Origin of the sequence: Halogeometricum pallidum JCM 14848 (genome assembly GCF_000337095.1) — an archaeon.
Taxonomy (GTDB): Archaea; Halobacteriota; Halobacteria; order Halobacteriales; family Haloferacaceae; genus Halogeometricum; species Halogeometricum pallidum.
Genome location: NZ_AOIV01000038.1, coordinates 1 through 57,671, shown reverse-complemented (window position 1 = coordinate 57,671; position 57,671 = coordinate 1). Strand labels below are relative to the sequence as shown.

The 57,671-nt window shown below is 65.1% G+C and carries 49 protein-coding genes and 1 pseudogene (1 of these 50 running past the window's edge); 30 read left to right on the top strand and 20 right to left on the bottom strand.

Going from position 1 to position 57,671, the window contains the following annotated elements:
* The 4 genes from C474_RS15445 to C474_RS15430 form a co-directional block, all read left to right on the top strand.
* On the top strand, positions 1-638 hold the 3' portion of the coding sequence (locus C474_RS15445; RefSeq protein WP_008388451.1) for a carbohydrate ABC transporter permease. The gene continues 307 nt to the left of window position 1, outside the view; the window shows 638 of its 945 coding nt (coding positions 308-945); its start codon lies beyond the left edge, outside the window; its stop codon occupies positions 636-638.
* A complete protein-coding gene (locus tag C474_RS15440) occupies positions 635-1,552 on the top strand; it encodes a carbohydrate ABC transporter permease (RefSeq protein ID WP_008388449.1) in 918 nt (305 codons plus the stop codon). The genes C474_RS15445 and C474_RS15440 overlap by 4 nt, the downstream gene beginning before the upstream one ends.
* Positions 1,553-1,673: 121 nt before the next feature.
* Entirely contained in the window at positions 1,674-2,819 is a 1,146-nt protein-coding gene (locus C474_RS15435) for an ABC transporter ATP-binding protein (RefSeq protein ID WP_008388448.1), read from the top strand.
* A gap of 173 nt (positions 2,820-2,992) precedes the next feature.
* Positions 2,993-3,823, top strand: a complete 831-nt coding sequence (locus C474_RS15430; RefSeq protein ID WP_008388446.1) for a sugar phosphate isomerase/epimerase family protein — start codon at positions 2,993-2,995, stop codon at positions 3,821-3,823.
* 42 nt (positions 3,824-3,865) lie between these two features.
* Here the strand turns inward: C474_RS15430 and C474_RS15425 are convergent, their stop codons facing one another.
* A complete protein-coding gene (locus tag C474_RS15425) occupies positions 3,866-4,837 on the bottom strand; it encodes a C-terminal binding protein (protein WP_049917079.1) in 972 nt (323 codons plus the stop codon).
* Between the two features lie 102 nt (positions 4,838-4,939).
* On the opposite strand from C474_RS15425, the gene C474_RS15420 reads away from it, so the two are divergent.
* Together C474_RS15420 and C474_RS15415 are read left to right on the top strand one after the other, a co-directional pair.
* Complete coding sequence (locus C474_RS15420; RefSeq protein WP_338035539.1) at positions 4,940-6,028, top strand: Gfo/Idh/MocA family protein; 1,089 nt, start codon at positions 4,940-4,942, stop codon at positions 6,026-6,028.
* 262 nt (positions 6,029-6,290) lie between these two features.
* Positions 6,291-7,082 (top strand): HpcH/HpaI aldolase family protein, encoded by a 792-nt coding sequence (locus C474_RS15415; protein WP_008388438.1) that lies wholly within the window; start codon positions 6,291-6,293, stop codon positions 7,080-7,082.
* Between the two features lie 465 nt (positions 7,083-7,547).
* Here the strand turns inward: C474_RS15415 and C474_RS15410 are convergent, their stop codons facing one another.
* A complete protein-coding gene (locus C474_RS15410; protein ID WP_008388436.1) occupies positions 7,548-8,321 on the bottom strand; it encodes an SDR family NAD(P)-dependent oxidoreductase in 774 nt (257 codons plus the stop codon).
* A gap of 345 nt (positions 8,322-8,666) precedes the next feature.
* The gene (locus C474_RS15405) at positions 8,667-11,393 is read right to left on the bottom strand and encodes a glycoside hydrolase family 3 C-terminal domain-containing protein (protein ID WP_008388434.1); all 2,727 of its coding nucleotides are present in this window, start codon (positions 11,391-11,393) and stop codon (positions 8,667-8,669) included.
* Between the two features lie 174 nt (positions 11,394-11,567).
* Between C474_RS15405 and C474_RS15400 the strand changes: the two genes are divergently transcribed.
* Entirely contained in the window at positions 11,568-12,638 is a 1,071-nt protein-coding gene (locus C474_RS15400) for a TrmB family transcriptional regulator (protein ID WP_008388432.1), read from the top strand.
* A gap of 639 nt (positions 12,639-13,277) precedes the next feature.
* Here the strand turns inward: C474_RS15400 and C474_RS15395 are convergent.
* From C474_RS15395 to C474_RS15355, 9 genes are all read right to left on the bottom strand, one after another.
* Positions 13,278-14,048, bottom strand: coding sequence for an IclR family transcriptional regulator (locus tag C474_RS15395; protein WP_008388431.1), 771 nt, complete (start codon positions 14,046-14,048; stop codon positions 13,278-13,280).
* A 71-nt stretch (positions 14,049-14,119) separates the two neighbouring features.
* Complete coding sequence (locus C474_RS15390; RefSeq protein WP_008388429.1) at positions 14,120-15,493, bottom strand: MmgE/PrpD family protein; 1,374 nt, start codon at positions 15,491-15,493, stop codon at positions 14,120-14,122.
* Between the two features lie 79 nt (positions 15,494-15,572).
* Positions 15,573-16,901: an MmgE/PrpD family protein gene (locus C474_RS15385; RefSeq protein WP_008388427.1), complete on the bottom strand. Its 1,329-nt coding sequence runs from the start codon at positions 16,899-16,901 to the stop codon at positions 15,573-15,575.
* Position 16,902: 1 nt separating this feature from the next.
* Positions 16,903-17,607 carry an ABC transporter ATP-binding protein gene (locus tag C474_RS15380; protein WP_008388426.1) on the bottom strand — a complete coding sequence of 235 codons (705 nt, stop codon included), beginning with the start codon at positions 17,605-17,607 and terminating at the stop codon, positions 16,903-16,905.
* Positions 17,600-18,388, bottom strand: a complete 789-nt coding sequence (locus tag C474_RS15375; RefSeq protein ID WP_008388424.1) for an ABC transporter ATP-binding protein — start codon at positions 18,386-18,388, stop codon at positions 17,600-17,602. Before C474_RS15375 ends, C474_RS15380 begins: the two co-directional genes overlap by 8 nt.
* Entirely contained in the window at positions 18,388-19,461 is a 1,074-nt protein-coding gene (locus tag C474_RS15370; RefSeq protein WP_008388423.1) for a branched-chain amino acid ABC transporter permease, read from the bottom strand. Before C474_RS15370 ends, C474_RS15375 begins: the two co-directional genes overlap by 1 nt.
* Positions 19,458-20,423 (bottom strand): ABC transporter permease subunit, encoded by a 966-nt coding sequence (locus tag C474_RS15365; RefSeq protein ID WP_049917078.1) that lies wholly within the window; start codon positions 20,421-20,423, stop codon positions 19,458-19,460. The genes C474_RS15370 and C474_RS15365 overlap by 4 nt, the downstream gene beginning before the upstream one ends.
* Before the next feature lie 82 nt (positions 20,424-20,505).
* Positions 20,506-21,837: an ABC transporter substrate-binding protein gene (locus C474_RS15360; protein WP_008388421.1), complete on the bottom strand. Its 1,332-nt coding sequence runs from the start codon at positions 21,835-21,837 to the stop codon at positions 20,506-20,508.
* Positions 21,838-21,936: 99 nt separating this feature from the next.
* Positions 21,937-23,370: an FAD-dependent oxidoreductase gene (locus tag C474_RS15355; RefSeq protein ID WP_008388420.1), complete on the bottom strand. Its 1,434-nt coding sequence runs from the start codon at positions 23,368-23,370 to the stop codon at positions 21,937-21,939.
* Between the two features lie 130 nt (positions 23,371-23,500).
* On the opposite strand from C474_RS15355, the gene C474_RS15350 reads away from it, so the two are divergent.
* The 8 genes from C474_RS15350 to C474_RS15315 all read left to right on the top strand — a co-directional run bounded on the left by C474_RS15350 (position 23,501) and on the right by C474_RS15315 (position 31,090).
* On the top strand, positions 23,501-23,899 hold the full coding sequence (locus C474_RS15350; protein ID WP_008388419.1) for a nuclear transport factor 2 family protein: 399 nt from the start codon (positions 23,501-23,503) through the stop codon (positions 23,897-23,899).
* Positions 23,896-24,873, top strand: coding sequence for an LLM class flavin-dependent oxidoreductase (locus C474_RS15345; RefSeq protein ID WP_008388418.1), 978 nt, complete (start codon positions 23,896-23,898; stop codon positions 24,871-24,873). Before C474_RS15350 ends, C474_RS15345 begins: the two co-directional genes overlap by 4 nt.
* Before the next feature lie 73 nt (positions 24,874-24,946).
* Positions 24,947-25,606, top strand: a complete 660-nt coding sequence (locus tag C474_RS15340) for an isochorismatase family protein (RefSeq protein ID WP_008388417.1) — start codon at positions 24,947-24,949, stop codon at positions 25,604-25,606.
* Positions 25,603-27,003 (top strand): dihydroorotase, encoded by a 1,401-nt coding sequence (locus C474_RS15335; protein ID WP_008388416.1) that lies wholly within the window; start codon positions 25,603-25,605, stop codon positions 27,001-27,003. The genes C474_RS15340 and C474_RS15335 overlap by 4 nt, the downstream gene beginning before the upstream one ends.
* A 54-nt stretch (positions 27,004-27,057) precedes the next feature.
* Positions 27,058-28,263, top strand: coding sequence for a CaiB/BaiF CoA transferase family protein (locus tag C474_RS15330; RefSeq protein WP_008388415.1), 1,206 nt, complete (start codon positions 27,058-27,060; stop codon positions 28,261-28,263).
* Entirely contained in the window at positions 28,260-29,225 is a 966-nt protein-coding gene (locus C474_RS15325) for a hydroxymethylglutaryl-CoA lyase (protein ID WP_008388413.1), read from the top strand. Before C474_RS15330 ends, C474_RS15325 begins: the two co-directional genes overlap by 4 nt.
* Positions 29,226-29,267: 42 nt before the next feature.
* Positions 29,268-30,581, top strand: a complete 1,314-nt coding sequence (locus C474_RS15320; protein WP_008388411.1) for a 3-isopropylmalate dehydratase large subunit — start codon at positions 29,268-29,270, stop codon at positions 30,579-30,581.
* A complete protein-coding gene (locus tag C474_RS15315) occupies positions 30,578-31,090 on the top strand; it encodes a 3-isopropylmalate dehydratase small subunit (RefSeq protein WP_008388408.1) in 513 nt (170 codons plus the stop codon). Before C474_RS15320 ends, C474_RS15315 begins: the two co-directional genes overlap by 4 nt.
* Before the next feature lie 272 nt (positions 31,091-31,362).
* Here the strand turns inward: C474_RS15315 and C474_RS15310 are convergent, their stop codons facing one another.
* On the bottom strand, positions 31,363-31,764 hold the full coding sequence (locus tag C474_RS15310) for a helix-turn-helix domain-containing protein (RefSeq protein WP_008388406.1): 402 nt from the start codon (positions 31,762-31,764) through the stop codon (positions 31,363-31,365).
* A gap of 874 nt (positions 31,765-32,638) precedes the next feature.
* On the opposite strand from C474_RS15310, the gene C474_RS15305 reads away from it, so the two are divergent.
* Positions 32,639-33,595: a C-terminal binding protein gene (locus tag C474_RS15305; RefSeq protein WP_008388404.1), complete on the top strand. Its 957-nt coding sequence runs from the start codon at positions 32,639-32,641 to the stop codon at positions 33,593-33,595.
* Between the two features lie 115 nt (positions 33,596-33,710).
* Entirely contained in the window at positions 33,711-34,475 is a 765-nt protein-coding gene (locus tag C474_RS15300; RefSeq protein WP_008388402.1) for an IclR family transcriptional regulator, read from the top strand.
* A 48-nt stretch (positions 34,476-34,523) separates the two neighbouring features.
* On the opposite strand, the gene C474_RS15295 is transcribed toward C474_RS15300, so the two are convergent.
* The 5 genes and pseudogenes from C474_RS15295 to C474_RS15275 form a co-directional block, all read right to left on the bottom strand.
* Positions 34,524-35,636 carry a UxaA family hydrolase gene (locus C474_RS15295; protein ID WP_008388400.1) on the bottom strand — a complete coding sequence of 371 codons (1,113 nt, stop codon included), beginning with the start codon at positions 35,634-35,636 and terminating at the stop codon, positions 34,524-34,526.
* Positions 35,633-35,947 (bottom strand): UxaA family hydrolase, encoded by a 315-nt coding sequence (locus C474_RS15290; RefSeq protein WP_008388398.1) that lies wholly within the window; start codon positions 35,945-35,947, stop codon positions 35,633-35,635. Before C474_RS15290 ends, C474_RS15295 begins: the two co-directional genes overlap by 4 nt.
* A complete protein-coding gene (locus C474_RS15285) occupies positions 35,944-37,131 on the bottom strand; it encodes a UxaA family hydrolase (protein WP_049917077.1) in 1,188 nt (395 codons plus the stop codon). Before C474_RS15285 ends, C474_RS15290 begins: the two co-directional genes overlap by 4 nt.
* Positions 37,132-37,400: 269 nt before the next feature.
* Positions 37,401-38,499: pseudogene (locus tag C474_RS15280) on the bottom strand (Gfo/Idh/MocA family protein).
* The gene (locus tag C474_RS15275; protein ID WP_008388394.1) at positions 38,499-39,674 is read right to left on the bottom strand and encodes an enolase C-terminal domain-like protein; all 1,176 of its coding nucleotides are present in this window, start codon (positions 39,672-39,674) and stop codon (positions 38,499-38,501) included. The pseudogene C474_RS15280 and the gene C474_RS15275 overlap by 1 nt, the downstream one beginning before the upstream one ends.
* A 717-nt stretch (positions 39,675-40,391) precedes the next feature.
* On the opposite strand from C474_RS15275, the gene C474_RS15270 reads away from it, so the two are divergent.
* Positions 40,392-42,077 carry a TCP-1/cpn60 chaperonin family protein gene (locus tag C474_RS15270; RefSeq protein WP_008388392.1) on the top strand — a complete coding sequence of 562 codons (1,686 nt, stop codon included), beginning with the start codon at positions 40,392-40,394 and terminating at the stop codon, positions 42,075-42,077.
* A gap of 68 nt (positions 42,078-42,145) precedes the next feature.
* On the opposite strand, the gene C474_RS15265 is transcribed toward C474_RS15270, so the two are convergent.
* Complete coding sequence (locus C474_RS15265) at positions 42,146-43,702, bottom strand: TCP-1/cpn60 chaperonin family protein (protein ID WP_008388390.1); 1,557 nt, start codon at positions 43,700-43,702, stop codon at positions 42,146-42,148.
* Positions 43,703-43,838: 136 nt separating this feature from the next.
* On the opposite strand from C474_RS15265, the gene C474_RS15260 reads away from it, so the two are divergent.
* The 12 genes from C474_RS15260 (at position 43,839) to C474_RS15205 (ending at position 56,513) form a co-directional block, all read left to right on the top strand.
* On the top strand, positions 43,839-45,407 hold the full coding sequence (locus C474_RS15260) for an ABC transporter substrate-binding protein (protein WP_008388388.1): 1,569 nt from the start codon (positions 43,839-43,841) through the stop codon (positions 45,405-45,407).
* Between the two features lie 128 nt (positions 45,408-45,535).
* Positions 45,536-46,477, top strand: a complete 942-nt coding sequence (locus C474_RS15255) for a carbohydrate ABC transporter permease (protein ID WP_239640439.1) — start codon at positions 45,536-45,538, stop codon at positions 46,475-46,477.
* A 2-nt stretch (positions 46,478-46,479) separates the two neighbouring features.
* Entirely contained in the window at positions 46,480-47,313 is an 834-nt protein-coding gene (locus C474_RS15250) for a carbohydrate ABC transporter permease (protein WP_008388384.1), read from the top strand.
* Positions 47,314-47,403: 90 nt separating this feature from the next.
* Positions 47,404-48,558, top strand: coding sequence for an ABC transporter ATP-binding protein (locus tag C474_RS15245; protein WP_049917076.1), 1,155 nt, complete (start codon positions 47,404-47,406; stop codon positions 48,556-48,558).
* A 123-nt stretch (positions 48,559-48,681) separates the two neighbouring features.
* The gene (locus C474_RS15240) at positions 48,682-49,737 is read left to right on the top strand and encodes a 3-isopropylmalate dehydrogenase (RefSeq protein WP_008388380.1); all 1,056 of its coding nucleotides are present in this window, start codon (positions 48,682-48,684) and stop codon (positions 49,735-49,737) included.
* Between the two features lie 7 nt (positions 49,738-49,744).
* Positions 49,745-50,950: a hypothetical protein gene (locus C474_RS15235; RefSeq protein WP_008388378.1), complete on the top strand. Its 1,206-nt coding sequence runs from the start codon at positions 49,745-49,747 to the stop codon at positions 50,948-50,950.
* A 34-nt stretch (positions 50,951-50,984) separates the two neighbouring features.
* Positions 50,985-51,269, top strand: a complete 285-nt coding sequence (locus C474_RS15230; RefSeq protein WP_008388376.1) for a hypothetical protein — start codon at positions 50,985-50,987, stop codon at positions 51,267-51,269.
* A 4-nt stretch (positions 51,270-51,273) separates the two neighbouring features.
* Positions 51,274-52,341 carry a hypothetical protein gene (locus C474_RS15225; protein WP_008388374.1) on the top strand — a complete coding sequence of 356 codons (1,068 nt, stop codon included), beginning with the start codon at positions 51,274-51,276 and terminating at the stop codon, positions 52,339-52,341.
* Positions 52,342-52,452: 111 nt separating this feature from the next.
* Positions 52,453-53,235, top strand: a complete 783-nt coding sequence (locus C474_RS15220) for an HpcH/HpaI aldolase family protein (protein ID WP_008388372.1) — start codon at positions 52,453-52,455, stop codon at positions 53,233-53,235.
* A 67-nt stretch (positions 53,236-53,302) separates the two neighbouring features.
* Positions 53,303-54,475, top strand: coding sequence for an enolase C-terminal domain-like protein (locus C474_RS15215; RefSeq protein WP_008388371.1), 1,173 nt, complete (start codon positions 53,303-53,305; stop codon positions 54,473-54,475).
* A gap of 200 nt (positions 54,476-54,675) precedes the next feature.
* Entirely contained in the window at positions 54,676-55,104 is a 429-nt protein-coding gene (locus C474_RS15210; protein WP_008388370.1) for a universal stress protein, read from the top strand.
* Positions 55,105-55,193: 89 nt separating this feature from the next.
* Positions 55,194-56,513: a DUF362 domain-containing protein gene (locus C474_RS15205; RefSeq protein ID WP_008388369.1), complete on the top strand. Its 1,320-nt coding sequence runs from the start codon at positions 55,194-55,196 to the stop codon at positions 56,511-56,513.
* Between the two features lie 5 nt (positions 56,514-56,518).
* Here the strand turns inward: C474_RS15205 and C474_RS15200 are convergent.
* The coding region (locus C474_RS15200) for an amidase (RefSeq protein WP_008388368.1) at positions 56,519-57,671 on the bottom strand (1,153 nt) is incomplete at its 5' end.

Here is a 57,671-nt window from a genome sequence, read left to right as displayed (position 1 = left end):
TCGGCATCGAGTTCATCCTCGGATTCAGCATCGCGTTGCTGCTGAACCGGAAGCTCAAGCTTCGGGGACTGTGGCAGACGCTGATACTCATTCCGATGATCCTCTCGCCAACGGTCATCGGCCTTATCTGGCGGCTGATGTACGCCCCGAACGGTCTGCTCGACTACATCGCGGCGCCGTTCACCGGCGGGGCGAACGTCGGGTGGATCAGCGAGACGGGCACCGCACTGTACTCGGTCATCCTCACCGATATCTGGCAGTGGACGCCGTTCGTCGTCCTCGTGCTATTTGCCGGTCTCCAGTCGGTGCCCGACGACATCAGGGAGGCGGCGATAATGGACGGCGCCTCGACGCGGCAGCGATTCCTCGATATCACGCTGCCGTATCTCAAGTCGCTTATCGTACTGGTGCTGATCATCCGACTGGTGGACGCGCTGCGGGTGTTCGCGAAGGTGTACGTCCTCACGCGCGGCGGTCCCTCCAGCGCGACGAACGTGATAAGTATGCAGATGTACCGGACGGCGTTCCGGTTCAACAACTTCGGTGAAGCCTCGGCGATGGCCGTCTCGCTGCTCGTGCTGGTGATGGTGCTCGCGATGAGCTTCATGAAGATCGCCAACGTGGAGTTTGGATCATGACAACGGAACAGGATACCCCGGCCGACACACTGCCCTACAAACAACCCTCTCGGACCGAGGAGTGGTTCGAGACGCTCTCGAAGTACGGCGTCACGAAGGCTATCGTCTACGGACTGCTCGGCGTCTTCCTCGTGTGGACGCTATTCCCCATCTACTGGCTTGTGACGGCGACACTGAAGACGCGACAGACGCTGCTGTCGTTCCCGCCGCAGTGGATACCCCTTGACGCGCAGTTCGGGAACTTCGCACGATTGTTCGCCGAACGTCCCGAGTTCCTGACGTACATCATCAACAGCACCCTGGTCACCGTCGTCACCACAGTTCTGGCGACGACTATCGGCGCGATGGCCGCGTACGCCTTCGTCAGCTTCGACTACCCGTACAATCTGGACTTTCACCTCCCCTTCTACATCCTCTCGACGCGCTTTATGCCCCCCATCGTCACCATCATTCCGCTATTCGTCATCTTCCGGAATCTCGGACTGGTGAACACGCTGCAGGGGCTCATCCTCGTCTACACGATGTTCAACATCCCCTTCGCCGTCTGGATGATGAAGGGGTTCTTCGAGGAGGTACCCGAGAGCCTCGTCGAATCGGCGATGATAGACGGTCACACGCACATCGGTGCGTTCTTCAAAATCGTGCTTCCCCTCGTGAAGCCCGGGCTCGTCGCCTCAGCCATCTTCACGACCATCATCACATGGAACGAACTGCTGTTTGCGGTCATCCTCGCGCTGAACGACAACGCGATAACCGTCCCGGTCGGGCTCGCATCGTTCGTCACGAAGTTCTCGGTGCAGTGGATCAACATGAGCGTCGCGGCGACCATCGCGCTCGCCCCTGTGCTGGTGTTCGCGTTCGTCGCGCGCCAGCAGCTTGTCAGGGGATTCAGCATGGGGGCGGTCGGAAAATGACGGTGAGTCGGTGCGAAGAGACAGCGGTTCGACGCGGTTCGTCTTCAAGACGGCCGCGTCCGGCCGACGAAGCGATGACGAATCAGTACACGAACGCTGCGGCCGCGAAGTACGAGTAACAATGGTTTCAGTTCAATACGACGAAGTCGGAAAGAAGTACGGAGACACGATTGCCATCGAAGACGTTGATCTCAGCGTCGAGGACGGGGAGTTCACCATCCTGCTCGGACCGAGTGGATGCGGCAAGACGACGACGCTGCGGTGTCTGGCAGGTCTCACTCAGCCCACCTCCGGGCGCATCACACTCGACGGGCACGACGTGACCGATATCCACCCGAAGAACCGGAACATCGCGATGGTGTTTCAGAACTTCGCGCTGTACCCACACATGAGCGTGCGGGAGAACATCGGCTACCCGCTGAAGGTCGCGAACGTCGACGCCGATGAGCGGCGCGAACGGGTCGAGCAGGTCGCGGAGACGCTCGAAATCCCGGAACTGTTGGACCGCGATATCGCGAACCTCAGCGGCGGCCAGCAACAGCGCGTCGCGTTGGGTCGGGCCATCATTCGGCGTCCGGCGGTGTTCCTGATGGACGAACCGTTAGCGAACCTCGACGCGAAGTTGAAGATGAGCATGCGGAGCCGAATCAAGGTGCTTCAACGCGAGATGGATATCACGACGCTATACGTCACCCACGATCAAGAGGAGGCGATGTCGCTGGGCGACAAACTCGTCATCATGGACAAGGGGCACGTCCAGCAGATCGGCGCACCTGACGAGGTGTACCACGAACCGGCCAATCGGTTCGTCGCAGGCTTCATCGGGTCGCCGTCGATGAACTTCGTAGAGGTGATCTCCGAGGGTGACCGGATTCGGGCGGCGGGGGCGCCGGAGGCGTTCGACGTGCGCCTCAACGAGCGAGTCGCGAACCGCTACCGCGACCACGAGGAGTTCACGCTCGGCGTCAGACCGCAGTATTTCACCGTCCACACGGACCGCGTCGAGAACGCCGTAGAGGCGACCGTCGAAGTGACCGAACCACAGGGCGACGAACAGATAATCGATGTCGAGGTGGGTCCAGATCCCCTGAGCATCACCGTCGTCGCCCCGAGCACCGTCAACGCCGACCGGGGGGAGACGGTCTGGCTCACCGTCGAAGACGAACTCCTGCATGGGTTCGACCACACGACGGGCGATCGAATCGCGGAGACCGACGACGTCGAGCGGACCAGTCGGGCGTCCACTTCGGCCGACACGCGATCCTGACGCACCGGTCCGGCCTGCCCGGACGCCCCTCGTTCGGACCGAGACAACGCTTGGAGCGGACCGTCAGTAGCCGCGTCGTCGTCGGAGAGCGAGTCCCGTAGAAGCGCCGTTGAGGCCTCTGTAGTCCGCTCACACCCGGAAACTATTTCCGTCGGTCGCACAATCGTCGTCGCATGGGAGTCGGATACACGACAATCATGTACGACGCAGAATCGCTCGAAACGGGCGTCGGTGACGTCGCCGCCTGTCGGTACGACGGCGTCGAAATCGGACTAGAGAAGGTCCGCGCGGTCGGACCTGAGGCCATCTCCGAGTGGTTGGACCACTACGGCGTGGCGCTCTACTGCGTGATGAGCGAGTGGGTCGAGTCGCAGGCGTCCGTCGAGCGCGTAGTCGACAGCGCTGAAACGGTCGCCGAACTGGGTGCGGAGTTCCTCGGTATCCTCCCGCCGCAGCGACACAGGAACGACGACGAGACGGTCGAGCAGTGGTTCCGAGAGATAAGCGATGCCGCCGTCGACGCGGGCCTCACACCGGTCCTCCACCACCACGGCGCCACGCACGTCGAACGACCGAACGAAATTCAGCGGTTCCTCGATGTCCACGAGGACCTGGGGCTGGTGTTTGACACCGCTCACTGGTACCCCTACGGCGAACACTTCCCCGACGGAGACGTCACCGATGGGATCCGGCAGTTCGCCGACGACATCGAGTACGTTCACTTCAAGGACATCGAACCCACTTCCTCATTCGCCGCGAATCGAAGCGCGCTCTCGGAACCCGGCCCGCACCTCGACAACGTCATCAATTACTTCCGTGCGTTCACCGACCTCGGCGAGGGAATCCTCGACTTCGCCGGCGTACTGGACGCCCTCAGCGCCGTCGGATACGACGGCCACCACACCATCGAGATAGAGAACCGCCTGAAGGACCCACTGGTGCACGCGAAGCGGAACAGGGACTATTGGCGCGAACTGGCGAACGACCGACCCTCGGACAGGTGAGTCGACCGTTGCGTCCGGGACGGCCGAGACGAGACTGCAGCGTTAGCCCCATCCGTCGCCCGTCTCCACCGGGTTCCTCGGCTTCTCGCCGCGCAACACCCGGCACACATCTTCGCTGACGCTCCGGCTGAGTTCGCGCCGAGACTCCTCCGAGTAAAATGCCGCGTGCGGCGAACAGACCACGTTGTCGAACTCGAACACCCGGTCGTCCGTCGGTGGTTCCGACTCGCGCACGTCGAGTCCGGCGCCAGCGAGTCCGTCAGATGCCAGTGCATCGCACAACGCGCCCTCGTCAACTATCGGTCCGCGCGCCGTGTTCACGAAGATGGCGTGATCGGGCATCGTGCCGAACGCGTCGGCGTCGAACATCCCGTGCGTCTCGTCGGTCAGCGGCGCGTGAACCGAGACGAAGTCCGACTCCGTGAGCAGGCGGTCGAACCCCGTTCGCGTCACGGAAAAGCCGGCGAGGTCTCCCTCGGAGACGTGCGGGTCATAGACGAGAACGTCGACGTCAAATCCGCGGAGCTTTGCGGCCAGGCTGCGCGCTATCTTCCCGAAGCCGACGAGTCCGACGGTTGATCCCCGAACGCGGCGAATCGGCCCGCCGACGCTCCAGTCCCACTCGCCCTCTCTGACCGACCGATCCAACGCGGGAAGCCGCCGCGCGCAGGAGAGAAGCATCCCTAGCGCGTGCGAGGACACCTCGTCGAGACAGTAGTCGGGAACATTGACGACCGTCACCCCGCGTTCGCGGGCCGCGTCCACGTCGACGTTGTCGACGCCGATGCCCGATCGACCGACAACCTTCAGCGAGTCGAGTTCCGAGAGCACGCGTTCTGTCACCTGCGTTCCCGCGTCGACGAGCAACGCGTTCGCCCCGTCCGCGGCGGCGACCAGTTCCTCCGGTGACTCCGCTTTTACGACCTCTGTCTCGGCTCCGACCGCCGCGAACGCGGTCGCTCCAGCGTCCAAATTAAGGATCTTCGAGTCCGAGACGATTACTCGGTGGGACATACTTCTCGCTGGCGCGCAAACCACAAAAAGGTGGGTCGTCGACGCCTCCAACCGCGACCGCGACCTGCTCATCGTTACCTATAACACGCTATACCGTGACGAATGACCATGCGATTCGGAGTTATCGGTTGTGGTATGGTCGCACAGGTTATGCACATTCCGTATCTGGCAGAACTCCCGGAGACCGAGTTGCACGCCTTCGCGGACCCCGCCGAGGACCGGGCGCGGGCGCTCGCCGATCGGTACAACGTTCCGAACGTCTACGCGGGCCACGAGGCGCTCCTCGAAGACGCTAGCGACGAACTTGACGCCGTCATCGTCCTCACGCCCTTCCAGACCCACGCGGACGTCGCCGTCGACGCGCTCGAAGCCGACATCCACACGCTGGTGGAGAAACCCATCGCGGCGACGATCGAGGATGCCGACCGAATGGTGGAGGCGGAGCGGGCGTCGGACGCCGTCGGGATGGTCGCCTACATGAAGCGGTACGACCCGGCGTACGAACGGGCGCAGGCAGAGATTGACCGGTTAGCGGAGATCGACCTTGTCACCGCCTATGACGTCGACCCCGACCACTTCCGCATCGTTGAGGAGGTGTACGACCTAGTGGAAGGGAATCCGCCCGCGGAACTCATAGCGGAGAGCGTCGAGAAGCGGCGGAGTGACATCGAGCGCGCAATCCGGACGGATGACGACCGACTCGTGGACGCCTACGACTTCCAACTCGAACACGTCTGCCACGACGTGAACGTCCTCCGCGGTCTGTTCGGGCCCGTCGAGCGGATCGACCACGTCGACGTGTTCGCCGACGGACGCTACGCGACGGCGCACCTCCTCTACGAGGGCGGCGTCCGGTGCGTGTTGGAAACGGGCGACTCCGACCGCAAGTGGTTCGAGGAGTTCGTTCGCGTTGACGGACCGGACGGGTGTGTTAGGCTCGACTTTTCGAATCCCTTCATCAAAAACTCCCCCACGGAACTCGGCGTGAAAGAGGGTGTTGAGGAACTCACAGAGACGGTACACACGCCGTCCTATGAAGAGAACTTCAAGCGCGAGTTGGAGTACTTCGTCCGCTGCGCCCGCGGCGAGGCGGAGGTGCGAACGACGTTCTCGGAGGCGCGGGAGGACGTCCGACTCATCGCGGACATCTTCCGAGCCTACCGCGGAGAGTCGGTCCGTACGGGCGAGTAAATCGCCTCGTCGGAACCTGTGCGAAATTCTGTGCGGGAGTGGCCAACTCCCGACCCGAGACGATGAAGGATGTCGTCTCGTTCGCGTAGCCGTGCTGACCGTATTCGCCGTTAGCACTGAGATGGCGACGGGGAACAACTATTTACGTCTGTTTTCCGAATACAGCGTTAGAATCGCAACCAGTAGTCCGCTCCGACGTGCCGCCCGCGAAGCGTGGTCTCCCCCGCTCCGAAGCGGCCGGGGCGTACCCCATACCACAACCATGACAACACTCAAACAACGATTCGCCAGCGAGTCAGACGTCGTCGGCGCGTGGCTCTCCATCGGTCACCCGACCGTCGCAGAGGTAACCGCATCGCAGGGATTCGACTTCGTGCTCGTCGACACCGAGCACACACCGCTCGGATTGGAGACGGTCGAGAACATGTCTCGGGGCGTCGACGCCGTCGAGGGAGAGACCGAGACGGTCGTTCGGGTTCCGTCGGCCGACCCGGTCAGAATCAAGCGCGTGCTGGATATCGGCGTCGCGGGCATCATGGTGCCGATGGTGGAGACGGCATCCGACGCCCGGCAGGTCGTCGAAGCGACCCGCTACCCGCCGAACGGGATTCGAGGCGTCGCGTCCGGCCGCGCGGCCGAGTACGGCGACGAGTTCAAACAGTACGTCGAATCCGCGGACGACTCCATCACCGTCGTCGTCCAGATAGAGACGCAGACCGGTCTCGACAACGCCGCGGACATCGCGGCGGTCGACGGCGTCGACGCCGTCTTCGTCGGTCCGGCCGACCTCTCGGCGAACCTGGGCGTGTTCGCGGAGTGGGAGAACGACCGCCTCAACGAAGCGATCGACCGCGTGGTCGCCGCCGGCGAACGGACCGACGTGCCCGTCGGAACGTTCGTCGTCGACCCCGACGATATCGAGATGCGCGTCGACCAGGGGTTCGACTACCTCATCGTCGGAAAGGACACGAGCCACCTCTCCTCGGCGAACGAGGCCGTCCGAGAGCGGTACGAGGCGGCGAAACGCGGGACGACGAGCGTCGCGGAGGACTGAGGCGAGGGCGGCGTCGAAGCGGTAGCAGAGGGCGGTGAGGCAGTCTTTGGAGGGGGCGTACCATCGTTCGAGTTGGCTGCGGAGTCGGACGAACGCTTGGACGCAACTGATAGGACCTCCGCCGCGTAGCGCGTCGAATTTTCTCGGAATCCATGAGACGAGAGGTAGCGTTTCCCTCCGAGTCGTCGGGGACTACGGAAGGCGGACGAGTCTCTTCGTTCGAGAGGTCCAAACGGAAATCCCCGCAGTCGGCGGCGTACATCGCTCAGTTCGGTATTCTGTCGCATATCCGGTCGTCGACTCGCAGAGACGTTCGAGAGATACGAACGAGACAGGCGCTTAGAATTACAGTACTATGTTCGTAATATCTGAGGGGCGGTTACGCGTACGTCCGCTCCGAAAACCGCTGAGTCGGTGACCGCAGCGAGGAGATATCGTGGACGGCGCTCGTTCGAGAGGGCCGAACTACGCGCCGTTTCTGAGGTCGTTCACCGGGACCTGTCCGCCGTCGACGCGGAGTTCGTGCCCGTTAACGTAGTCGCTCGCGGGCGAGGAGAGAAAGGCGACGGCCGAGGCGATATCCTCGGACTCGGCGAAGCTACCCAGCGGATTGTTGTCGAGTATCTTCTCTCGCACGGCGGGGTCGAAGTCGGCGGTCATGCGCGTGTTCACCCACCCCGGCGCCACCGCGTTGACGCGGACGCCCTCCCGACCGAGTTCGAGCGCGAGCGACTTTGTGAGACCGAGTAGCCCGAACTTCGCCACGTCGTACTGGGCGGCCATCCCGACGCCGTTCTTCGTGTGGATGGACGTGACGTTGGTTATCTTCCCGTATCCCCGTTCGGCCATCCCGTCGACCACCTCCCGGATACAGTTGAGGCTGCCGTGGAGATGCACGTCCAACTGGTCGCGGAACGCGTTCCGATACTCGGGGTCTAAGAACGGCCCGGACCCGCCGATGCCGGCGTTGTTGACGAGGATATCAACTGTTCCCACCGTTTCCGTTCCCACTTCGACCATCGCGGCCACCTCGTCGGGGTCGCTCACGTCCGCGGCGACCGCGACGGCCTCGCCGCCGCCGGCCTCGATCTCCCGTGCGGTCTCGTCGGCGGCCTCCTCGTCCACGTCGTTGACGACGACGCTCGCTCCCTGCTCTGCGAGCGTGAGTGCGATTTCGCGCCCGTTTCCTCGACCCGCACCGGTGACTAACGCCACACGCTCCGCTAAGTCGAACTCCATACCCAACTTCGGGATGGGGAACACTTAGGCGTTTAGGCGCGGCCGCCGACGGAGGACCCTCGCCGTCTCGGATTTCGAGGCGTTCCGTGCGCTGTTCGGTCGTCTGTCCGAGTGTTCGAGGACATGTATCGGCATATATTTTCGTATATGCCATTCTCGTGAGTATATCTTCCACACCCAATCGTCGCGTCTTGTATATCCGTGACAGCCATCTTCGGATTGTCCATAGCGCAACAAAATTACGCAAAAGCGGCCACAGGCTCCCAAATACAATGTGAAATACGGCCGTCGACGAGGAGCGTCGATGACGGAGCGCGAAGATATCGGGGGGGGTGTTCGCTGCGCTTATTCCCCTTCCACGACGGTCACGGACGCATCGTGGCGGATGTCGCGGGAGGAGGACCCGACCAATATCTCGAACTCGCCGGGGTTCACCGTCCAGTTCTCTGTTTCGGGGTTCCAGTACTCGAACGCGCCGCGTCCGAGTTCGATGTCGACCGCTCTGGACTCGCCCGCCGGAACTTCGACCTTCGCGATGCCTTTCAGCTCTTTCGGCGGGCGTTCGACCGCCGGATTGACCTCGGAGACGTACAACTGAACCGCCTCGCGAGCCGTCGTCTCGCTCTCGTTCGCCACGTCGAGGCTGACGGTCAGACCTTCGTCGGGCGTGGTTTCGGAGCGGGAGAGCGATATCTCGCCGTAGTCGAACGTCGCGTAACTCAGCCCGTGGCCGAACGGGAACAGCGGTTCGATATCCGCCTCGTCGAAGTGCCGGTAGCCGACGAAGACGCCCTCGTCGTAGAAGACGTTGCCGCGCACGCCGGGGTACGCGCGCCCGTCGTCGGGGAGCGTCACCACCTCGCCCGGCAGGTAGTCGTCCATCGACTCGGCGAACGTGACGGGCGTCTTCCCGGAGGGGGAGACGTCACCGAACAGTAGGCTCCCGAGGGCCGCCCCGCCCTCTTGGCCGGGGAACCACACCTGCATCACCGCGGGTACGTCGTCAATCCACGACATCGCCACCGGCGTCTCCGTGTTCAGGAGGACGGCGGCGTCTCCGTTCGCGGCCGCGACCCGGTCGACGAGCGTGTTCTGGTTGCCGGGGAGTTCGAACTCGTGTCTGTCGTCGCCGTAGAACGTGTCCGTCCGGGCGAGTACGAGCGCCACGTCCGCCTCGGCCGCCGCGGAAACCGCCTCGTCGAGCGACGACGGCGGGTTCACTTCCAGCGACACGGGAACGGCGCCCGACGCTTCGACGCTCACCGCGTACGTCTCTCCTTCGGTCAGATCGAGCGTCGCCTCCTCGCTCTTGGGCCCGGCGAACCCGCCGCCCTCGTTGTCGACGACCGTCTCGCCGTCGACCGAGAGCGTGCTCGCGCCCTGACTCGTCAGGAGGAACGCGAACGTTCCCGTCTCGGGCGCCGTGTACGTCGCGCGCCAACGGACCGACACCGCGTCGGCGTCGTCGAATCGTTCGAGGTCCGCCTCCGTGAGGTCGACGCTCTTCTCGCGCCGGACGAGTTCGGGCGACCCCTCCCAGTCGGCGTTCGCGTAGTACTCCGCGGCGAAGCCGTTTCCGTTCGCCACGCCGTTTTCGCCCTCGCTCGCGTCTCCGGGTCCGGTCGTCGTCGCCGCCTCGGTCCCGGTCTCACTCTCCGTACCGTCGGCGTTCGCCGTCTCGTCCGTGTTTTCGCCCTCGCTCTTCGTCTCCGCTTCGCCGTCGCCGCCCGCGGGCGTGAAGTCCGTCGGCCCGGCGAGTTCGTAGCGGTCGGTGGCCACCGCGGTCACCGAGACGCCGTCGCCGCCGGCCGCTTGGATACCGTCGGCGGGACCGACGTACCGAATCCCCGTGACCGAGTCGCTCCCGCCCACGTCGTTCTTGAACTCGGTCGGACTCGGACCGACCAGCGCGACGTCCGTCACGTCGTCGTCGAGGGGGAGCAGGTCGTCCTCGTTCTTCAGGAGGACCGACCCCTCCTCGGCCATCCGCCGAGCGAGCGAGAAGTGTTCGTCCGTACCGCGGACGGGGTCGCTCCCCTTCCGGTCGCCGTCGAGTGCGCCGATTTCGCGTTGGGACCGGAGGCCCCGTCGGACCTGTTCGTCCACGTTCCCGACCCAGAGTTCGTCGTTCTCGACGGCCTCCGCGAGCGCCTCGCCGAAGTACTCGGCCGACGGCATCTCGATGTCGAGGCCGCTGACTGCGGCGTCGACGGTGCTGTGCGTGCCGCCCCAGTCGGAGACGACGAGCCCGTCGAACCCCCAGTCCTCCTTCAGCACCTCTTCGAGGAGGTAGTCGTTCTCGGAGCAGAACGTGCCGTTGATGCGGGTGTACGCGGGCATCACCGCGCCGGCGCCGCCCTCGACGATGGCCTCTCGGAACGGCCGGCAGTATATCTCTCGGAGCGGTCGCTCGTCGACGATGACGTTGTGTTCGGAGTAGGAGAAGTAATCGAGCACGTTCCCCGTGGTGCTCGCCTGGTTGTACGCGACGAAGTGCTTCAGCGTCGCGACGACACCCTCCGACTGGACGGCCGAGGCGTACTCGCGGGCCATCTCGCCGGCGAGGAACGGGTCTTCGCCGTACGTCTCGCCGCCGCGGGCGTGGGTCGGCACCCGAAAGAGGTCGAGCGAGGGAGCGAGCAGCACCGCCACGTCTTCGGTCTTGGCCTCGCGGGCGATAGCTCGACCCTCCTCGGAGACGAGTTCCCGGTCGAACGTCGCCGCGGCGGCGACCGGGTGGGGAAAGTCCGTCGTCGGCGTCCCGAGCGACGCCCCCGGCGGTCCGTCCGCCATGACCATCCCCGGCACGTCGAGTCGCTCGATTCCGGTCAGATACCCCGCGACGCCCTCCGGGCCGCCGTCGGCGCCGTGCGTCCGACTCACCTTCTCTTCGAGCGTCATCTCCGCGATCAGTTCTTCGAGTTCCGCCTCGGCCTCACCGTCCGCGGCGACCGACCCGGCGCTACCGAGTAACGCGCCCGAGAGGGCGAATCCACCCGTCGCTCGCAGGAACGCCCGTCGAGACGCTCCGAGCCCACCCGGTCCGCCGCCGTCGTCTAATTCGTTTGCCATCACGTCGCCTCTCTTCCCACCGGGGGATAAATGTTAACAATTATTCACGATGTTGGTAAAAAGTATTTTTCGAGCGCTCAGAATTTTTTGCACCCGTCGCCGCGGTCGGCGCTCTCCGGCGGAGTCGAGCGCGAGCGATAGTGTCATGGTGCGTCCGCGACGTGCATCGAAGCGATGAGACGGGACGCGGACCTTATCGAACGCCTCCAGCAGTTCGGTCTCTCGGAGACGGAGGCGAGCGTCTACCTCGCCGTCGTCCACCGCGGTGAAGCGACTCCCAGCACCGTCGCGTCGGACACGGGCGTGTCGACGAGTTACGTCTACCAACTCGCGGACCGACTGGCGGACGCGGGGTTCGTGAGCGTCGACGACCACCGCTCGCCGACGCGGATTCGAGCGCATCCGCCCGCGGAGTCGCTGCGGGACCGGCTAGAGACGATGCAGCAGACGATGTCGGAGGTAACAGAGCGGTACGAACGGCCCCCGGAGGACCACGACGCGCTCGAAGTCGTCCGGTCCCGTCAGACCCTCCGAAAGCGGATTCGCACCCTCGTCGAACGCGCGGAGTCGGAACTGTTTCTGGCCGTCCCGGTCGAACTCCTCTCGGAGTTGGCCGACCCGCTTCGCGATGCGGTCGAAAGGGGCGTCCTCGTGTTGCTCGCCGCGGCCGGCGACCTCGCGGACATCGAACAAGACGCCTCGTCCCTGGCGACGGCCGTCCGGTCGTGGGTCCGCGGCACGACGGTGTACGTCTACGCCGACCAGACCCGCGGCGTCATCTCGCCGTCCGCGCTCCTCGGGTGGGAACACGGCGACGCCGAGGCTATCGGCTTCGCCAATCGGTCGGTCGCCGTCGCCGTCGAAGCCGCCTTCCTCGGGACGGTCTGGCCCGCCTCCGAGGAGGTGTCGCTTCGGGACCCCTTACCCCTTCCGGCGACCTACGGCGGGTTCAGACGGTCCGTCTACGATGCCACCCGCCGCCTCCGAGACGGCGAGAGCGTCGCCGTCGAAGCGCAGGTCAAGTCCGCCGACGGCCGAAGTCGGAGTCGGCGGTCCGTCGAAGACGTCCGTGGCCGTCTCGTCGAGACGAGACAGAGCCTCGTCGACCCTCGGAACGTCGAGTTCGGCATGGAGAACACGCTGGTCGTGGAGACCGACGACGGCCGCGTGACCGTCGGGGGTACCGGCGGATTTCTGGAGGATTACGAGGCCGTCTCCGTAACGCTCGCTCGCGGCGAGCGCTGAGGGGCGTCCCGAACCGCGAAGTGCCCATCGCGGTCGAGAACGCTCAGTCAGTGGAATTCGGTCCGTCGCTCCTCAGGCGGCGGATTTGGATCGGTCTGAATACGATAGTCGTCGTTGACCGTAACCTCACTGCTATCAACGTCGCTGACAAGGTGAACGGTGGCTGGCCACCTTCGACACGCCTCTGTGCGATGAATGAAGAGTATTCACATATCGACGCTTCAGAGCGCGGAGATACAGCGACCGAACTCTGCGACGAACAATGGACAAGCAACGAACAGCATCCCAACTGGATGCCGAACACGAACTCGATAGCTGTCAATGCCGAATTTGAATCAGATAGAAGTCATATAGTCCGATTCGTACGAACAAATACGTTGTCGTAAAGGGTAGATAGTTACAAACAAGATATTATGAGAATAAAATTGGGCTGAATAGGAATATAAATATGTATTTGGATTTGAGTGGATATAATAACGCAGATTAGCGCTCATTCTTTGATAGTACATTTGCGCTTTCCTTGTAATGCCTATAGAAACGTGATACAGATTGATGGAGCGTTACAAGTATATGATCGTAACGCCGTGGTCGTTAGTTGAGAAATTGTATCGATACCGAACGAGTGTTCGGTAGAGCAGATCAGGAGTAGGTCCCGCGGATACCGATGATACGGGCGGCTTGCTTTACCTTCTCGGGAATCTCCCGGCGGTACCACTCGCCGTTCATCCGTGTCGTGGGACCCGAAACGCTGATCGCACCGAGGACGCCGTGTCGGTCCGAGATTATCGGAGCTCCGACGGCGCGCATCCCGGTAATCCGTTCCTCGTCGTTGAACGCGTGTCCCTGTTCGCGGATGCGATCCAACTCTTCTAAGAGGTCGTCTCGGTCCGTGATGGTCTCCGGCGTCAGTGCGGCGAGGTCGCCGACGAGAATAGCCTCGCGTCGTTCCTCCTCGCAGAAGGCGAGGTAGGACTTGCCCACGGCCGTCGTGTGAAGGTCCACGAAGTTCCCGATGTGGGAGTCGGTCTGCACCGCGTGATCGGTCCGGACTTGATAGATGTACACCCCGCGGCCGTTCTCTTCGATCATCACCTGTCCGCGCTCGCCGATAGCGTCAACTAAGTCGTCCATCTCGCCCTTCGCGGCGTGATAGAGGGCGTGTCGCCGGCGCGCGTGGTCTCCGAGATTGAGGAACTTGAGGCTCAGCGCGTACCCATCATCCGTCTCAGCGACGTAACCCAACTTGACCAACGTGCGGACGTGGTTGTACGCCGTACTCTTCGAGACACCGAGTTCGTTGGCGATATCGGAGACGCCCGCAGTCACCGAATCTCGGAGGTATTCAACGATACCGAACGACGTTTCGGTAGCGCCGATTGTCGCGGTCCGTCGGGGTTCGCTGGGTGCCATGATGTCTCATGGCGCGGCGCACATAATAACGGTTCGGTATTTGTTCGTCTCTGGAGAACATACGTTCTGCATTAATGCAATCGAAGCGCATCCACCGTCTCCGAGACGGGGGCGTCAGCGACAGACGACAAAGCATCAAGCGCCTCGTCGGCGGCGTCGTCGCCGAGTCCGTAAGCGAGGAGCGCTCGGTTCCGTTCGCGAAGGTCCGCTGTGGAGAGTGGGTCCCGGTAGTCCCCGCGAGGGTGCGGCCTGCGCCCCGTCCTCGTCTCGCCGGCGTCCGTCGTGACGACGACGCGCGCACCCCACGACCCGGGGAACGCTCGTTCGAACTCGTCGTCCTCGTGGAGCCGGACTCGCTCGGTCAGCGACTGAACGGCGTCGTCGGCCAGGCTCTCGCTCTCGAAGTGTTCGAGCGATACCTCGCCGTCTGCTACCCATCGTGCGAGTGCGTACGGCGTCGAGAACTTCGCGGCGGTGAGCGTCTCGGGTCGCGTGTGGCCCATGTCCACGCCGTTCCGATACGTGTGCACGTCGATCCGCGTCACGTCGTCGGGTGTCAAGTCGTCCACTCCTGCCTCGCGGAGAGCGTCCAGCGGTGCGTGCGTGTACCGACAGGAGGGGTACGGTTTGTGGTAGCGCTCTCCGATCCACCACTCCGTACCCAACGACTCGAACAGTCCGTCGAACTCGCCCTCTGCCAAGAGGTCGGCGAACGGATCGTACACCTCGCTGACGGCCGCGGCTGACCCGCGAAGGCCGGCAGCGGTCAGTGTCGCCGCGGAGACGCCCGCCTGCGCGGAGAACCCCGCGGTGAAGTTCCGCGCCGGCGCGCCCTCGGCGTACGGGTCGTGCATCGAGACGACGGCAAGGTTCGCGGCAACGCGGAACGTCTCCCGAAGTGTATCGGCGTCCGCGCCGGCGCAGACAGCCGCGGTGAACGCTGGTCCGACCGTCGTCCACGTCGAGTGCGGGTCGCGGAGTAACCACGGGACGGCGTCGTTCAACCGCGCCTTCATAGCGAATATCGCGTATTCCAGTCGGGTACAGAGTTCGTAGGAACGGACGCACGCGTCGACGAACGTCGCGCCGTCCACGTCGTTCGCCTCGGCGACGCCGACGGCCCCGGCGACGACGCTCGCCCCGACGTGGCCGCCTCGGTTGTGACCCTCCTCTATCTCCTGCGTGATGGCCGCAGCGGTGTTACACAACGCGGCTGATGCCGGGTCGACGCGTCTGTCGGTACCGAGCACCGACGCGTTCCCGCCGGCGAAGGCGGCGTCTCGGAGAACGTCGGCGTGCTGTTCGGCCGCCGCGCCAGCCACGGCCGCCGCGAGGACGTCCGCGACGACGTGACTTCCGGCCTCTCGAACCTCGGGTGGTACGGACGTAGTCGAGAAGTCGTAGACCGCACGTTCCCAGTCTCGAACGGGTGTTGTCGGAATCATTGTTTATGACGTGTGTGTCGAAATCGGTTGCAATCGGAATTTATCGAACTGGCGGTGTCGGAGAATATCGGGTCACCACTCACCCCCGCGCGAGCGTGCAAATGACGCGTGGGGGAGCCGGTTCGCGCGCCGCGGTCCACAGTTCGTCCGCTCGGCGTTCGCCGACGACGGGACGGACGAGCGAATCGAACTTCTCGCGGAGTTCGGTCTCGGTGAACGGGTCGTGCTCGCCGCCGCGAGCCGCGGCGACTTCGCGCGTGTGCTCCGCCCCTGATGCGAGGGTGATCCGAACTCGCGCGCCGCGCTTCTCCGGCACCCGTGCGGCGATATCCGGCGCGACCGACACCGAGACGCGCCGCGCCAACTCGCGCGTCCGGTCGGTCAACGCGTTCTCGTCGAAGGCCGCTTTGTCGGTTCGGCCGTTCACCAGCGCGGTTGCGACGGCGAACGGGAGCGAGAATTTCGCCTGAAGTGCGTTCTCGGGGTCGGTGGCCGAGAGCGACGCGGCAGCGTCGTACGTCTCCACGCTAACGGATTCGACGTCGGCGGCGTCGAACCCATCGGCTTCGATGAGTTCCGTGACGGCGTCCAACGCGGGGTGAGTGTAGCGACAGGCGGCGTGTATCTTGAAATAGCCGCTATCGAGTTCCCAACGGTCGCCGAGGCCGTCCGAGAACGCCTCGGGGTCGATTTCGTTTCCAGCGACCCGTTCGAGATGTCGGCGGACACCCTCTCGAAGTCCCGTGAAGCCGGCGCGGGTTTGGTCGGCGGCGACGAGGCTGGCGAGGTTGCTCATCCCCGCGTACCCGTTTCTGACGGTCGCTCCCTCCGTCGCCGCCTCGAAGCGCGTGTGCTGCGCGTAGTTTGCGGCGATTCGCATGGCGTCGAGCGTTGTCTCGGCGTTGTACTCGCGGAGACGGGCGAGACCCGCGGCAGCGCCGACAGCGCCCCAGACGCCGTGCGGGTGATATCCCTCTGCCAGCGGTGTCACCGCCCGCGCGACGCGAACGGCCGCCTCGTAGCCGGCGACGAAAGCCGTCGTCGTCTCCGCGCCCGACCGAAACGACCGCTCGCCGTCCGCGAGCAGGGCCGGCAGGACGTGGATGGCGGGGTGACCCGCGGCGTAGCGGTGTCCTTCGTCCAGTTCGAGCACGGTTCCCGCCGTCGCGTTCAGAAAGGCCGCCCGGTGCGGTGTCGAGCGACGTTCCGGGGTCCCGAGGACCGTCGCGTCGCCGCCGCGTTCGAGCGTCCAGTCGGCGACGAGTGAAGCGACGGCCGGGTCGGAGACGCCGCCGAGGATAGCCGCCACCGTGTCGGCGACGACGAGCGTCGCGCGGTCTCTCACCCGCGACGGGATATCGTCGTGCTCCAGACCCGAGACGAATTCGGCGAGCGTTTCCTCGTGCATCTCACACCCCCAGGTAGGCTTCGATGACGGAGTCGTCTTCGAGGAGGGCGGTCCCCGTCGCGCTCATCGTTATCCGACCGTTTTCCATCACGTAACCGCGGTCAGCGAGTCGGAGCGTTTGCTGGACGTTCTGTTCGACCATCAGCACTGTGATTCCCTGCTCGTGAACCTCGCGAACCACGTCGAACACCTCCTCGACCAGTTGCGGGGCGAGACCGATAGACGGTTCATCGAGGATGAGCAGGTCGGGTTCGCCCATCAGGGCGCGAGCCAGCGTGAGCATCTGCTGCTCGCCGCCGGACATCGTCCCCGCGCGCTGGTTCTTCCGCTCTTCGAGACGCGGGAACAACTCGTACATCTCCGTGAGGTTCTCCTCGCGGTTCGATATCGCCGTCTTCGTCTGCGCGCCCAAGAGCAGGTTGTCGGCGACGGTCATGTCGGTGAACAGGTCGCGGTCCTCCGGCACCTGCACGATGCCACGGCGGACGATGTCGTGCGGCGGTTCGTCGTCGATGGATTCGCCGCGGAACGTTATCGACCCCGCAGTCGGGGAGAGGATACCGCAGATAGTCCGCATCGTCGTCGTCTTTCCGGCGCCGTTCGACCCGATGAGCGCAACGATTTCACCCTCATCGACCCGAAGGTCGACGCCGTGGAGTATCTCTATCTGGTCGTAACCGGCACGGACCGAGTCGAGTTCAAGCATCGAATCCGGTCCCCCCGACGTACGCTTCGATGACAGCCTCGTTCTCGACGACCGTCTTTGGACGGCCGAAGGCGATGCTGCGGCCGTTGTCGAGCACCTTCACGTAGTCCGAAATTTTCATTATCGCTTTCATATCGTGTTCGATGACGAGCAGGCTCGTCCCCCGTTCGCGGAGGCGGCGGAACAGCCCTAACATCTCCTCGGACTCCGAGGGGGTCAAGCCCGCCATGATTTCGTCCAACAGCAGGACGGTCGGTCGAGTGGCGACGGCGCGCGCGAGTTCGAGCCGCTTCTGCGCGCCGACGGTGAGTTCTCCCGCCTCTTCGTCGGCCCGATCGGCGAGGCCGACGAACGCCAACTGTTCCATCGCTATCTCGCGCGCCTCGCTGCGGCGCCGCGTGTGGATGTGCGCGCCGACCATCGCGTTCTCCACGACGGTGAGTTCTTCGAGCGGCCGGGTTATCTGGAACGTCCGTGCGAGTCCGCGGCGCGCTATCTGGTGGGCCTGCAGGTCGGTTATCTCCTGGCCGTCGAGGTAGATTCGGCCCTCGCTCGGCGGGAACGTTCCGCTGATACAGTTAAACAGCGTCGTCTTGCCGGCGCCGTTCGGCCCGATGAGACCGACGATTTCGCCCCTATGGACCGTCATGTCGACGTCTTCGAGGGCGCGGAGACCGGCGAACTGCTTGCCGACGCCGTCGGCTTCGAGCACCGGGTCACCGGCGCGTTCACCGGTCTCACCTTCGGTCGGCTCCCGCGACGTCTCCGAGTCTGCAGCCATTATTCCTCACCTCCGGACCCGCGCACGCGGCGGTAGAGCGCGCGCCCGCGCTCCGGCCAACTCACGACGCCCCGCGGCGAGTAAATGACGATAACGATGAGGAACGCGCCGTAGATGACCCGGTCGAGACCGTTGATGCCGGTGAACGATGTCCGCGCGATTTCGCTCATCGGCGTCACGATGAACGAGCCGATGATAGGGCCGACGACGGTTCCCGGTCCCCCGACGACAGCCGGCAGGAGCAGTTCGACGTTTTTGAACAGTGCGAAGACGGTGTCCGGCCGGATGGTGTTGAAGTACATCGACCAATACGCGCCACCGAGAGCGGTGAAGAAGGCGCTGATCGCGATGCCGAGCAGCTTATACCGGAACGCGGGCACGCCGACGCTCGACGCCGCGCGTTCGTCCTCGCGGATGGCGAAGAAGTACAACCCTATCCACGAGTTCTTCACCGCCCACGAGACGACGGTCACGACGAGGAGGAATCCCAAGATGAGGTAGTAGTACGGCAGGTCGCTCTCGAACTGGAAGGCGAGTAACCCGTAGGCCGCGTCGTAGTCCCGCGGAAACGGTTTGAAGTAGCCGTTCGCCCCGTGGAGTTCGCTCATGTTCACGATGACGAACCGAACGAGTTCGGCGAACGCGAGCGTCGCCAGCGCGAAGTAGTGACCGCGGAGGTTGAACCGAAACGACAGGAAGCCGATGAGTAGGCCGTAGAGAGCGGCGACGCCGCCGCCGACGAACATGCCGAACCACGGGTTGATGGCGTAGTCGACGACCAGTGCCTGCGTGGCGTACGCGCCGATACCGAAGAAGGCGGCGTGGCCGAACGAGAACTGCCCCGTGTAGCCGGACATGATGTTCCACGCCTGCGCGGTGTACGCGTAGATGAGCGTGAGGATCAGGACTTTGAGGCTCAGCGCCGCCGCCAGTTCCATCCCGGCGACGTCTATCTCGATGATGTACGGCAGCGCCGCGAGTAGTCCGAACCCGACCGCGCCCTTGAGAACCGGGGCGTCCTCTCGCTCGTCGAACGAGCGATAGCCGTCGCGGACGGTGTCGAGACTGCTCACGCGCCGGCACCTCCGAACAGGCCTTCGGGTTTGACGAGAAGCGTCCCGATAAACAGCAGGAAGATGAGCACCTGCGCGGTGGTACCGGGCAGGTAATAGCCGCCGAACACCTGAATCAGTCCGATGATGAGACCGCCGACGAACGCGCCGGGGAACGACCCGAGACCCCCGAGGATGACGATGACGAACGCGTTGATGAGATACGTCTCGCCCGTGAACGGGTCGAAACGCTGGAACAGCGCGATTGATCCCCCGGCGATGCCGGCGAGGGCGGCGCCGATACCGAACGTGAGGTAGTTAATTCGTGGAACGTTGATTCCGACATAGCGCGCACCCTCCCGGTTGTTCGCAGTGCCGCGGATGCGTCTACCGAGGTCGGTGCGGTTCAGAAGCGCCCGCACAGCGAGCATCGTTCCGAGGGCGATGAGAAGCGCGTAGAGTTGCCCGCGCGGGACGAACACTCCGCCCAGTTCGATGGACCCCAGCGACAGCGACACCTGTTGTGGGTCCGGCGAGAACAAGATCTCGATCCCCGATTGGACGATGAACAGGACGCCCAACGTGGCGATGAGTTGGTTCTGTTGCGGCGCTTCGATGATGGGTTCGACCGTGAGCACGTGGACCACCACTCCGAGGACGAACAGCACGACGGCGGCCAACGGGATGCCCAAAAACGGGCTCAGACCGACAGTGGTCGAGGCGAGCCACACCGTATACATCCCGACGACGAGGAAGGCGCCGTGGGCGAAGTTGATGACGTCCATCACGCCGAATATCATCGTCAGACCGAGGGCGGTCAGCGCGTAGACGCCCCCGAGCAGGAGACCGAACACGAGCAGTTGCAGGAGCACGGCCTCCATGTTGACGACGTCTATGACGAACTGTACGAACGGATCGACGAACCGGCCGAGTCCTCCCCCTTGAAGCGGGAGCGACAGGGCCACAGAGGATACTAGTCGCATGTGAGTGGCTTACGCTCGCTAATCGTTGTCAGGTGCCATAAAGGGTGTCGTTCGGGGGATCGATCCGCGCCGTGGACGGAACTCAGAGTTGAGGTTGCGCTTCCGCGTACTCCTGGGGGTAGACCACCTTCACCGAGAGGTCCTGCACTTGGTTGACCGGGGCGAGGGCGTTCTCGTTCTCGCCGGTGTCATTGAACGAGATGGGACCCATCGCCGAGATGTGGTCCTCGTACCGCAGTTCTTTGAGCGCACCGTTGATATCGTCGGGGTCGACGCTCGCGGCGTTCTCGATGGCCTGGATGATGACCTCCCCGGCCGTGTACGCCATGCCGACGGAGGCCGAAAACTCCTGGTCGTAGTTGTCGGTGAACTGCGAGCGGACCTCGGCCGTCTTGTCGATAGTCGGGTTCAGCGCGTAGTTGTTGTCCATCACGCCGTTGGCGAAGTCGCCGATGTCGCGCACAGATCTGTCGTCGGTGAACGTCGCCGACGCACAGGCCGAGAGATACGACGGCCGGTAGCTCTGATCCTGCATCGCCTGCGCGAGCAACACGCCGCCGTTGACGTACGTCGTGGCGATGACGGTGTCGGGGTCGGCGCTCCGAAGCCGCGAAACCTGCGTGTTCGCGTTCGAAGCGCCGAACTCCAGCGCCGTCTCTGCTACGATCTCGACGTTCTGCTGGGGGAGGAACTCGCGAAGCGAGTCGCGGATGGCCTGCCCGTAGCTGTTGTTGATGTAGAACAGTCCAGCCGTCTCGACGGTGCCGCCGTTGTCACGGATGACCGTCGGCACGAGATCAGCGTAGTCGGAGGCGAGGCGTCGCGCCGGCGGTTGAGGTCGGTAGATGTAGTCGAAGCCCCGCCCTTCGAGGATGTTGTCGGCTGCCGCGATGGAGATGACGAACGGCACACCCTGTCGTTCTGCCACCTGCGTCGCCGCCGTCGTGACCGGTGAGGAGTAACAGCCGGTCAGGACGTGCGCGCCCTCGCTGAGCAGTTCCTCACTCACCTGCCCGCCCAGTTCCTGCGCACCTTGGTTATCTCCCTCGATGACCTTCACCTGCGCTCCGCCGAGTGACTCGATACCTCCCTCCTCGTTCTTCCGCATCGCGGCGAGTTTGATCGCGTTGCTCATCCCGACGCCCGTCGCGGCGAGACTGCCCGAGAGCGGGTGGTTCGAACCGATGACGACCTCGTCGACGGACGATTGGGAAGACCCGGTGGTGGTCCCCTCCGTCTGCGTGGACTCGCCGGTCGTGTCTCCGCCGCCGGACTCGGATGGAGTCGATTCACCGCCGGAGTCCGCGTCGTCGGACGCGCACCCGGCGAGTCCGAGCGTGAGCGCTGTTGCTCCGGCCGCTTTGATAAATCGTCGCCGTTGGCTGCTGAAAGGTGACTTGGTAGTCTTCCCCATGCTAATCAATATCGTGTTGGAGTTAGTGCGTAATAAGTACTTGCTCTCGTGAACGTGTTCGCGGCGACGGAGGAGTCGAACCGCTCGCGCCTCCGCTTTCTACCGAAGCGACTCGCGCGCGTGGATTCCCGCCAGTCGCCCGTACCCTAACGCCGTCGTCAGACCGTTCCCGGAGAGGTAGCCGCCAGCCCCGTGACCGCTGATGCCGCAGGCCGTCCCGCCACCGGCGTAGAGGTTCCCGACGGCGCTTCCGTCCGTCCGCAGCACTCGAGCGTATTCGTCGACGACCAGTCCACCCTGCGTGTGGAACAGCGCCCCCGTCACTTTCGCCCCGTAGAACGGCGGTTCGAGGACTGCGACGCCGTCCGTCCGTCCAACCTCGTCGGGTTCATCCGCCCGGGCGGCCTCGTTGTATCGCTCGACCGCCGCCGCCGTGGCGTCGGCGTCGCACCCGAGCGTGGAGGCCAGCGACTCGACGGAGTCTGCCGAGGCGTACGTCCCCGCATCGATGGCGGCGTCGAAGTCCTCGAACGACCCACGGAGTCGCTCGAAGATACGCTCGTCGAACAGTTCGTAACCGATGCCGCCGGGTTGCTTCAGCACGTCGATGGCGAACTCGCTGTATCCGGCTGACTCGTCGCCGAACCGTTTGCCCGCCTCGTTGACGAGGACGCCGCCGTTCATCACGACGGCGTACGTCGACAGCATCCCAGTTCCGCTCGCGACAGTCGCGTGCCCCTGGTAGGCGTCCATACAGGCGAGTTCGCCGCCGAGTTCCGCCCCCCACCGCACCCCGTCGCCGGTGTTACCGTCTGCGCCGAAGTACAGCGCCTGTTCGACGTCTGCCTCGCAGTAGTCGGTCACCATCTCCCGATTGCCCGCGAACCCGTCCGTGGCGAGTATCACCCGCTCGGCCCGTATCGCCTCGTCGCGACGTGCGCCGGCGACGACGCCGCGAACTGCGCCGTCCGCGGCGACGAGGCGCGTCACGGGCGCGTTCGTCAGCAGTTCGACGTTCGGTGTCGCCTCCACTCGCGCGACGAGTTCCTCCACCAAGTTCGCGCCGTTGCGCCCGTCGGGCGCGTGCATCCGGTACTCCGAGTGCTTCGGGTATTTGAAGTCGTCCACGAGGTGCAGCGTCACGTCCCAGTCGTCGACCAACCAGTGGATGAGTTCGACTGCCTCCTCGCAGAGATATCGCACGCGCTCTTCGTCGGCCTCGTAGTGGTTCTTCTCCAGAATATCGCGGGCCATATCCACAGGTGCCTCCTCGATGCCGGCCTCCTGCTGCAGTCGCGTCCCTGCGGCGGGGACCATCCCCGTTGATAACGACGTGTTGCCGCCGCACTCCGGGGACTTCTCCAGCACCGTCACCTGCAGGTCCGACGCCTCCGAGGCGGCGAGGGCGGCGACCAGTCCCGTCCCACCGCCGCCGGCGACGAGGACGTCCGTCTCCACGTCCCACGTCACCTCGTCGGCGGCGATGACTTCCGGAGTCTCACCTCCCGGTGTCCGCGTTGCTAAGTCGTCCATGAGCCGTGCTAGTCAACACCTGTCGTAAACCTACCGTTGTCGGCGAGCGAGGCAACGAGTTCGGGATGCCGCGCGCCGTGCCGTCAGCACCGATAGAGCAGTATATGTGCGTGGCCATCACACGTGAGACATGCGCACGCCGAGAGCGGTAGTCGAGGAGTTCTTCGAGCGGATGGCGGACGACCGCCGGGAGACGGTCGGCGAACTGTTCGCCGAGGATGCGGTGATCACGGTTCCCGGTGGGAGGTTCGAAGGGCCGGACGCGCCGTCGGAGTTCCTGTCGTTCCTCGCACCCCGGTACGCGCGGGCGGCAAAGAAGTTCGACCGCTGGATAGAGGCGGGGCCGCACGTCGTCAGTCTCGGAACGCTGTACGGCGTCGACAACGACGGCGAGGAATTTTCGGGCGTCCGGTACGCGGACGTGTACGAGATTCGGGACGGAGAGATACAGCGGCTCGATATCTGGAACGACCTCGCCGCCGACGGTGTCGTCCCCGTCCGTTCGGATGCGACGGAGAAGAGTCCATGAGCGACCGAACGGCGGTTCTGTTCGCACTCCGGGACGACCCGTCGCTCGTCGTTCGCGCGGAGGACCTCGGCTACGAGTCTGTCTGGGCCGCCGAGGGGCAAGGGAAGACGGCGTTCGGAAAGTTGGAGCGGTGGGCCGTCCATACGGATTCAGTGGGACTGGCGACGGGCATCGTCAACGTGTTCGGCCGGACGCCGGCGACGCTGGCGGCCGCCGCAGCAACGCTCGACGAGCACTCGGACGGCCGCGCGATTCTCGGCCTCGGCGTCGCCCACCCCGGCGTCGTCGAGACGTTCCACGGCCTCCCGTTCGAGCGACCGCTTCTCCGATTACACGAGTACGTCGAACTCGTCCGACGCTATCTGTGCGGCGATGCCTCCTCATTCGAGGGGGAGTTCTATAGCCCCGAACGAACGAGTTTCTGGGACGCCTTCGAACCAGTCCGCGAGGAGATTCCGATATACAACGGGGCGCTCGGTCCGTCGAACGTCCGCCTCACCGGGCAGGTCGCGGACGGATGGGTGCCTAACCTCTACCCGAGTGACCGGTTCGAGGAGGCGAAATCGTGGCTCCGAACCGGCGCCGAACGGGCCGGGCGGAACGTCTCGGATGTCGACGTCGCGATGTACGTCCTCACTTCGGTCCACGAAGACCCCACGGTCGCCCGCCGTGCCGCGGCGGAGCACGTCGCCTCCTACTTGCGAGACGTCCCCGGCTACTACGGTCGGGTCGCGGCGGAAGCCGGCCTCGAAGACGACGTGACCGCGGTGTGCGATGCGCCGACGGCGGAGGCGGGAACCAAGGAGGTTTCCGACGCGTTCCTCGACCGAGTCGCCATCGTCGGAACGCCCGCCGCGGCTCGCGACTCGCTCGAAGCGATCCGCGAGATGGGTGTCGACCTCCCCGTGGTCCGCGCACCGGGCGGTGTCGACGCCGCGTGGATAGAGCGGACGCTAGAGACGTTCGCCCCCTGACCTGTCCGCACGCCACGTTCACCCGTGCCGTACTTTTATGCTACCTGCCAACGGATCCCTATCAAACCGAGTTATGACAGAACGCATCTGGGAGGACCTGCTCTCCGAGAGGGACGAGCAGGTCATCGAGAAGGCCGGATACGACAAGGAGGGCGCCTCGTCGTGGGAGTCGCGCGGGATGGGCGAGAATCCGATGGTACTCGTCATCGACATGCAGCGACTCATCGTCGGCGAAGACGTCCCCATCCTCGACGCTATCGAGGAGTACCGCACCGCCATGGGCGAGGTGGCGTGGAACGCCATCGACCACATCGAACCGTTCCTCGACTTCGCGCGCGAGAACGACGTGCCCGTGACGTACACCCGCGTCGTCCCGTCCAGTTACGACGACCCCGACCACCCCGACTTGGACATCGTCGAACCCGTCGCCCCTGAACCGGGCGAGACGGTTGTCGACAAGTCCTACGCGTCGGCGTTCTACGGGACCGACCTCCTGTCGCGTCTGGTTCGCGGCGGACACGACTCCGTGATCATCGTCGGCAACTCGACCAGCGGGTGCGTCCGGGCGACAGCCGTCGACGCCAAGCAGAACGGACTCAGCGTCGCTCTGCCGCAGGAGTGCATCTTCGACCGCATCGAGGCTTCGCACAAGATCGGACTGTTGGACCTCTGGATGAAGTATGCCGAAGTGCTGGAAGCCGAAGAGGTCAGAGAGTGGGTCGAAACGCTATGACGTACGACCTCGTCGTCAAAGGCGGAACCGTCGTCACGCCCGAACACGGAACGTTCGAGGCCGACGTCGCTGCAGACGGTGAGACGATCGCGGCGGTCGGCGCGCCGGGGACGCTCCCCGGAGCGACCGAAATCGACGCGAGCGGGAAACACGTCCTGCCGGGAGCAATCGACCCGCACACCCACCACGGCATCTACCGCGGCCTCGACGCCGACGCCGAGTCTGAGTCGAAATCGGACCTCGTCGGCGGCATCACGACCATCGGGAACTACTTCCGCCGCCCCGGCGCGTACGCCGAGGTGATGCCGTCGTACTTCGAGGAGGCCGAGGAGAACTACTACCACGACTACTTCTTCTCGTTGGGCCTGCTCTCGATGGAACACGTCGAGGAAATCCCCTCGATAATCGAGGAGTTCGGTATCACGACGTTCAAGTGGTACATGAACTACAAATACGCCGCCCGCGAGAAGTTCGGCGTCGACTGCGACATGAAGGACGACTTCGGCGACGCGTTCGTCCGAACGCTCGCGGAACAGGACGTGCCGACGACGCTCGGCTACCACTCCGAGAACGTCGAGATAACGAACGCGCTGGCGGGCGGTAACGTCTACCTCACCTCCGAATCCGACGACACCGAGGCGGACACCGAGGAGGGCTACGAAGTGATGGTCGAGGAGTTCCCCGGTTACGCCGAGACGCAGAGCATGGTCGCCGGGGCGTCACTGGCCAAGGTCCACGGCTACGACGACCGATTCTACGCCGTCCACATCTCCTCGGGCGAGACGGCCGACGAACTCGCCCGCCTCCACGACGCCGGCTACGAGTCGTGGGGCGAGACGTGTATTCACTACCTCACGCTGACGACCGAAGAGTGCGACGAGCGGATGAAGGTGAACCCGCCCGTACGGTCGGCAGACGATCAAGAGACATTGTGGAAGCGTCTCGCGGACGGCACTATCTCCTGTATCGGTACGGACCACTGCGCGAACCTCGCGGAGGAGAAGTTCGGCGACGGCATCCGCGACAGTCTCTTGGGATTCCCCTCGACGCCGGTGATGCTGCCGCTGATACTGTCGGAGGGGGTGAACGAGGGTCGCATCTCGCTGGAACGCGCCGTCGAGGTGACCAGCACGAACGCGGCGAAGGCGTTCAACCTCTACCCCAAGAAGGGAACGGTCAGAGTCGGCAGCGACGCGGATCTCGCCGTGGTCGATGTAGACGAGACGAAGACGGTCACACCGGAACTGCTCCACAGCGTCTCGGGTTACTCGCCGTACGAGGGTCGCGAGGTGACCGGGTGGCCCACGCAGACGATAGTGAAGGGCCGCCTCGCGTTCGACGAGGGGGAGATAGTCGGTGAACGCGGGTACGGCACGCACGTCGACCGACCGGTGTAGCGGAGTCGAACAGAAGCGAACGAACGCACCAAGATAACGACAACGAATGATACAATGACTGACGAAACCAACGGACCGCTCTCCGAACTCGTCGTCCTCGAAGCGGGGTCGATGATATCCGGACCGACCGTGGGTCGGTTTCTCGCCGACTTCGGAGCGACGGTCATCAAGATAGAGCACCCCGAGTTCGGCGACCATATCCGAGAGTTCGGACCCCAGAAGGACGGCGTCGGCCTCTGGCACAAATATCTCTCGCGGAACAAACTGAGCGTCACGCTGAACATCTCCACTGACGAGGGCGGGGCAGTGTTCGAGGACCTCGTGCGCGAGGCGGACGTGCTGATCGAGAACTTCCGACCCGGGACACTGGAACGCTGGGGCGTCGGGTGGGAGCATCTCTCAGACGTGAACGACGGCCTCGTGATGCTGCGGATGTCGGGGTTCGGACAGGACGGCCCGTACGCGAAACGGCCGGGATTCGGAACGCTCGCGGAGGCGATGTCGGGATTCGCCCACCTCAACGGCTTCCCGGACAGGCCGCCGCTTCTGCCGCCGACGGGGCTGGCAGACAGCGTCGCGGCACTGTTCTCGACGTTCGCCATCATGTTCGCGCTCTATCACCGCGACGTGAGCGGCGGCGGCGGTCAGTACATCGACACGAGCCTCATCGAACCGATATTCAGCCTGCTCGGTCCGCAACCGCTTCGGTACGACCAACTCGGTGAGGTGGAAGAACGGGGAGGCAATCGCTCGTCGTCCTCCGCCCCGCGGAACGTCTACCGAACGGGCGACGACCGCTGGGTGGCTATCTCGGCCAGCGCACAACCGCTGGCGATGCGGACGTTCGATGCCATCGACAGACCGGACCTAAAGGACGACCCGCGCTTCGAGACGAACGAGGCGCGACTGGAGCACGTGGACGAACTCGATGCCATCATCCAAGACTGGATGAACAATCACACCCGCGAGGAGGTGTTATCGGCGTTCGAGGAGGCGGATGCCACCATCGGCCCCGTCTACAACGTCGCGGACATCCTCGAAGACGAACACTACGCCGCGCGCGAGGCGTACATCAACGTCCCGGACCCGGAACTCGGCGAGGCGACGGTACAGAACGTCTTCCCGAAGTTCTCGGCGACACCGGGAAAGGTCAGGCATCTCGGGCCACGACTCGGCGAACACAACGACGAGGTGTACCGTGAGCGACTCGACTACGACGAGTCGACGCTCGCAGACCTCGAATCCGAGGGGGTCGTATGAGCCTCGTTGACGACTTGCCGAACCGCGTCCACCTCGTCGAGATGCTCCCGCGCGACGGGTTCCAGCGACTCGACGAGTTCGTCCCCACCGACGAGAAGGTGGAGATAATCGACGCGCTGTCGACCACCGGCGTCGACGAGGTGGAGTTCACGTCGTTCACGCACCCCAAGGCGGTGCCGACCCTCCGCGACGCTGACGAGGTGGCCGCGCGAATCGAGCGTCGCGACGACGTGACCTACCGGGCGCTCGTCCCGAATCTCGTCGGCGCGGAACGGGCGATAGATGCCGGCGTCGACAAGGTGAACGCGCTGGTGACGGTGAGCGAGACGTACACGAAGAAGAACCAGAACCGGACGAGAACGGAGGTGCTCACAGAGGTCGAGGATATCGTCGCCCACGCGCACGACCACGGCGTCGACGTGGAAGCCGGCATCGGAACGAGCTTCTACTGCCCGTACGAGGGTGCTATCGACCGCGAAGAAACGCTGTCCATCGTGGACCGCGTCGTCGATGCCGGCGTCGACGAGGTGACGCTGGCGACGACGATGGGTCTCGCGAACCCCGTCGAGGTGTCGGAGGCGTTCGGGCGGGTGCTCTCGAAGCACCCCGACCTGGACGTCGGGCTTCACCTCCACGACACGAACGGGATGAGTCTGGCGAACACGTTGGCCGCGATGACCGTCGGCGTCGACCGCTTCGACGCCTCGGTCTGTGGGCTGGGCGGCGGCGTCGTCCTGCCCGGCGACCTCTCCGGCGTCGGCAACACGCCGACCGAGGACCTGGTGCAGATGCTCGACCGGATGGGCGTACCGAACGGGGCGAACTTCGGTCGGGTCGAGTCCGTCGCCCACGACGTTGCCGAGCGACTCGGACTCGGAACGCCGAGTCACGTCCTCGCGGGCGGTACCGTCGAACGCGTGCTCGAAACAGTCGAGAGAGACGAAGGTGACAACGATGTCTGAACGCCCGACGACGTTTTCAGCGTCGGCCTCGGAGGTTGAGCGATGACAGGAAAGACGTTCTCGGAGAAATTACTCTCCGCGAAGGCGGGCGAGGACGTCCGCGCAGGTGCGTACGTCGAAGCGGCGGTGGACGTCGCGATGGCCCACGATATCACCGGACCGCTCGCCTTCGAGACGTTCTACGAGGTGACGGGCGAGGACGCGACGCTGTTCGCACCCGACCGGACGGTGCTGACAATCGACCACCACGCCCCCGCAGACGGCGTCGAGGCGGCGAACAATCACAACGCCCTCCGTCGGTTCGCCGCCGAACACGGAGCGCACCAATTCGAGGTCGGAGACGGTATCTGTCACGCCGTCCTCGTCGAGGAAGGGTTCGTCGGACCCGGCGACCTGGTCGTCGGAGCGGACTCACACTCGACGACGTACGGTGGAATCGGCGCGTTCGGAACGGGCGTCGGGTCCAGCGACCTCGGAACCGCGTTAGCGACGGGCGAACTCTGGTTCCGCGTTCCCGAGACGATTCGCTTCGAGGTGAACGGTGACCTCCCGGACGGCGTTTACGCGAAAGACCTCGTCCTGAAGTTCATCGGAGACGTGGGATTCGCCGGTTGTACGTACGAAACTGCGGAGTACGCCGGGTCGGCAATCGAATCGCTGCCGATACACGAGCGTCTCGTCCTCGCGAACATGGCTATCGAGATGGGCGGCAAGGCGGGTTACGTCGAACCTGACGACCGCACCGCCGAGTATCTCGAACGACAGACGGGCCGGGCGGTCGATATCGATCCGAGTCTCCGCTCGGACGACGACGCGACCTACGACGAGGTGCACACCTACCGCGCCGCGGACCTCGCACCGCAGGTGTCGAAGCCGTCGAACCCCGAGAACGCCGTCGACGTGACCGAAGTCGAGGGGACGGAGATAGACCAACTGTTCGTCGGCACCTGCACGAACGGGCGGTACGAGGACATCAAACTGGTCGCCGACGTCTTGGAAGGGGAGGAACTCGCACCGAACGTCCGCATGGTCGTCGTTCCCGCGTCGGGGTCCGTCTACCGACACATGCTGAAGACGGGCGTCTTCGAGACGTTGACCGACGCCGGCGCGGTCATCCAGAGCGCGGGATGCGGCCCGTGCGCGGGTTATCATCAGGGCGTCCTCGGCGACGGCGACGTCTGCCTCGCGACGGCGAACCGTAATTTCGCCGGCCGTGAGGGGTCGATGGATTCGCACGTCTATCTCGCCAGTCCGGCGACAGTGGGAGCGAGTGCGCTCTACGGCGAGATTACCGACCCGCGACGTATTGAGACCAAACGCTACGACGACACCATCCTCGCGGAGGTGGAGGCGTGACCGACCCCAGCGAACCGGGACGGGCCTGGGTGTTCGGCGACGACATCGACACCGACCAGATTACGCCTTCGCGGTTCATCGTCTCCTCGGATCCCGACGAACTGGCGACGCACGCGTTCGAGGACCTCAGACCAGAGTTCTCCGAAAACGTCGACTCCGGCGACTTCGTCGTCGCAGGAGAGAACTTCGGGAGCGGGTCCTCCCGGGAGCACTCCCCCCTCTCGCTCGTCGGAGCGGGCGTGGCCGGTGTCGTCGCGCAGTCGTTTGCGCGTATCTTCTTCCGAAACGCGATCAATCTCGGATTGCCTGTCCTCATCTGCCCCGAAGCAGGCATCATCGACGACGGAGACGAGATATGCATGAACCTCGGCGAAGGCGTTGTGTACAACCACACAACCGGCGAGACGTACAATGCGGAGGCGCTCCCGGAGTTCCTTCAGACGCTCGTCGAACAGGGAGGGTTGAAGGCGTACACGAAGGCGAAACTGGCTGGTAGGGAGAGTGATTAACCGCGGTCGGCACCGTACGATAAGATAGATTCACGCTCGGAACAGGAGAGAACGTTGAGGCGAGATTGGATATCTCTAGTCGTTTTTGGCTTCATATCCGTCCGAACACGTCGAACGCCGACTCAAGGTCGCGTAGTTCTCGTTTGTGAACGTCACGGGTCCATGGAGCAGAATAACAGGCCGAATTCTCCGAGTCACGAGTAATCCGGGAGAATCGACGACGACTGTCGTGGAACGGGAGAGCCGAGAGACGGACCGACCAAACTCGTCTCTCAGCTTTCGGCCGGTGCCGTCGTCTGCGGTTCCTCGTACTTGTTCTCGAACTCCTGGATGAGCTGTCCCATCTTGGCGTACCAGTCGTTGAGCATCCGTTGCATATCCTGCGTAATCTTCGTGGGGTCCGTCGGCGAGTAGACGTGGTAGTACCCGCCCTGCTCGTAATTGACCTGCTCTTTCTGGATGAACCCCGCCTGAAGCAGGCGCTGGACTGCACGGTAGGCGGTCGAACGCTCGCGGTTGACCGCTTGACCAATCTCGTCTATGGTGAGTGGTTCCGTCGCCTCCACGAGCGCGTGGAAACAGTCCTTATCGAGCTGTTTGAGTCCGTGGAAACACTCGAGGAGCCCCTCACACTCCATATCCTGCTGGAGTTGTTCCGCCATAGAATCGGGCATTGTTATCGAAACTAGGTAGTCGTTATATCATTAAAAGACTTGTGTAGGTTTTCCGCAAGTCTGTACGCTTCTGTGGCAGATAGCTCGGGTCCGGAAGTCATACCGACGAGCCACCGGGTCGCGTCGGTCGCGGTTGATCCGTCCGCGAGGGCGAACCCGTCACCGAGGACGAGCGTTCCCCGGTCAGTACCCGCGACGTCGTCCCGTCCGATACACTCGGTTTCTATTGCTACGACGTTGACCGAGGCACGTCCACTATCCGAATCAGCGAGTACGCGGAGAGACAGGATGCAGACTTGATCGTCGTCGGAAAGCGGGAGTTGAGATCCATTTTGTGCGAATATTCTAGTATGACAACATCATTTCGAGGAGTGGAGACATACCGAACGAATATATCGCTAGAAATCTGGATTCATATCTTTTTAGCTATCTTTGAATTCCTTTTGAGAGGGTCCGGTCGTATATCGAACCGATAGCGTAGATAACGAACACATCAGTCCCGACAGTACCCCAAATCCGTTCATAGCCGTATTCTATGTCGTCGTATTGTCTATCAAAGGGTCGGCGGTCTCAACCGTCAGACCCGCGGCCGAGAACGCTTCTCTCCCCACGATTCTTTCGACTTGCATCACACCGGTGTGGTTCAATTACATCGGTCCCGACGATTTCGGGAATCGAAAATCCCCAACTGAGGCGAGCGTAGCTTTCCGTGGGTGATCACTGCCCTCTCCTCCGACAAAGCAATTCGAGAAGAACAGCGACTCCGACGGGGCAACGTTGAACTCGCTACGGACCGACGTACGGAGAGATACCAGCGCATGAGCACCACCGTACAAACTGCGTCCGGACGCGCAAGCATCGAACGGGGGAACGCATGAAAGTCGTCGTGACCGACTACGACTTTCCCGACCTCTCGATAGAACGCGAACTCGCGGAGGAGGCGGGCATCGAACTGGAGGCGGCGCAGGTGAAATCGCCCGACGAAGTCGCGGTAGCGGCCGAGGGGGCGGACGCGCTTCTCGTCCAGTACGCGCGGGTGGACGAGACAGTGTTCGAGTCGACCGACCTCGCCGTCGTCGGACGGTACGGAATCGGCGTCGACAGCGTCGACGTGGACGCCGCCACGGAACACGGCGTCCGCGTTCTCAACGTTCCCGCGTACTGCATCGACGAGGTATCGACGCACGCCTTCTCGCTTCTTTTGGCCTGCGTCCGCAACGTCGCGCGCTACGACCGCGAGATACGCGACGGGGCGTGGGACTGGACCACCGGCAAACCCATTCACCGGTTCGCGGGACGGACGCTCGGACTCGCCGGATTCGGGAAGATTCCGCGTGCGGTGACGGAGAAGGCGCGCGCGTTCGACGTAGACGTCGTCGCGTACGACCCCTACGTGGACGCCGAAGAAGTCGAGGCGCACGGCGCGGAGAAGGTGGACTTCGAGGGATTGCTCGAACGATCGGACTTCGTCTCCGTCCACGCCCCCTTGACCGACGAGACGGAGGGGATGTTCGACGCCGACGCCTTCGACGCGATGGACGAGTCGGCGATTCTCGTCAACACGTCCCGCGGGTCCGTTGTCGATACGGACGACCTGCACGACGCCCTCGCCGCGGACCGCATCGGCGGGGCGGGCATCGACGTGATGCCGACCGAACCTCCCGAAAACCGGTCGCTCCTCGAACTCGACAACGTCGTCGCGACGCCCCACGTCTCCTGGTACTCCGAGGAGTCCTCCCAGGAACTCAGGCGGACGGTGACAGTTGACGTCCTCAGCGTCCTCCAGGGCGAAGAACCCCGAAATCCGGTCAATCACGTCGGTGGCAACTGAGTCGAGGCGCCCGGAACGCGCACGACGATATCGGCAAAGCCACCACCATGACGGGAAACACGTTCTGCGACTGTGAACAACTGTTATGTGTAATGAATAGCAATGGACGCGTGGCATGGGCGCAAACACTGCGAACACAATCGGGGCACTGGGAACCTCGCTTCGAATCCTCGAAGCGCTGAAGGAGAAGGGGAGCGCCGGTGTGACCGAGTTGGCGAACGAACTCGACCTGCCGAAGAGCACCGTCTACAGCCACCTTCGGACGCTCCGCGAACACGAGTACGTCGACTGGCAGGACGAGTCGTACTGCATCGGCCTGAAGTTCCTCGACTTCGGCGAGCACGCGCGCGACCGAATGGGAATCTACGACGTGGCGAAACCGGAGGTGCAGTCGCTAGCCGACGAGACGGGGGAGTTAGCGAACCTGCTGGTCGAAGAACACGGCGAGGGGGTCTATCTCTTCCGCGCCAAGGGCGAACAGGCGGTCAACCTCGACACCCACGCCGGGATGCGCGTCGGTCTGCACTGCACCTCGCTCGGGAAGGCGGTTCTCGCCTACCTCCCCGAGGAACGGGTCGACGAGATAGTCGACCGATGGGGCCTGCCGGCGCGGACGGCCACCACCATCTCGACGCGGGAGGAACTCGACGAGGAACTCGCCGCCATCCGCGAACGCGGGTACGCCACCGACAACGGGGAACGTCTCTCCGGACTCAGATGCGTCGCCGCACCCATCACGAACCCCGACGGACACGCTATCGGCGCCGTGAGCGTCTCGGGTCCGACCAGCCGAATGAAAGGCGAGACGTTCCGGTCGGAGGTTCCCGAACGGGTCCGGAGCGCGGCGAACGTTATCGAACTGAATCTGACGTATTCGTAACGCGGCGCGCCTTCGGCGCGGACGTTCATCGGACGGTCGAGCCGACGTTCACATCGACGGCCCGACGCGCGTGATGGCGAACTCCGTGAGGCCGTGTTCTTCCGCGCGACACCGCTCGCCGTTCGCCACGGCGACCAGCGTCTCCAGTAAGTCGTCGGCGTCCGCGTTCGCCGCCTCCACGTCGATGTCGTCCGGGAGCGCCGCCGCCGTCCCGGGATCGCCGGTCACTTTCACGACCGGGACGAGGGGGTGTCCGGCGAGGATGCCGTCGCCGGTGACGTGGACGACGACGTTCGCGCCCGCGGCGGCGAGCGCCGTCGTCGCTTCGCCGAACCGCGACGGCGCGTCGACGAGAGCGAGGCCCTCCGAGACGCTGGCCCGTTCGCCGTACGCGAGCACTTCCGACACGTCGCGGGTCCCCCACGAGCGCGTCACCTCCTCGAACGAGCGCTTGCGGGCGAATCGGCCGACCCGCGTGGCCCGCGGCGGGTGGCCGTCGTGCCGAGCAACCAAGTCGTCCAACGAGTCCCGGGCGGTTTCGTCGGTCGTTTCGCGAACCGCCTCGGAGTGGGCAACGACGCGTTCGTTCCCGGCGACGACGACGCGGCCACCGGCGGCGACGACGGCGCGCGCCACGTGGCCGACGAGGGGGTCCGCGACGTCCACCGTGGAGGCGTCGAGGTCGCTAGACACGATGCCGAGCGTCAGGTCGCCGATGGTGGCGTCCGACCGGTCCGTCCGACGCGAGGAGACGAGGTCCGACGCCGCGTCGACGCCCCGTTCTACGCACTCGTCGGTCCCCCCGACGCCCTGTATCGATAGCTCTCTCACGGGGACGTTCCGCGATTCGAGTTCGCCCGCCACGTCGGCGCTCTGGATCTCCTCGCAGCCGAGTCCGACGACGACGGTGCCCGCGATGTTCGGGTTCTGCGCCAAGGAGAGGAACGTCCGCCGCGTCTGTTCGTTGTCGGCGCCGAGTTGCGCGCAGCCGTGGTCGTGCGGCGCCGAGACGGCGTTGTCGACGCGCGTCGCGATGCGGTCGGCGACGATGTGCGAGCAGATAACTGAGGGGAGGACGAGGACGTTGTCGCGGACGCCGATGCTCCCGTCGTCTCGGGAGACGCCCTCGAACGTCCGGCCGGTGACGGACGGGACGCTCACGCCGTCTCACCTCCGGCGGCCGCGCGGTCGCCGCGGCCGCGAGTGCTCTCGCAGTTGTGCGTGTGGACCCATTCGCCGGCCGCTATCGCCTGCGTCGCGGTTCCGATGACCTCGCCGTACTTCCGAACCTCGTCGCCGGCGGAGAACGACTCGACCGCCACTTTGTGACCGAACGGAACGTTCTCGGAGAGGACGACGGTCCGGCCGTCGAAGTCGACTTCGGTCCCCGACCCGAGGTCGTCGACGGTCGTTCCGACGTTGTCCGACTCGCTCAGGAGGAGGAGGGCGTCGTCGAGGACGCGACCCTTCATGCTCCCGCCTCCGCTTCGAGCTCCTCGGGTTGAATCTCGTTGATGGCGAACTCCTCCAGCCGCCGGTGCTCGGATTCGGTCTGCCGACCGTCCGCCACCTCGAGTAACGTCTCGAAGACGCGTTCGCCGACGGAGTCGATAGACTCGCCGTCGAACACCGTCCCGGCGTTGACGTCGATGTTGTTCGACATCTTCTCCCACGTCTTCGGGTTGCCGGTCACCTTGATGACCGGCGCGATGGGGTTGCCCGTCGTGCTGCCGCGACCGGTGGTGAAAGCGATTACCTGCGCGCCGCCGGACACCTTGCCGACGACGCTCTCTACGTCGTACCCCGGCGTGTCCATCAGGGTGAGTCCGCCGCCGACCGGCAGGTCCTCGGCGTAATCGGCGATACCGCGGACGGGCGTCGTCCCGCCCTTCGAGATGGCTCCGAGGCTCTTCTCCTCGATGGTGGTGAGGCCGCCCTCCTGGTTGCCGGGCGTGGGTTGTGCGCCGCGGAGGTCGACGCCCATCAGTTCGGCCATCCCCTCGCGGGCGTCCACGCGTTCGAGCAGTTTGTCCCGCGTCTCGTCGTCGACGCACCGGTCGGCGAGGATGTGCTCCGCGCCGATGAACTCCGGCGTCTCGCTGAAGCAAGCGGTTCCCCCCGCCTCCACGAGTCGGTCGCAGGCCGCGCCGACCGCCGGGTTAGCCGCGATTCCGCTGGTGGCGTCGCTGCCGCCGCACTCGACGCCGAAGACGAGTTCGGAAACGTCGGCCTCCTCGCGTCTGGCGCGTTGGGCCTCCTCGTTCAGACGGTCGAGGCGGTCCGCCCCCTCCGAGAGGGCGGCCGCCGTCCCGCCCGCTTCGCGGATAGTGAGCGTCTCCGTCGCGGTTCCGCCGGCCGCGATTCGGTCCGCGACGGCGTCGGCCGTTATGTCTTCGGTTCCGAGTTCCACGACGAGTGCCGCGCCGACGTTCGGGTTTCGCCCGACGCCGGCCAACACTCGTTCGGTTTGCCGCCTCGCAGCGTCCGGTTGGCTGGTTCCGAGTTGGTGCGGTGTCGCCCGCGCCCACGCTCCTGCGTCGTCGGCGACTGCGGACGAGACGGCCGCGGCGGCGACTGACGTGGGGACGACGGCGACGTGGTTGCGGACGCCCACCCGGCCGTCCGGCCTGCGGTACCCGCTAAATGACTGTCCCATGAGAACAATGGTCGGAGAGTATCCTGTTAGTCTTTTCGCTGGAACCGCCGCGCGCCGAACTTCCTCCCGAGACGGAGGGTCACCAGCAGATTAGGGAGGAGGGCGAGAAAGATGGTACAACCGATTGGGACCCGACTCAGACGCTCGGGCGGGACTGTCCACCCGAGTCCGAACGGACCACGGATTATCTCCGTCCACGGCACGGGTGAGTCAGCATTCGGGCGTTCGCCGTCCGCTGACCGCCCGCTTTCGCTCCACCGCTCTCCGCCTCACCAGGACGTTATCTCGACGTCGCGCAACGGTCTCTCGAGCGGGATGTCCACGTGTCCGCCGGTGTAGTGAGAGATGTAGAACGCGACGATGATTTCGAGCGAGCGAGTCGCCTCCTCGCCCGTCGAGGGGTTTTCCGCGTCCCCGCGGAGCATCGATTCGATGCGCCGCGCGGCGTTCGGGAAAGCGGTCCGGTAGTCCTCGTCCCACGTCCACGCGCCCTCGATATCCGGTAACGGCGTCTCGACGTGGTCGCCGTCCTCCAAGGACCAGTAGCGCCACTCGCCGTCGTCGTTGTTCATGTAGAGTTTCCCCGCCGTGCCGACGAAGGTGAGACTCATCGAAGAGATGCCTCGGGGGACGGTGCAGTCGACGGTGACGAACGTCCCGTCGTCCATGACGACGTGGCCGCCGCCGCCGGAGTCGTCCACCTCGGCCGCGGCGCCGAGCGAATCGACCGCCTCGTTCTCGCCGGTGATGTACCCCGACACTCGGTCCGCCCGCGCGTCGAGGAGGTAGACCAGCGTATCGAGGAGGTGCGTCGAGTTCCGCATCAGTTCCATGCGGAACTGCGTGCTCACGGAGCGAACGTCGCCGAGGATGTCCTCTTCGACCACGAGTTCGCGGAGGCGGCGGAGTTTGTCGGTGAAGCGAAACGAGGGGTTGACGACGAGTTCGGCGTCCGCCTCCGCGCAGGCCGCCACCATCTCTTCGGCCTCCGAGACGGACGAAGCGATGGGTTTCTCGCACCAGATTACGTCGGGATTCGCGTCCGAGTGGACCGCATCGACCACGTTGGTCGTGGTGGAGATACGACGGCGTACAGACCGAGACGACGTCCAAATCCTCGACAGCGAGCATCGCCTCGTGGCCGACGTACCTCCGTTCCTCGGGGACGTCCCACGCCTCGCCGAACTGCGCGAGTTTCCCCTCGTCGACGTCCGCGACGGCGACGAGTTCTATCTCCTCCGTTTCGCCGTACCCGCCGGCGTGACTCGCTTTGACCTTCTCTCGGCCTATCTGGTCCTCGTCGTGCATTCCGAGGATGCCCATCCCCGCGATTCCGCCGGTACCGATGATTCCCGCCTCGAACGTCATTATTCGTAGACGTGAACGCTTCCCGTGCTGTTCGCCTCGACGTAATCCCAGTCGTAGTCGACGCCGAGTCCGGGACCGTCCGGTACCGGCACCGTCCCCTCGTCGTCGATGGTGTCGAACATGTCCGAGTAGTCCCCCTCGTACACCGGGGGTTGCGTGTTCTGCGCCATCGGGTGGACGAGCGCGAGTTCGTAGTAGTTCGCGTTGCGCGCGGCGGCGATACAGTGTCGTTGCGCCGGCCCGGGAGCGTGGAACTCCACGTCGAGGCCGAAGCCTTCCGCCACGCGAGCGATTTTCATCGCTCCAGTGATGCCCGCGTCGTACTCGGGGTCCGCGCGGACGAAGTCCGTCGCGCCGTTGGCGATGAAGTCCGTGTGCGGTTCGAGGCCCCTGATATGTTCGGTCTGCAGGAGGGGCGTCTCTATCATCTCGCGGAGTTTCTTGTGGGCGTGCTGGGAGATGCCGCCGTCGCGGTAGGGGTCTTCGTACCAGAGGAAGTCGTACTCGTCGCAGGCGCGGCCCACCTTCAACGCGTCCGCGAACGTCTCCAGTTCGCAGGCGGGGTCGGCCATCAGGTCCATCTCGTCGCCGACGCGTTCGCCGACGGCCCGTACCGTCTCCACCTCCCGTTTCACGTCTCGCGCCTCGTCGCTCCCGCCCCACCCGTGAATCTTGAACCCGGGGTAGCCCGCGTCTCGGCACTCTTCTGCGAAGTCGGCGTACGCCTCCGGGGAGTCCAACCCCCCGTGCTCGTCGGCGTGGTACGTCGAGGCGTAGGTGGGCAGGCGCGTCCGGTAGGTTCCGAGCAGTTCGTGGATGGGCGCGCCGTAGTACTTGCCGGCGAAGTCCCACAGAGCGATGTCGATGGGGCCGATACCCATCCGGTCGTACTTTCGCAGGGCGCGCTTGACTTCGCTCCAGTGTCGCTCTCGTTCGAGGGGACTCTTCCCGACGAGGTAGTTCGCGAACGTGTTTATCTGCGCCGCGCCCGGCGAATTCCCGCCGATGTACTCGCCCGTGATGCCCTCGTCCGTATGTATCTTCAGCGCGAACAGTTTTCGCTCCGTCGTCGTCCCCGGTTCGTACGCGAGGTTGAACCCGTGGCCGTCCGTGCCCACGTCTTCGAGCGGATACCGGAACTCCGTACTCTCTATCCGAGTAATCGTCGGTGTCATGCCTCTCCCGAGGCGGGGTATCGTAATAAATACCGGTTCAAACCCGTGCAGCAACGCGCCGCCAGAACGATGCCGGACGGCCACTTCGAGCCGTCGATTTTCGACGGGGGCGTTCATCATCGTCGCACGTGGTCGGTAAACCGTCGGACAACGCGGGGTTCGGAGGAATACTCGGGAAGTTTGAAATTCTATTACAACACTATTGCTGTAACATCCTCGCGAATAGGGACTGACGAACAGCGCTTTCAGCCGTCACCACCGGGGACGCTCTGAAACGACAAAGTGGTACTAGGGCCCGGATAAACTCCGAAAAGAGAACAATCTTCCAGAGAAGTGGAGCAAAATTCGGTCGGCCAACCAGTCCGGTGGGGAAAAGCAGCGCCGCAGAGAGTGCGTTCATCGATGATGAACGACGTCTCCGACGGCCGAAGGACCGCCGAGTTGGTTTGCCTGAAAACCGTCCAGAGCGGGTATCCACGACGCTTTGACGGGAGATTCGGCGAGTGACGTCTCGCCCGTTCAGCCTCGCGTACGGAGCGACACCCGTTGTCCGTTTCCTTGTTACTGTGCGCTCATGTCGCACAGTTCGCGGTGGCTGGGTCAGAAATCGTCAGGTCGGCCGGGGGGGTTGGGACGTTTCGTTCGTCGGGTGCTGAGCCTCGACGCGGAGATTCGCCGTCACATAGTTTTATATTCCGGGGTACGTTCCGCCAAATCATGACACACGACGGCGAGAGCGAACGGGGGGCGTGGCTCACCCGCGACGAGGCGGCGCGAGAGTACGTCGTCGAAGCGGCCCGTGCGGTCGAATCGCTCGTCGCCTCGACGTACGGTCCGACCGGCGGAACGACCCTCGTCGAAACGGTGGACCCGCAGGACGCACCGGAGACCGTCGTGACGCGGGACGCCGGACACCTCCTCGACGCCATCGAACGGGGCGGCGGATTCGGCCACCCCGTCGCCGCCCTGTTCGTCGACGGACTCGACTCCATGCGGCGAAGCCTCCACGACGGGACGACGGCGGCGGCGCTCCTCGCCGCGAGACTCCTGGAGTCGGGTGCGGAACTGGCGGCCGAGGGCCTCCACCCCGGCAGCATCGTCGTCGGCTACGCGATGGCGGCCAACCGGGCGGGGTCCGTCTTAGACGACCTCTCGCGTCCGGTCGGAACGGCGGACAGAGAACTGCTCTCGCAGGTGGCCGCGACGACGATGACGGCGGATCTCTCGGACCGACGGCGGCGGGAGTACGCCGACGCCGTCTCGGCGGCCGTCTCGAGTCTCGCCCGCGAGAGCGACGACGGGTGGATCGACACGGACGACATCACCGTCCGAACGCGCGTCGGCGCCGAGTGCACGCTTTCGCGCGGGCACCTCGTCCGTCGGCGGCCCGGCGCGCACGAGACGAGCGACCGAAGTCGCCTGTCGTTCGACTGGTCGCCCGCCGTCGAGGGCGTCCTCACCGACGCCCGGGTCGCCGTCCTCGAACGCGGTATCGACGTAGAGGAGTCGGCGACGAGCTTCGGCCGAGAGGGACAATCGGGCGTGACGCTGGACTCTGCGGGCTCTCTCGCGGCGTACGCCGACTCCCGAGACGCCGCCATCGAGTCGGTCACCGCGGGGGTGGCCGACCTGGGTACGGACGTTCTGGTCGTCCGCGCAGAACTCGACGACGAGGTGAAGGCCGCACTCGAATCCCACGGCGTCGCCGTCATCGACAGAGCGCAGTACCCGAAATCGGACATCCACCGCGTCGCCCGCGCGACGGATGCCGGCGTCGTCGGCCACGTCTCGGACCTCGACGAGTCGAAACTGGGGCGGGCCGGTCGGGTATCCGAACGGCGCGTCGGCGACGAGAAGTGGGCGTACTTCGAGGAGTGCGACGGCCCGGTGTTCACGCTTCTCGTCGGCGCACCGACCGAGAAAGGACGAACGACTCACGAACGGTTGGTCGAGGACGCCGTCGAAACCACGGCCATCGCCGCGATAGATGGACAGGTGCTTCCGGGGGCCGGTGCGCCGTCGCTCGCGGTCGCCCGCGACCTCCGCGAGTTCGCCCGCGGTATCGAGGGCAAAGAGCAGTTGGCCGTGGAGGCGTTCGCGGACGCCTGCGAGTCGCTGACGACGACGCTCGCCCGAAACGCCGGGTACGACCCGCTCGACGTTCGAACGACGCTCCGGAACGCGCACGCCGAATCAGACGACCGGCCCGCCCCGGTCGGCGTGGACGTCGCCACCGGCGAGGCCGCGGACGCGTGGGAGATGGGCGTCCTCGAACCGCGCCGCGTGTTCTCGCAGGCCATAGACATCGCCGTCGCGACGGCCGAACAACTCGCCACCGTCGACGCCGTGGTCTCTCCGGGCGTCGAACCCGGTCCGTTCACTCCGCAGACCGAACACGACTAACGCCCCGTCGAAACGGATCGACGGGGAGGAATCGGAAGAGACGTCGAAAAGCAAGAGACGGATGCGGACTATCTCGCCGCAGCGGTCGAATCCTCGTCGGAGAGGTCGTTCGCCGGGACACGTTCGTCGACGCGGAGCAACTGCGTCGCGAGGTCCGTCGCCGAGGCCACCGCGTCGCGCTTGAGACCGAGCGGTTCCGCGATTACCTCGCCTTCGAGAACGTCCCGAATCTCGCCGGCTAGCGCGTCGACGCCGGCGGAGGACCGACCCTCGTCGTGCGCGACGCGAAGGCGGATGACGCCGGACCACCCGTCGAGGCCCGCGCTCTCGGCGAGTCGCTTCGGGACCGTCACGAGCGCCTTGGCGAACCCCTCCATCGCGAGTTGTTCGCGGCCAGCGGTCCCCCGCGCGGCCGTTCGAATCGCGCGTTCGAGGTCCACCTCGGTCGCGCCGCCGCCCGGAACGACGCGTCCGTCTTCGAGCGCCCGGAACGTGGCGGCGACGGCGCTCTCCGCGCTCTCCTCGAACGCGGCGACCGACCGCGGGTCCGGGGCGCGGCAGACGAGCGAGAACTGCGGCGCGCCGTCACCCTCGACGTAGACGAACTCGCGACCGGCGAGGCGTTCAACGCGAACGTCCGCCGCCCCCATCGTCTCCGGCGTCACCTCGGCGAGGGAGGGAACCACCCGACCGCCGGTGCTCCGGACGAGGCGCTCCATCTCCCCGTCCTCGACGCGGTCGACGGCGGCGACCCCGGCGTCGGCCAGTCGCGTCTTCACCCGGTCGTTGACGCCGCCCTTCGTCGCGACGAAGCGACACCCCGACGCGACGGCCGACGAGAGAATTCGGCGGAACTCGTCGCGTTCGTACTCGCCGATGGCGGCGCGTTCCTCGAACGTGTCCGCGTCGAGCGACAGGTCCCGGTCGGCCGACTCCGTGGCGCCGCCCAGTTTGGGAACGTCGACGGTCGAAGAGAGGAGGGCCACGCCCGCGTCGGGGAGGCGTCGCGGCATCGCATCGGAGACCAGCGGCGTCTCCAAGACGACGCCGGGGACGAGGTCGGTGTCTCCGACGCCGCCGAGGCGCGCGAGAACGTCCAAATCCGCGCGTCCGCCATTCGGGGCGTCCGAGGCCGACACCGTCGCGGCGGCGTCCGCTATCGCCTCGCTCACGCGCCGTCTGGTCATCGGGTTTCGCGTCCCGGTGAGCGCCGTCCGCGCGACGGCGTCCGGGCCGACGACCGAAAGCGGACGCGCGCGGGATTCGAGTCGGTCGACGGCGACCGCGAGCGCTTCGCGGTAGCCGCGGGCGACGGTCGTCGGGTGGAGGCCGCGTTCGAACAACGCGTCCGCCTCGCGGAGCAACGCACCCGTCAGGAGCGTGAGCGTCGTCGCGCCGTCGCCGTGTCTCTCGCGGAAGTCCCCCGTCGCCCGTTCGAGGAGCGTCGTCGCCGGGTCGTCCAGTTCGAGACGGTCGAGGAGCATCGTCCCGGAAGACGTCGCCGTCACGCGGCCTCCGGACTCCACGACGAGTTTGTTCGTACCGAACGGACCGAGCGTCGTACCGACGAGGTCGCAGACGCGGTCGACGTCGTCGAGTAACGCGCGTTGGGCGTCGGTATTCATACTCCCGGTGTCCGCCTCACGGGTCATAAGTGTGAGGGAGAGAAGGGCAGTTCATCCGATATCGTCGGATAAGATCCACAAAAGTGAATCTCTGATGAGAAACACTTATTGTCATCGTCTATCATTCGGAAGGTACATGTCACAGAGTAGCACGGGAGACGGGGAGAGTACAGAGCCCACCGAGGCGCCGACGAGCGACAAACCGTCGCGGCGACAGTTCGTACAGGCGACTGCGGCCACGGCGACAGTCGGTGCGCTCGGTGCCCTCGCGGGGTGTAGCGGCGAACAGGGCGACGGGACGCCAGAACCGAAGGGGGACGGCGGCGGGACCGGTTCGGGCGGCGACACGGATTCGGACTCGGGCGGGTCCGAGAGCGTCACTATCGACTACCTGAGCGCGCAGGCGGTCGAGAACGCGGGGATGAAGTCGCACTTCCAGGATTCGATGAAGGTGTTCGAGGAGAAGAACGGAAACGTCTCCGTGAGTCTCCAGACCGCGTCCTACGGTGACATCCGGTCGAAGCTCTCCTCGACGGTGTCGTCGGGCAACCCGCCGACGTTCGCGGAGGCCGGCGGCGGCGGCCTCCAGTTCTACCTCAACGACAAGGTTCCGGACCACAAGCCGTTCATCGAGTCGACTGACTTCCTACCGAACGACTTCACGGCGGCGAACAAGGAGTCCGCGCAGTACCGCGGCGAGTACTGGTCCGGCGGCGGTATGCGCCACACGAACAGCAACCTCGGCATCCGTCCCAAGTCCTTCAGCGAGGCCGGCGTCAGTAACCCGAAGAAGGAACTCTCGACGTGGAGCGGGTTCCTCGATGCGGTCCGCCGAATCGACAAGAACCAGGACATCATCGCCTACGAGGAGACCGGCGTCCCCGGCGATTTGGAGTCGTACTGGGGCTACGCTCGGACCGCCTACACCGAGGGGACCGACCCGTGGATGCGGGGCGAGGGCGACGACAAAACGGTCGTCGTCGCGAACGAGAACCACGAGGATCGGGGCAAGACGGACGGGATGATAAAGACCTGCGTCAAGATGGCCAACGAGTTCAGCAGCGAAGAGGCGGCCCAGCGCGGGGACGAGGACATCCCCTCGCTCATGCTGACCGGCCGCGTCGCCTCGTTCAACTACGCGGTGCCGACCGCCAGTCGCTGGACCTCCGTCAAGGAGGACGTCAAGTTCGGCTGGCAGGGCGGTGACGGCGACTTCATGCTCCTCCCGCACCCGAAGGTCGACTCCGAGTTCGGTAACAACTTCGGAATCAGCGACCTCGAAGGCGTCGAGGGCGAACACGGCGGGCACATGTGGGCGCTCGAACAGCAGCAGTGCATCTTCGAGGCCAGCGACGCGAAGCAGAACGCCGCGTGGGACCTCAATATGTTCCTGCTCAGCGACAACGAGTTCGTCCTGCCCGCGTGGGGCGAGTACTACGAGGCTCTTCCGGGCCTCGCGCCGAAACTGCAGGAGGTCCTCGACGAGTACGACCTCGCCCAGAGCACGGAACAGGCGTACAAGAACGCAGACGAGTACGGCGTCCAGTACTCCACCACGGGCGCGGCGTGGGACGTGCCGGACGTCGACCCGATTCGGTGGACCGACATCAACGAGACCATCAGCCAAGCCATCGCGGGGCAGCACTCCGTCGAGGAGACGCCGGGACTCGTCCGAGAGCGCATCCTCAAACGACTGGGACAGTAAGTCCGCTCGACTTACTGCCGCCGCCCCGTCGCAAATCGGATAGCGGCGAGTACAGGCCTATACTCCGGTAAATCCGGCGAATATCTCCCCCAACATTTTTATCAGTAGAGAGAAATCGAACTACTACCTTGGCGCAAGAAAACACACAACACATTCGGCAGAAGTACGGCATGGAGGAGAGCACGCTGATGGACCGCGCGCGGGAGAACTGGATAGGCTACCTGTTCATTCTCCCCACGTTCCTGATGTTCACGCTCCTGTTTTACTTCCCCATCGTGCGGGGCGTCTACATGACGTTCACCAACGCGCGCTTGGGGGGAGCCGGGACGTTCGTGGGCCTCGACAACTACATGTGGCTGTTGACGAACGACCTGTTCCACTTCGCGTTCGGGTGGACGCTGGCGTTCGTGTTCGGGACGACGTTCCTGCAGTTGTTCATCGGCCTCTTCGCGGCGCTACTCCTGAGCGAACTCAAGAGCGGATGGAGAGAGTGGGCCAGCGCAATCGTCATGTCCCCGTACTTCTCCGCGCCGCTCGCGGGAGGTGTCATCTGGCTGTGGTTCCTCAACAGCGACTTCGGAATGCTCCCGAGGCTCATCACGGACATCTTCGGCGTGTCGACGCCGGCGTTCCTCGCGGAGGACCTGTGGCCGTACGTGTCGCTCATCGTCGCGCAGTCGTGGCACGACTACGGGTACGCCGGAATCATCTACGCCGCGGCCATCGTCGGTATTCCGCGCGAACAGTACGAAGCGGCGGCGTTAGCCGGGGCGGGGCGACTTCGGCGGTTCCGTGACGTGACCCTCCCCCACCTCGTGACGCCGACCATCGTCATTCTCGCCCTGCGGACGGCGTGGAACGTCGCCGAGTTCGCGCAACCGTTCGAACTGACCGGCGGCGGACCCGGCACCCGGACGATGTTGATGAGCATCCTCACGTACGAGACGGCCTACGTGAACCTCCAGTTCGCGCGGGCCTACACGCTCGGGATGGCGATGATCGTGATATCCATGACGGCGGCCATCTTCTACGTGACCGTCATTCAAGACGAAGAGGAGATGTACGTCTGACCATGATAAACGAGACTCGACGGTCACGACTGGTTCTGTACGCCGCGCTCGGAGCCTTCGCGCTGTTCGCGTTGGCGCCGTACTACTGGGTGATTCGAACGTCGTTCCTGACGAACTTCGCGGCCATCGACCCGGCGACCAACTACCTCCCGGCGCTGGAGAGTCTGACGATGGCGGCGTACGAACAGATCTGGGAGCGGTACAACTTCATCACGTTCTTCAAAAACAGCATCCTCGTCTCGGTCACGGCGACGGTTATCTCGCTGTTCTTCTCCATCCCGGGCGCCTACGCGTTCGCGCGACTGGACTTCCCCGGACGGAAGGTGCTGTTCTACACCGCCGTCTTCACCATCATGTTCCCGTGGATCGTCATCACCATCCCGGTGTACGAGGTGTTCTACCTCCTCAATCTCATCAACACCCTCGTGGGCGTCATGATCGCGCTGTCCATCTTCGTCCTCCCGCAGACCATCTGGCTGCTGCAGGGGTTCTTCAGGCAAGGCATCCCCGAGAACATCGAGGAGGCCGCGCTGATCGACGGTCACAGCGAACTCGGGGCGTTCCTGCGAATCGTCCTGCCCCTGTCGGCGCCCGCGGTCGGGGCCGCGGCCCTGTTCGCGTTCCTGACGGCGTGGAACAACTTCCTGTGGGTGTTCGTCCTCACGAGTGACGAGGAGGTCCGCACGGCCACGGTGGCCCTGCACTACATCCTCGGAAGCGACGTGCTCCGGCAGTGGAACATCCTCATGGCCGCCGTGGTGCTCCTCGTGGCGCCGCCGGTGGTCTTCTACGGTCTCTCGCAGCGCTACGTCGGCGAGGGACTGGGAGGGATGTGACGCGTATCACCACCCCGCGGGGCGTTCGAGTTCCGTACCGGGGATACTACTAAATAAGAGAGCCGCAAACCAAAATTGGAGTGAGTTACCATGGCACGTGTTAAATTCGACGACGTAACGAAAGTGTTCGAGGATACGTCCGGTCCGATAGTCGCCGTCGAGGAACTGTCGCTCGACATCCCCGACGGAGAGTTCGTCGTGTTCGTCGGCCCGTCCGGGTGCGGGAAGTCGACGACGCTGCGGATGCTCGCCGGGTTGGAGTCCATCACGGACGGCGAGATACGGTTGGACGACCAACCGATAAACCAGATGTCGCCGCGGGACCGTGACATCGCGATGGTGTTCCAGTCGTACGCGCTCTATCCGCACAAGACCGTTCGGCAGAACATGGGGTACGGACTGCAACTGAGTACGGACCTCAGCGACGAGGAGGTGGACCGCCGCGTCGTCGAGGCCGCCGAGATGATGGGCATCGAGGACCTGTTGGACAAAAAGCCCGGGAGCCTCTCGGGCGGGCAGCAACAACGCGTCGCGACGGGGCGCGCCATCGTCCGCGAACCGGCCGTGTTCCTGTTCGACGAACCGCTGTCGAATCTCGACGCGCAACTCCGGAAACACATGCGGACGGAACTGTCCCGCATCCACTCCGAACTCGGCATCACGACGATATACGTGACGCACGACCAGGAGGAGGCAATGACGATGGCCGACCGCATCGTCATCTTGAACGACGGCAAACTCCAGCAGGTCGGAACGCCGAAGGAAGTGTACTACCGACCCGCGAACGCGTTCGTCGCCGACTTCATCGGGTCGCCGTCGATGAACTTCTTCGACGTGGACCTCCGCACCGAGAGCGACGGGAGCGGAACGTTGGCGGGAGAGGGTATCTCGTACGCCGTCTCGAACGACGTCGTCGAGATGGTCGGCGGAGACGGGGAGTACACCCTCGGTATCCGCCCGGAGAACCTCCGCATCGACTCGACCGCACCGGACGCGAAGACGTTCGAGGCGGAGGTGGACGTCGTCGAGGTCATCGGGTCGGACAACTTCCTCTACCTCGAGGTGGGCGGAAAGGAGTGTCGCGTCCGCGCGCCCGTCGAAATCGAACCGGCGGAGGGCGAGACAGTCGACGTGACGTTCGACGAGTCCGACCTCCACCTGTTCGACCGCAACACCGAGGAAGCGCTCGTTCACGGCCACGAACGGGCCGACGCGGAACCGCGCACCATCGAACAGGAGGCATGACGGGCCGATGACGGCTGGATACCCTCGGTAGACGACGAAGATTCGACGGCGAGTACGAACACGTGCTGACGGCCGGTACTCGTCGGGGGAACGCTTTTGACCGCACTCGATGACTCTCGGAGTATGACGTACGATATCGCACTACTACCAGGGGACGGTATCGGGGTCGAAGTCGTCGACGCGACGCTTCCGATACTCGAAGACGCCGCGGAACGAGGCGGGTTCTCCGTCGAGACGACGCGGTACGACTGGGGGAGCGAACGCTACTTGCAGGAGGGGGCGATGATGCCCGCCGACGCCATCGAGACGTTAGAGGGGCACGACGCCATCTTGCTGGGGGCGGTCGGTCACCCGGATATCCCCGACCACGTGACGCTCCGAGGGATGATGCTCCCCATCAGGAAGGCGTTCGACCAACAGGTCTGCAAGCGCCCGTCGGTGCTGTTCGAGGGCGTCGAGAGCCCCCTTCGGGGATACGAGGGCGAAGACATCGATTTCGTCGTCTTCCGCGAGAACACCGAGGGGGAGTACACCGACGCGGGCGGCCACGAACACCAGGGGTACGCACACGAGGTGGCGGTGCAGACGGCCATCTACACGCGGCAGGGGACCGAAGCCATCGTCCGCGAGGCGTTCGAGGCGGCCGAAGAACGCGACGGTCGCCTGACGAACGTCACGAAGTCGAACGCGCAGGCCCACGGGATGGTGTTCTGGGACCAGATCGTAGCCGAGATAGCCGAGGAGTACCCGGAGGTGACGGTCGAACGCCTCCTCGTGGACGCCGCGTCGATGGACCTCGTTCGTCGGCCCGACGAGTTCGACGTCATCGTCGCCTCGAACCTGTTCGGCGACATCCTCACCGACCTCGGCGCTATCGTCAGCGGAAGCATGGGGTTGGCACCCTCGGCGAACATCAACGTGGAGGGACACTCCCCGTCGATGTTCGAACCGGTCCACGGGAGCGCACCCGACATCACCGGCGAGGGCGTCGCGAATCCGCTTGCAACGGTGCTCTCCGTGTCGATGCTCTTCGACCACCTCGGCGAGGACGACGCCGCCGCGAACCTGTGGAACGCCGTCGCGAGTCAGTTGGCCGACGACGGCGCGCCTCGAACGCCGGATTTGGGGGGCGCTTCGGGCACCGAATCGGTCGTCTCCGACCTCCGGACGCGCCTCTAAACGGCAGATGCGTCTTCGCTCGCGCGGAACCGACCCGGAGGTCAAGCGGTTCTCGGCGGCGCTTCGCCGTGGGGACGAGGAGGCGTTCGCGGCGTTCGTCGCGGACCTGTGGGGCGCGCGCGGGCGGCCGACGACGCGAGACGGGACGGTTCTCTCCGTCGAATTCCCGGACGAGGAGCGTCGGCTTCGAGTGACGCACGGCGCGCCGACTTCGGCGGGCGACGGGCGGACGAGGGGAGTCGTCACCTCTCGTATCGTGCGGGAATCGGCCGCCCGCGAAACGGAGTCGGCCGCCAGCGAGCGACCGACCGTCGACGCCGCGGAACTGCTTCGCGTGGTCCGGTACGCCGTCGAGCGTGACCGCGCGGCGTCGATTCTCGAACGGCATCTCGGCGAGGGCGCGGCGAAGTTCGTCGAACCCGGCGCCGTCCGCGCCGAACGGGAACGCTCCCGGGCCCGTCGGAGACGCCTCGGACGGCGACTCGTCGCCGCCGCCGTCGTCGCGGCGTGCCTCGGCGGCGTCGCTCTCGTCGGTCCGGACCTCGCCTCGTCGTTGAACGCGCCGCCGTTCGACGCCGCGGAGGAGACTTCGGCGCCGAGCGATCGACCGACCGAAACTGCGGCGGCGGTTCGGGACGAATCGCCGGCGTCGAGTTCCGCGGAGCGCCTCGATTACGCCGCGTTCGGGTGTCCGTCGCCGCCCGACGACGCGAACCCGACCGAACTCGCTCCCGCCGTCGTCCCCGGCGCGAGTGCGTCGGGGTTAGACGGGTGGCGTCTCGTCGATTCGGAGAGCGTCGGGTCGTTCGACGACCGCATCCAACTCGGGAGCCCTCCCGAACCCACCGAGAGACACACCGCGAGGTACGTGCCGCCGTCCGGCGAGACGCTCAGAGTTACCATCGACCGGTGGCGGTCGGTCGGTACCGCGGACGCGGTGTCGTCGTCTCTGGCCGACGCGAACGAAACCGTGGTTCGGTGGGGTCGGTACACCGTCGTCGTCCGGGCGTTCGATGCGAACGGGACGCGCCTCTCGGAGACGCAGACGCTCGATAGGTCGCGCGTGCTGTTGGCGGCGGTACGCGGCCCGGACGGGGGACGCCTCGGCTTTCGGTGCGTCAGTTCGTTACTCGACGAGGCGGACGGGCCGAACGAAACGGTCGGCTCCGATGGCGAATCCGGCCCGCCGACCGCATCCGCCGACACCGCGTGAAAGGTTTATAGTCCGTGAACGGAGACGAGTGAACATGACACACGGCCCGGATGCTGTCCACGAACTGGTCTCGGAGTCGGGGTGGTCGTACCCCGTCTCGGTGCGGCGGTTAGAGCGCGAACACGCGTTGGCGAACATCCAGTTGGACGAGGAGGGAAACTCCATCATGCTGGCCGAACTGCTCTCGCAGGCGGACGTCGACCGCTTCGAGAGCCGCGAGGACCTCGGGTCGAAGCTCGGTCCGGTGTTCGAAGCGGAGAGCGAGCGCCGAAACGTCGGCTTTTTCGGACGCATCAAGAGGGCGTTCCTGGGGGGGTGACCGGATGAACAAGCTCCGAACGTTCGTCGGGTTCGGGTCGGTCGCACTCGTGTTCGGCACTCTCTGGGCCGTGTTCCGGTACGGGCTCTCGCCCGCGTCGAATGCGGGGTATCTCAGAGCGGCGGCCGTCGTCGTCCTCCTGCCGGTGATTCCGGTCGCGTTGGCCCGCGCGAAACTCTGGATTCGCCGACTCGCGGAGTACAGGCGCAACGGGTCCGGGCTGAGTTTCGAGCGGAAGTCGGTGTTCGTCTCCGACGGTGAAGTCTGCGACACCGAGGAAACCCTCGCAGACATCGAAGAGGCCGTCACCGCCACCGACGAGTACGACGAGTGTCGCCGCGACGAGTTCGGCGAGGGCCGCGGTCTCACGGTTCGACACACCGGGTACCACAACTCCTTCGTCCGCGTCGCGGGCGACGGGCGAGTCGTCGTCACCGGCGCCTCGGAGAACACGCACTCGCTCGCGTCGCTCGTGGAGCGGGTAGCCTCGCTACCGATGAACCGAACGCGAGTCCACCCGCTCCTCGAACCGAAGCCCGTCCGCGGCGCGCCGCGGGCGTTCCTCGGACTGTTCCTCGTCGGGTTGTTCCTCTTCGGGGCCGCGGGCCTGGGTGCCGCCGCGTACCCCGCCGACGCCTACAGCGCGCCCGAACGGGCCGTCTTCGTCGGCTACGACGCGCAGGCCGACTTCGTCCCGGGATACGACGAGACGGACGCGACGGTGGACAGAGCCGCCCTCCACGTGAGCGCGCTGGACGAGGAGGCGGTCGAACTGCAGTGGGACCGCGACGGCACCGCCAGGCTATCGGAGCACACTCGACAGTCGGTCTTCCTGTCGGCGAGGGGAGCGGAGATGCTGGACGGCGTGCGCGAGGCGGACCTCGCCCCGGCGGAACGAGAGCGAGTCTCGACGCTCGAAACCGACCTCCACGCGGCGGAGTGTCGCGTCGCGTCCGCCATCACGACTCGCATCGAGAAGGGCCGCGTCGAGGGCGACACCGCACCGCTGACGGACGCCCGACGGACCCTTCGAGAACGGGCGGCGGCCGCGGGCCACCCGTGTACCGCTTGACCGAGACGCGACGGACGGCGGCGTTCGGGGTCGTTCGGCGACGCGGAGCGATTCCCGGGAACGTCGACACGAAGTCGAAGCTATAGGTATCTGGGCCGAGACGGAGGAACTATGACCGAAAACGCCGGACTGGCGCATATCGCCGAGGCGACGGACCCGTTAGTCGGGACGTGGGCCACCATCCCCGCCCCGGCGACGGCCGAACTACTCGCCGAAATCGGGTACGACTTCGTCGCGTTCGACCAGGAACACACGCCGATAACGTACGAGACGATGGAGAACATGCTCCGCGCGGTCGACGCCGCGCCCGGAGAGACGGAATCGTTGGTCCGCGTCGCCGACGACGACCCGACGACGCTGAAGCGAACGCTCGACCTCGGTCCGACGGCGATTCTCGTCCCGATGGTCGAGACGGCCGAACAGGCGGCGGAAATCGTCGATGCGAGTCGATACCCGCCGGAGGGACGGCGGGGACTCGGTCTCGCCCGCGCGTCGGGGTACGGTCGGTCGCTCTCCGAACACGTCGAGACGGTCGAAGACTCCCTCGCCCGGTTCGTCCAGTTGGAGTCCGAACGCGCGGTCGAAAACGCCGAGGATATCGCGGCGGTGGACGGCATCGACGGCCTGTTCGTGGGGCCGGTGGACCTCTCGATGTCGATGGACCGCTTCGGGGAGTGGGACGACGAGGAGTTCATCGGCGGGGTGAACCGCGTCGTCGAAGCGGCTCACGACGCCGGTATCGCCGTCGGAACGCTCGCGACGAGCGCCGACGAACGAGAGGCCCGCCTCGACTGGGGTGTGGACTACCTCGTCGCGGGGGTGGACGCGATGCACCTCGCATCGGGGGCAGCGGACGCACTCGACCACTCGAAAGAGATCCTCAAGCGAGAGTAAGCGGGCGCGATGACGGCCGACGAACAGCGACCCGCACGTTTATGCTTCCCACCCGAAAGTACACGTCATGGTACCGACTATCACGCGAATAGAGAGCACCGAGTTCTCGTTTCCGCTGGAAGATACGGGGCACAACCCGGACGGTTTCAGTCTCGTCTACGAACCGGGAACGACGACGGAGCGAAAGCAGTTCGCGCTGAAGATACACACGGACGAGGGCATCACGGGCGAGTACATCGGCGGGAATTCGCCGGGCGCGGCGCAGTTCAACGTCGTCGCGGACTACCTCGTCGGGAAGAATCCCCTCGAACGAGAGCGACACTGGAGCGAACTGAAACGAGCGCTCAGGAAGTACGACCGGATGGGCATCGGGCCGATGGACATCGCTCTGTGGGACTTCGCCGGCAAGTACTACGGCGCGCCCATCCACGAACTCCTCGGAACCTACCGTAAGCGACTCCCCGCCTACGCTTCGACGTACGAAGCGGACGAGAACGGGGGGTTGGACTCCCCGGAGGCGTACGCCGACTTCGCCGAGGAGTGTCTCGACGCTGGTTATCCGGGGTTCAAGATGCACGTCTGGGGCTCCGACGAGTGGCGCGATATAGAGCGAGAAATCGAGACGGTCCACGCCCTCGGTGAGCGCGTCGGCGACGAGATGGACCTGATGCTCGACCCCGCCTGTCAGTACGAGACGTTCGCGGATGCGGTGAAGGTCGGTCGCGCCTGCGACGAGGAGGGGTTCTTCTGGTACGAGGACCCCTACCGCGACGGCGGCATCTCACAGCACGGTCACAAGAAACTCCGCGAGATGCTCGACACGCCGATTCTCCAGACGGAGCACATCAGGGGCCTCGAACCGCACACGGACTTCATCGCCAACGGCGCGACGGACTTCGTCCGCGCGGACCCCGAGTACGACGGCGGAATCACTGGCGCGATGAAAATCGCCCGCGTGGCGGAGGGATTCGGCCTCGACGTGGAGTTTCACGCCCCCGGTCCGGCGCAACGACACTGTATGGCCGCCGCGCGCAACGCGAACTACTACGAACTCGCACTCGTCCACCCCGAACTTCCGAACCCCATCGCCCCGGTGTACGAGGGCGGGTACTCCGATTACATAGACGCCATCGACGACGAGGGAACGGTGCCAGTTCCCGAGGGCCCCGGACTCGGCGTCGACTACGACTGGGACTACGTCGAGGCGAACAACACCGGAAGCGTCCACGTCTACGAGTGAACGTCGGAGAAAGAACGACCACCGACAGGGAGTAGCGACGACGAGGGACGAACGGGGTGACGAGCGGACGGTGAGCGCCTCCGAACCGCCGTGCGACATCTCCGGTCGTGGAGAGTCACTCCCCGCGGCGGCGGTTATACGCTGTCTCGGGAGTAGTCCGTCGCCAAAGCTTATGTGCGGATGAGAGTATGTATCACGAAATGGCGATACTGGCAGCAGTCGACGGCGACCAGAAATCCGACCGGACGATCACCGTCGGAGAGGACCTCGCGGAGGCGTACGACGACGAACTCGTCGTCGTCCACGTCCTTCCGCAGGAGGAATTCGAGGACCGAAACAACGTCAGACGGGGCGAGAAGTACACCGTCGAAGACGGGCAGAACGACGCGGAAGCGACCGCACGGGCGGTCGTCCGAACCTCGACCGATAGACCGGGGCGAATCACCGTACGCGGGCGCGTCGGCGACGTGGTCGAAGAGTTGTTGAGTGAGTCCGAACGAGTAGACGCGAAGTACCTCGTCATCGGCGGGCGCAAGCGGACGCCCGTCGGGAAGGCGCTGTTCGGCAGCACCACGCAGTCCGTCCTTTTGAGTTCGGACGTCCCCGTCGTCGCCGTGATGGACGAATGACGAGACGTAGGCCATCCCCGAGTGCGTCGGGTGCCGCGGCGATGGAGTACAAGCGTTCATTACCGAGGGGCTGAAAGTCGAACGAAACCATGGTCGAACTCGAGTTTCCCGGACGGAAACAGCTGGAAGCGGTGAACGACGCGTCGCTCGACGATCTTCCGGCGTTCGCGACGGTGCGCACGGTCACCGACCCGCCCGAGGTCGACGACGTTCGCCGGGCCACCGTCGAAGCGGTCGACGACATTCCGGCGTTCGAGGACCTCCCCCGGGGGGCCGAAGTCGCGATAACCGCCGGGAGCAGGGGGATACACGATATGCCCGCCGTTCTCTCGGCGGCCGTCGAGGAACTGCAGGACCGGGGATTCGAACCGTTCGTCATGCCCGCGATGGGGAGCCACGGCGGCGCGACGGCCGAGGGACAAGTGGAGACGCTCGCATCCCTCGGCGTCACCGAGGCGTCGATGGGCTGTGAGATTCGGTCGTCGATGGCCGTCGAGGAGGTGGCCGAAGACCCGAACGGCGAACCGGTGTACGCCGCACGGGACGCACTCGACGCCGACGCCATCCTGCTGGCGAACCGCGTGAAGCTCCACACCGACTACCGCGGACCGATAGAGTCCGGCCTCTGTAAGATGGCCGTCGTCGGACTCGGCAAGCACCGCGGCGCAGAGAACATGCACAACGCCGCCATCGCACGGGGATTCGACGAAGTGATCCCCGAACGGGCCGAACTGCTGCTCGAGGCGACGGACGTCGTCGGCGGCGTCGCAGTCGTCGAGAACGACCGCGAACACGCCGCGCGTATCGAGGGCATCCCGGTCGACAACCTCCCCGAACGCGAGACGGAACTGCTCGAACGGTCGGCGGAACTGTTCCCCTCGCTACCCGTCGAGCAGTTGGACTTCCTCATGGTGGACGAACTCGGCAAGAACGTGAGCGGGACCGGGATGGACACGAACGTCGTCGGTCGGGTCCGGTTCCACAACCAACCGGAGGTGGACACGCCGGAGATAACGCGAATCTACGTCCGGTCGCTCACCGAGGAGTCGCACGGCAACGCCATCGGTATCGGCCTCGCGGACTACATGAACCGCGACCTCCTCGAGTCGGTTGACTTCGAGGACATGTACGTGAACATCACCACGAGCGGCGAACCCGAGCGCTCGAAGGTTCCGTTCGTCGTCCCCTGCGACGCGACGGCGTTCGTCCTCGCCGCGTCGATGACGGGTGTGCCGGACCTCTCGGAGATGCGAATCGGTCGCATCACGAACACGCTCGAACCCGGAACGATGCTCGCGTCCGAACCCGTTCTCGACCAGTTGGCGGGACGGGACGACGTGGAAATCGGCGAGCGCAGGCGGTTGACGTTCGACGCCGACGGTCGGTTGACGACCGAAATCGAGCAGTAACTCCCCTACGCGTCTCCGTCGCGCACCCGTTCGAAGGTGCGCGCGACGCGGAGGAGGTGTGCGTCCTCGTGCCTCCCGGCGACGAACTGGATACCGACCGGGAGGCCGTCGCCGCCGTCGGGTACGGTCACCGCGGGGACGCCCGCGAGGTCCATCGGACGCGTGTTGTACGCGAGCGGAACGGTGAGACCCTCGTCCGCGTTCGCGTCGTAGCTGTGCGGTTGCCACGCGCCCACCTCGGGCGCGACGACGGGCATCGTCGGCGAGACGAGGGCGTGGTGGTCGGAGAGGGCCGCGTCGAACTCCGATTCGAGGGTCGCACAGACGTTCCGCGCGCGGGTGTAGTGGCGGCCGTCGTATCGGTCGAGGAGGGCCGCGCCGACGAGGGCGCGTTCGCGGACCACGTCGCCGAATCCGACGCCCGCGGCGGACTGCCGAGCGCTCGCGGCGTCGTACCGGGACGTGTCGAACGGGCCGGGGCGCTCTATCGGCAGTCCGTTCCGACGAAGCGCGGCGGCGAACTCGACGTTCGTGACGGCGTTCCAGACGTAGACGGCGTCTTCGATGGTCGGCAGTCGGACGGGTTCGACCGTCGCGCCGGCGGCTTCCAGCGCCGTTATCGTCTCCTCGAATCGGTCGCGCACCGCCGCGGAGACGTGGTCGGAGAGAAGTTCCTCGGGGACGCCGAACGACAGGTCCGCAGGCTCGGACGCGTCGGTCAGTCCGGCCGCGCACTCGCCGACCGAAATCCCCGTCGCTAACGCCGACGAGGGGTCGCGGGAGTCGTACCCCCCGATTACGTCGAAGCCGACGGCCGCCGTCTCGACGTCCGGCGCGAGCGTTCCGATGTGGTCGAGCGTGTACGCCAAGTCGACGAACCCGTCGCGCGGGACCGCGCCCCACGAGGGTTTGAATCCGACGACGCCGCAGAACGACGCCGGGATGCGGACCGACCCGCCGGTGTCGCTCCCGAGAGCGAGGTCCGCGGAGCCCTCGGCGACGGCGGCGGCGCTTCCCGACGACGACCCGCCCGCGACCCGACGCTCGTCCGCCGGGTTGGTCACCGGCCCGAATCCGCTCGTCTCGCTCGTCGGTCCGTAGGCGAGTTCGTCCATGTTCGTCTTGCCGACGACGCGGGCGCCCGCCGAGAGCAGTCGG

What these genes read in the sequence shown, in the direction of transcription:
- C474_RS15420 (WP_338035539.1), top strand. Translation starts at nt 4,940, where the DNA reads ATGACCATGCGATTCGGAGTTATCGGTTGTGGTATGGTCGCACAGGTT.
- C474_RS15310 (WP_008388406.1), bottom strand. Translation starts at nt 31,764, where the DNA reads ATGCCCGATTCTATGGCGGAACAACTCCAGCAGGATATGGAGTGTGAG.
- C474_RS15215 (WP_008388371.1), top strand. Translation starts at nt 53,303, where the DNA reads ATGGTACCGACTATCACGCGAATAGAGAGCACCGAGTTCTCGTTTCCG.
- C474_RS15350 (WP_008388419.1), top strand. Translation starts at nt 23,501, where the DNA reads ATGCGCACGCCGAGAGCGGTAGTCGAGGAGTTCTTCGAGCGGATGGCG.
- C474_RS15270 (WP_008388392.1), top strand. Translation starts at nt 40,392, where the DNA reads ATGACACACGACGGCGAGAGCGAACGGGGGGCGTGGCTCACCCGCGAC.
- C474_RS15235 (WP_008388378.1), top strand. Translation starts at nt 49,745, where the DNA reads ATGCGTCTTCGCTCGCGCGGAACCGACCCGGAGGTCAAGCGGTTCTCG.
- C474_RS15225 (WP_008388374.1), top strand. Translation starts at nt 51,274, where the DNA reads ATGAACAAGCTCCGAACGTTCGTCGGGTTCGGGTCGGTCGCACTCGTG.
- C474_RS15385 (WP_008388427.1), bottom strand. Translation starts at nt 16,901, where the DNA reads ATGCACGAGGAAACGCTCGCCGAATTCGTCTCGGGTCTGGAGCACGAC.
- C474_RS15400 (WP_008388432.1), top strand. Translation starts at nt 11,568, where the DNA reads ATGAGACGGGACGCGGACCTTATCGAACGCCTCCAGCAGTTCGGTCTC.
- C474_RS15205 (WP_008388369.1), top strand. Translation starts at nt 55,194, where the DNA reads ATGGTCGAACTCGAGTTTCCCGGACGGAAACAGCTGGAAGCGGTGAAC.
- C474_RS15305 (WP_008388404.1), top strand. Translation starts at nt 32,639, where the DNA reads ATGAAAGTCGTCGTGACCGACTACGACTTTCCCGACCTCTCGATAGAA.
- C474_RS15265 (WP_008388390.1), bottom strand. Translation starts at nt 43,702, where the DNA reads ATGAATACCGACGCCCAACGCGCGTTACTCGACGACGTCGACCGCGTC.
- C474_RS15430 (WP_008388446.1), top strand. Translation starts at nt 2,993, where the DNA reads ATGGGAGTCGGATACACGACAATCATGTACGACGCAGAATCGCTCGAA.
- C474_RS15380 (WP_008388426.1), bottom strand. Translation starts at nt 17,607, where the DNA reads ATGCTTGAACTCGACTCGGTCCGTGCCGGTTACGACCAGATAGAGATA.
- C474_RS15210 (WP_008388370.1), top strand. Translation starts at nt 54,676, where the DNA reads ATGGCGATACTGGCAGCAGTCGACGGCGACCAGAAATCCGACCGGACG.
- C474_RS15360 (WP_008388421.1), bottom strand. Translation starts at nt 21,837, where the DNA reads ATGGGGAAGACTACCAAGTCACCTTTCAGCAGCCAACGGCGACGATTT.
- C474_RS15425 (WP_049917079.1), bottom strand. Translation starts at nt 4,837, where the DNA reads ATGTCCCACCGAGTAATCGTCTCGGACTCGAAGATCCTTAATTTGGAC.
- C474_RS15335 (WP_008388416.1), top strand. Translation starts at nt 25,603, where the DNA reads ATGACGTACGACCTCGTCGTCAAAGGCGGAACCGTCGTCACGCCCGAA.
- C474_RS15290 (WP_008388398.1), bottom strand. Translation starts at nt 35,947, where the DNA reads ATGAAGGGTCGCGTCCTCGACGACGCCCTCCTCCTCCTGAGCGAGTCG.
- C474_RS15220 (WP_008388372.1), top strand. Translation starts at nt 52,453, where the DNA reads ATGACCGAAAACGCCGGACTGGCGCATATCGCCGAGGCGACGGACCCG.
- C474_RS15325 (WP_008388413.1), top strand. Translation starts at nt 28,260, where the DNA reads ATGAGCCTCGTTGACGACTTGCCGAACCGCGTCCACCTCGTCGAGATG.
- C474_RS15260 (WP_008388388.1), top strand. Translation starts at nt 43,839, where the DNA reads ATGTCACAGAGTAGCACGGGAGACGGGGAGAGTACAGAGCCCACCGAG.
- C474_RS15320 (WP_008388411.1), top strand. Translation starts at nt 29,268, where the DNA reads ATGACAGGAAAGACGTTCTCGGAGAAATTACTCTCCGCGAAGGCGGGC.
- C474_RS15410 (WP_008388436.1), bottom strand. Translation starts at nt 8,321, where the DNA reads ATGGAGTTCGACTTAGCGGAGCGTGTGGCGTTAGTCACCGGTGCGGGT.
- C474_RS15240 (WP_008388380.1), top strand. Translation starts at nt 48,682, where the DNA reads ATGACGTACGATATCGCACTACTACCAGGGGACGGTATCGGGGTCGAA.
- C474_RS15330 (WP_008388415.1), top strand. Translation starts at nt 27,058, where the DNA reads ATGACTGACGAAACCAACGGACCGCTCTCCGAACTCGTCGTCCTCGAA.
- C474_RS15375 (WP_008388424.1), bottom strand. Translation starts at nt 18,388, where the DNA reads ATGGCTGCAGACTCGGAGACGTCGCGGGAGCCGACCGAAGGTGAGACC.
- C474_RS15345 (WP_008388418.1), top strand. Translation starts at nt 23,896, where the DNA reads ATGAGCGACCGAACGGCGGTTCTGTTCGCACTCCGGGACGACCCGTCG.
- C474_RS15415 (WP_008388438.1), top strand. Translation starts at nt 6,291, where the DNA reads ATGACAACACTCAAACAACGATTCGCCAGCGAGTCAGACGTCGTCGGC.
- C474_RS15275 (WP_008388394.1), bottom strand. Translation starts at nt 39,674, where the DNA reads ATGACACCGACGATTACTCGGATAGAGAGTACGGAGTTCCGGTATCCG.
- C474_RS15405 (WP_008388434.1), bottom strand. Translation starts at nt 11,393, where the DNA reads ATGGCAAACGAATTAGACGACGGCGGCGGACCGGGTGGGCTCGGAGCG.
- C474_RS15355 (WP_008388420.1), bottom strand. Translation starts at nt 23,370, where the DNA reads ATGGACGACTTAGCAACGCGGACACCGGGAGGTGAGACTCCGGAAGTC.
- C474_RS15340 (WP_008388417.1), top strand. Translation starts at nt 24,947, where the DNA reads ATGACAGAACGCATCTGGGAGGACCTGCTCTCCGAGAGGGACGAGCAG.
- C474_RS15435 (WP_008388448.1), top strand. Translation starts at nt 1,674, where the DNA reads ATGGTTTCAGTTCAATACGACGAAGTCGGAAAGAAGTACGGAGACACG.
- C474_RS15390 (WP_008388429.1), bottom strand. Translation starts at nt 15,493, where the DNA reads ATGATTCCGACAACACCCGTTCGAGACTGGGAACGTGCGGTCTACGAC.
- C474_RS15230 (WP_008388376.1), top strand. Translation starts at nt 50,985, where the DNA reads ATGACACACGGCCCGGATGCTGTCCACGAACTGGTCTCGGAGTCGGGG.
- C474_RS15395 (WP_008388431.1), bottom strand. Translation starts at nt 14,048, where the DNA reads ATGGCACCCAGCGAACCCCGACGGACCGCGACAATCGGCGCTACCGAA.
- C474_RS15365 (WP_049917078.1), bottom strand. Translation starts at nt 20,423, where the DNA reads ATGCGACTAGTATCCTCTGTGGCCCTGTCGCTCCCGCTTCAAGGGGGA.
- C474_RS15300 (WP_008388402.1), top strand. Translation starts at nt 33,711, where the DNA reads ATGGGCGCAAACACTGCGAACACAATCGGGGCACTGGGAACCTCGCTT.
- C474_RS15250 (WP_008388384.1), top strand. Translation starts at nt 46,480, where the DNA reads ATGATAAACGAGACTCGACGGTCACGACTGGTTCTGTACGCCGCGCTC.
- C474_RS15245 (WP_049917076.1), top strand. Translation starts at nt 47,404, where the DNA reads ATGGCACGTGTTAAATTCGACGACGTAACGAAAGTGTTCGAGGATACG.
- C474_RS15285 (WP_049917077.1), bottom strand. Translation starts at nt 37,131, where the DNA reads ATGGGACAGTCATTTAGCGGGTACCGCAGGCCGGACGGCCGGGTGGGC.
- C474_RS15440 (WP_008388449.1), top strand. Translation starts at nt 635, where the DNA reads ATGACAACGGAACAGGATACCCCGGCCGACACACTGCCCTACAAACAA.